The organism is Streptomyces goshikiensis (assembly GCF_014650555.1).
GTDB classification, from domain to species: domain Bacteria; phylum Actinomycetota; class Actinomycetes; order Streptomycetales; family Streptomycetaceae; genus Streptomyces; species Streptomyces goshikiensis.
The window spans coordinates 1-50,558 of sequence record NZ_BMVE01000023.1 but is presented as its reverse complement, the minus strand read 5'-3'; the positions used below and the strand labels follow the sequence as shown (position 1 = coordinate 50,558).

Annotated in this window: 45 protein-coding genes, 7 pseudogenes and 2 CRISPR repeat arrays; of the genes and pseudogenes, 26 read left to right on the top strand and 26 right to left on the bottom strand. The window is 69.4% G+C overall.

The window, feature by feature from the left end; genetic code table 11:
• From IE248_RS36130 to IE248_RS36115, 4 genes are all read right to left on the bottom strand, one after another.
• Positions 1-223, bottom strand: a 223-nt coding sequence (locus IE248_RS36130; protein ID WP_229895785.1) for a helix-turn-helix domain-containing protein, incomplete at its 3' end; no start/stop codon positions are given.
• A 510-nt stretch (positions 224-733) separates the two neighbouring features.
• The gene (locus IE248_RS36125) at positions 734-949 is read right to left on the bottom strand and encodes a hypothetical protein (RefSeq protein ID WP_190033012.1); all 216 of its coding nucleotides are present in this window, start codon (positions 947-949) and stop codon (positions 734-736) included.
• 665 nt (positions 950-1,614) lie between these two features.
• Positions 1,615-2,160 carry a DUF6193 family natural product biosynthesis protein gene (locus IE248_RS36120; protein ID WP_229895787.1) on the bottom strand — a complete coding sequence of 182 codons (546 nt, stop codon included), beginning with the start codon at positions 2,158-2,160 and terminating at the stop codon, positions 1,615-1,617.
• Between the two features lie 649 nt (positions 2,161-2,809).
• Positions 2,810-3,276: direct repeats of the CRISPR family, unit length 29 nt; unit sequence GGGGTCATCCCCGCGGGTGCGGGGAGCGG.
• A 112-nt stretch (positions 3,277-3,388) separates the two neighbouring features.
• Positions 3,389-3,823, bottom strand: a complete 435-nt coding sequence (locus tag IE248_RS36115; RefSeq protein WP_190033010.1) for a hypothetical protein — start codon at positions 3,821-3,823, stop codon at positions 3,389-3,391.
• Between the two features lie 1,042 nt (positions 3,824-4,865).
• Here IE248_RS36115 and IE248_RS38015 point away from each other — a divergent pair.
• The gene (locus IE248_RS38015) at positions 4,866-5,015 is read left to right on the top strand and encodes a hypothetical protein (RefSeq protein WP_229895784.1); all 150 of its coding nucleotides are present in this window, start codon (positions 4,866-4,868) and stop codon (positions 5,013-5,015) included.
• A 2-nt stretch (positions 5,016-5,017) separates the two neighbouring features.
• Here the strand turns inward: IE248_RS38015 and IE248_RS36105 are convergent, their stop codons facing one another.
• Positions 5,018-6,151, bottom strand: coding sequence for a hypothetical protein (locus IE248_RS36105; RefSeq protein ID WP_229895783.1), 1,134 nt, complete (start codon positions 6,149-6,151; stop codon positions 5,018-5,020).
• A 433-nt stretch (positions 6,152-6,584) separates the two neighbouring features.
• Between IE248_RS36105 and IE248_RS38010 the strand changes: the two are divergent.
• The 6 genes and pseudogenes from IE248_RS38010 to IE248_RS36075 form a co-directional block, all read left to right on the top strand.
• Positions 6,585-6,825 (top strand): annotated as a pseudogene (locus IE248_RS38010) (NUDIX hydrolase); the annotation flags it as partial.
• Between the two features lie 263 nt (positions 6,826-7,088).
• Positions 7,089-8,324, top strand: coding sequence for a helix-turn-helix domain-containing protein (locus IE248_RS36095; RefSeq protein ID WP_190033009.1), 1,236 nt, complete (start codon positions 7,089-7,091; stop codon positions 8,322-8,324).
• A 58-nt stretch (positions 8,325-8,382) separates the two neighbouring features.
• A complete protein-coding gene (locus tag IE248_RS36090) occupies positions 8,383-8,787 on the top strand; it encodes a hypothetical protein (protein ID WP_190033008.1) in 405 nt (134 codons plus the stop codon).
• Positions 8,784-8,990: a hypothetical protein gene (locus IE248_RS36085; RefSeq protein ID WP_190033007.1), complete on the top strand. Its 207-nt coding sequence runs from the start codon at positions 8,784-8,786 to the stop codon at positions 8,988-8,990. Before IE248_RS36090 ends, IE248_RS36085 begins: the two co-directional genes overlap by 4 nt.
• Positions 8,991-9,442: 452 nt before the next feature.
• A complete protein-coding gene (locus IE248_RS36080; RefSeq protein ID WP_190033006.1) occupies positions 9,443-9,811 on the top strand; it encodes a hypothetical protein in 369 nt (122 codons plus the stop codon).
• Positions 9,812-9,915: 104 nt separating this feature from the next.
• Positions 9,916-10,245: a nucleoside triphosphate pyrophosphohydrolase gene (locus IE248_RS36075; RefSeq protein ID WP_229895782.1), complete on the top strand. Its 330-nt coding sequence runs from the start codon at positions 9,916-9,918 to the stop codon at positions 10,243-10,245.
• A 67-nt stretch (positions 10,246-10,312) separates the two neighbouring features.
• A CRISPR array of direct repeats spans positions 10,313-10,586; the repeat unit is 29 nt; unit sequence GGGGTCATCCCCGCGGGTGCGGGGAGCAG.
• 253 nt (positions 10,587-10,839) lie between these two features.
• Here the strand turns inward: IE248_RS36075 and IE248_RS36070 are convergent.
• On the bottom strand, positions 10,840-11,709 hold the full coding sequence (locus tag IE248_RS36070) for a glycosyltransferase family 2 protein (RefSeq protein ID WP_190033005.1): 870 nt from the start codon (positions 11,707-11,709) through the stop codon (positions 10,840-10,842).
• 17 nt (positions 11,710-11,726) lie between these two features.
• Entirely contained in the window at positions 11,727-13,088 is a 1,362-nt protein-coding gene (locus tag IE248_RS36065) for an NsdA family TPR-like regulatory protein (RefSeq protein ID WP_190033004.1), read from the bottom strand.
• 142 nt (positions 13,089-13,230) lie between these two features.
• Here IE248_RS36065 and IE248_RS36060 point away from each other — a divergent pair, with 142 nt between their 5' ends.
• Positions 13,231-14,325 (top strand): NAD-dependent epimerase/dehydratase family protein, encoded by a 1,095-nt coding sequence (locus tag IE248_RS36060; RefSeq protein WP_190033003.1) that lies wholly within the window; start codon positions 13,231-13,233, stop codon positions 14,323-14,325.
• Here IE248_RS36060 and IE248_RS36055 read toward each other — a convergent pair.
• Positions 14,322-15,197, bottom strand: coding sequence for a glycosyltransferase family 2 protein (locus IE248_RS36055; RefSeq protein WP_190033002.1), 876 nt, complete (start codon positions 15,195-15,197; stop codon positions 14,322-14,324). The genes IE248_RS36060 and IE248_RS36055 overlap by 4 nt on opposite strands.
• Positions 15,198-15,283: 86 nt before the next feature.
• Between IE248_RS36055 and IE248_RS36050 the strand changes: the two genes are divergently transcribed.
• Complete coding sequence (locus IE248_RS36050) at positions 15,284-15,985, top strand: LbetaH domain-containing protein (protein ID WP_190033001.1); 702 nt, start codon at positions 15,284-15,286, stop codon at positions 15,983-15,985.
• 697 nt (positions 15,986-16,682) lie between these two features.
• Here IE248_RS36050 and IE248_RS36045 read toward each other — a convergent pair.
• Positions 16,683-20,429 (bottom strand): ATP-binding protein, encoded by a 3,747-nt coding sequence (locus tag IE248_RS36045; protein ID WP_190033000.1) that lies wholly within the window; start codon positions 20,427-20,429, stop codon positions 16,683-16,685.
• Between the two features lie 185 nt (positions 20,430-20,614).
• On the opposite strand from IE248_RS36045, the gene IE248_RS36040 reads away from it, so the two are divergent.
• From IE248_RS36040 to IE248_RS36015, 6 genes are all read left to right on the top strand, one after another.
• Positions 20,615-20,794 (top strand): hypothetical protein, encoded by a 180-nt coding sequence (locus IE248_RS36040; RefSeq protein WP_190032999.1) that lies wholly within the window; start codon positions 20,615-20,617, stop codon positions 20,792-20,794.
• A gap of 950 nt (positions 20,795-21,744) precedes the next feature.
• The gene (locus tag IE248_RS36035) at positions 21,745-23,286 is read left to right on the top strand and encodes a type I-E CRISPR-associated protein Cse1/CasA (RefSeq protein ID WP_190032998.1); all 1,542 of its coding nucleotides are present in this window, start codon (positions 21,745-21,747) and stop codon (positions 23,284-23,286) included.
• Positions 23,283-23,882: a type I-E CRISPR-associated protein Cse2/CasB gene (gene casB, locus IE248_RS36030; protein ID WP_190032997.1), complete on the top strand. Its 600-nt coding sequence runs from the start codon at positions 23,283-23,285 to the stop codon at positions 23,880-23,882. The genes IE248_RS36035 and casB overlap by 4 nt, the downstream gene beginning before the upstream one ends.
• Entirely contained in the window at positions 23,879-25,258 is a 1,380-nt protein-coding gene (locus IE248_RS36025) for a type I-E CRISPR-associated protein Cas7/Cse4/CasC (RefSeq protein WP_190032996.1), read from the top strand. Before casB ends, IE248_RS36025 begins: the two co-directional genes overlap by 4 nt.
• A complete protein-coding gene (cas5e, locus tag IE248_RS36020) occupies positions 25,255-26,100 on the top strand; it encodes a type I-E CRISPR-associated protein Cas5/CasD (RefSeq protein WP_190032995.1) in 846 nt (281 codons plus the stop codon). The genes IE248_RS36025 and cas5e overlap by 4 nt, the downstream gene beginning before the upstream one ends.
• On the top strand, positions 26,097-26,819 hold the full coding sequence (locus IE248_RS36015) for a type I-E CRISPR-associated protein Cas6/Cse3/CasE (protein ID WP_229895781.1): 723 nt from the start codon (positions 26,097-26,099) through the stop codon (positions 26,817-26,819). The genes cas5e and IE248_RS36015 overlap by 4 nt, the downstream gene beginning before the upstream one ends.
• Positions 26,820-26,901: 82 nt before the next feature.
• On the opposite strand, the gene IE248_RS36010 is transcribed toward IE248_RS36015, so the two are convergent.
• On the bottom strand, positions 26,902-27,222 hold the full coding sequence (locus IE248_RS36010) for a DUF6193 family natural product biosynthesis protein (RefSeq protein WP_190033014.1): 321 nt from the start codon (positions 27,220-27,222) through the stop codon (positions 26,902-26,904).
• On the opposite strand from IE248_RS36010, the gene IE248_RS36005 reads away from it, so the two are divergent.
• From IE248_RS36005 to IE248_RS35995, 3 genes and pseudogenes are all read left to right on the top strand, one after another.
• Complete coding sequence (locus IE248_RS36005) at positions 27,166-27,408, top strand: hypothetical protein (protein ID WP_190033020.1); 243 nt, start codon at positions 27,166-27,168, stop codon at positions 27,406-27,408. The two genes, IE248_RS36010 and IE248_RS36005, sit on opposite strands and share 57 nt — an antisense overlap.
• A gap of 190 nt (positions 27,409-27,598) precedes the next feature.
• Positions 27,599-27,931: pseudogene (locus IE248_RS38735) on the top strand (WapI family immunity protein); the annotation flags it as partial.
• Between the two features lie 970 nt (positions 27,932-28,901).
• Entirely contained in the window at positions 28,902-30,452 is a 1,551-nt protein-coding gene (locus IE248_RS35995) for an SNIPE associated domain-containing protein (RefSeq protein ID WP_190032993.1), read from the top strand.
• A gap of 283 nt (positions 30,453-30,735) precedes the next feature.
• Here the strand turns inward: IE248_RS35995 and IE248_RS38675 are convergent, their stop codons facing one another.
• Both IE248_RS38675 and IE248_RS35985 read right to left on the bottom strand, forming a co-directional pair.
• Positions 30,736-31,326, bottom strand: coding sequence for a transposase (locus tag IE248_RS38675; protein ID WP_350874664.1), 591 nt, complete (start codon positions 31,324-31,326; stop codon positions 30,736-30,738).
• 192 nt (positions 31,327-31,518) lie between these two features.
• Positions 31,519-32,022 (bottom strand): GNAT family N-acetyltransferase, encoded by a 504-nt coding sequence (locus IE248_RS35985; RefSeq protein WP_190032992.1) that lies wholly within the window; start codon positions 32,020-32,022, stop codon positions 31,519-31,521.
• 360 nt (positions 32,023-32,382) lie between these two features.
• On the opposite strand from IE248_RS35985, the gene IE248_RS35980 reads away from it, so the two are divergent.
• Both IE248_RS35980 and IE248_RS35975 read left to right on the top strand, forming a co-directional pair.
• A complete protein-coding gene (locus IE248_RS35980) occupies positions 32,383-32,589 on the top strand; it encodes a hypothetical protein (protein WP_190032991.1) in 207 nt (68 codons plus the stop codon).
• Positions 32,590-32,603: 14 nt separating this feature from the next.
• Entirely contained in the window at positions 32,604-33,260 is a 657-nt protein-coding gene (locus tag IE248_RS35975) for a hypothetical protein (protein ID WP_190032990.1), read from the top strand.
• 124 nt (positions 33,261-33,384) lie between these two features.
• Here IE248_RS35975 and IE248_RS35970 read toward each other — a convergent pair.
• Positions 33,385-33,938 (bottom strand): annotated as a pseudogene (locus tag IE248_RS35970) (GNAT family N-acetyltransferase).
• Positions 33,939-34,043: 105 nt separating this feature from the next.
• Between IE248_RS35970 and IE248_RS35965 the strand changes: the two are divergent.
• Together IE248_RS35965 and IE248_RS35960 are read left to right on the top strand one after the other, a co-directional pair.
• Positions 34,044-34,283, top strand: coding sequence for a hypothetical protein (locus tag IE248_RS35965; RefSeq protein WP_190032989.1), 240 nt, complete (start codon positions 34,044-34,046; stop codon positions 34,281-34,283).
• Between the two features lie 102 nt (positions 34,284-34,385).
• Positions 34,386-34,685 carry a DUF6087 family protein gene (locus tag IE248_RS35960; protein WP_190032988.1) on the top strand — a complete coding sequence of 100 codons (300 nt, stop codon included), beginning with the start codon at positions 34,386-34,388 and terminating at the stop codon, positions 34,683-34,685.
• A gap of 1,252 nt (positions 34,686-35,937) precedes the next feature.
• On the opposite strand, the gene IE248_RS35955 is transcribed toward IE248_RS35960, so the two are convergent.
• Together IE248_RS35955 and IE248_RS38000 are read right to left on the bottom strand one after the other, a co-directional pair.
• Entirely contained in the window at positions 35,938-36,459 is a 522-nt protein-coding gene (locus IE248_RS35955) for a hypothetical protein (protein ID WP_190032987.1), read from the bottom strand.
• 635 nt (positions 36,460-37,094) lie between these two features.
• Positions 37,095-37,465: pseudogene (locus IE248_RS38000) on the bottom strand (pyrimidine dimer DNA glycosylase/endonuclease V).
• 271 nt (positions 37,466-37,736) lie between these two features.
• Here IE248_RS38000 and IE248_RS35950 point away from each other — a divergent pair.
• The 3 genes from IE248_RS35950 (at position 37,737) to IE248_RS35940 (ending at position 40,204) form a co-directional block, all read left to right on the top strand.
• On the top strand, positions 37,737-38,063 hold the full coding sequence (locus IE248_RS35950; RefSeq protein ID WP_190032986.1) for a plasmid stabilization protein: 327 nt from the start codon (positions 37,737-37,739) through the stop codon (positions 38,061-38,063).
• Positions 38,064-38,127: 64 nt separating this feature from the next.
• Entirely contained in the window at positions 38,128-38,622 is a 495-nt protein-coding gene (locus IE248_RS35945) for an SRPBCC family protein (RefSeq protein ID WP_124289579.1), read from the top strand.
• Positions 38,615-40,204, top strand: a complete 1,590-nt coding sequence (locus IE248_RS35940) for a phytoene desaturase family protein (RefSeq protein ID WP_190032985.1) — start codon at positions 38,615-38,617, stop codon at positions 40,202-40,204. Before IE248_RS35945 ends, IE248_RS35940 begins: the two co-directional genes overlap by 8 nt.
• 472 nt (positions 40,205-40,676) lie before the next feature.
• On the opposite strand, the gene IE248_RS35935 is transcribed toward IE248_RS35940, so the two are convergent.
• The 4 genes and pseudogenes from IE248_RS35935 to IE248_RS37995 all read right to left on the bottom strand — a co-directional run.
• Positions 40,677-40,883, bottom strand: a complete 207-nt coding sequence (locus IE248_RS35935; RefSeq protein WP_190032984.1) for a hypothetical protein — start codon at positions 40,881-40,883, stop codon at positions 40,677-40,679.
• A 207-nt stretch (positions 40,884-41,090) separates the two neighbouring features.
• Positions 41,091-41,441: an STAS domain-containing protein gene (locus IE248_RS35930; RefSeq protein WP_190032983.1), complete on the bottom strand. Its 351-nt coding sequence runs from the start codon at positions 41,439-41,441 to the stop codon at positions 41,091-41,093.
• Positions 41,442-41,693: 252 nt separating this feature from the next.
• Entirely contained in the window at positions 41,694-42,095 is a 402-nt protein-coding gene (locus IE248_RS35925; protein ID WP_124289582.1) for an ATP-binding protein, read from the bottom strand.
• Between the two features lie 133 nt (positions 42,096-42,228).
• Positions 42,229-42,875: pseudogene (locus tag IE248_RS37995) on the bottom strand (PP2C family protein-serine/threonine phosphatase); the annotation flags it as partial.
• 104 nt (positions 42,876-42,979) lie between these two features.
• Here IE248_RS37995 and IE248_RS35915 point away from each other — a divergent pair.
• Positions 42,980-43,153, top strand: coding sequence for a hypothetical protein (locus IE248_RS35915; protein ID WP_190033019.1), 174 nt, complete (start codon positions 42,980-42,982; stop codon positions 43,151-43,153).
• A gap of 106 nt (positions 43,154-43,259) precedes the next feature.
• On the opposite strand, the gene IE248_RS35910 is transcribed toward IE248_RS35915, so the two are convergent.
• The 7 genes and pseudogenes from IE248_RS35910 to IE248_RS35885 all read right to left on the bottom strand — a co-directional run.
• On the bottom strand, positions 43,260-45,500 hold the full coding sequence (locus IE248_RS35910) for a catalase (protein ID WP_190032982.1): 2,241 nt from the start codon (positions 45,498-45,500) through the stop codon (positions 43,260-43,262).
• A 133-nt stretch (positions 45,501-45,633) separates the two neighbouring features.
• Positions 45,634-46,527, bottom strand: coding sequence for an SDR family oxidoreductase (locus IE248_RS35905; RefSeq protein WP_190032981.1), 894 nt, complete (start codon positions 46,525-46,527; stop codon positions 45,634-45,636).
• Between the two features lie 43 nt (positions 46,528-46,570).
• Positions 46,571-47,194, bottom strand: a complete 624-nt coding sequence (locus IE248_RS35900; RefSeq protein WP_008734702.1) for a flavodoxin family protein — start codon at positions 47,192-47,194, stop codon at positions 46,571-46,573.
• 229 nt (positions 47,195-47,423) lie between these two features.
• Positions 47,424-48,668 (bottom strand): glutathione-independent formaldehyde dehydrogenase, encoded by a 1,245-nt coding sequence (locus IE248_RS35895; protein WP_190032980.1) that lies wholly within the window; start codon positions 48,666-48,668, stop codon positions 47,424-47,426.
• A gap of 187 nt (positions 48,669-48,855) precedes the next feature.
• Positions 48,856-49,971 (bottom strand): aromatic acid exporter family protein, encoded by a 1,116-nt coding sequence (locus IE248_RS35890; protein WP_229895779.1) that lies wholly within the window; start codon positions 49,969-49,971, stop codon positions 48,856-48,858.
• A 145-nt stretch (positions 49,972-50,116) separates the two neighbouring features.
• Positions 50,117-50,203: pseudogene (locus tag IE248_RS38730) on the bottom strand (DUF1622 domain-containing protein); the annotation flags it as partial.
• Positions 50,204-50,273: 70 nt separating this feature from the next.
• A pseudogene (locus IE248_RS35885) lies at positions 50,274-50,558 on the bottom strand (hypothetical protein); the annotation flags it as partial.

The window sequence follows — 50,558 nt, the reverse complement described above, 5'->3', positions numbered from 1 at the left end:
TTGCCGGGATCTGCAGGTCGTACACCTTGGGGCGGGCCTGCTTGGGAATGTACCGGGCGGTGTCCTGGTCCCCCAGCGCGATCACACCCTGCTCCACGAGGGCGGCCAGGCGCCGCTGGACCGTCTTGACGTCGCAGAGGGCGATCCTGGCCAGAGTGCGGCGTGAGGGGAACGCGTTGCAGCCGTCGGAGTCCGCTTTCTCCGCCAGGCCGGCCAGCAACATCCGATCAGTCGTACTGGCCACGGGACTGTCATGCAGAGCCCACAGAATGGGTTCAAGCCCCACAACACACCGCCAACGGTGCGGTGCGAGGGGCATGATGCGGCGCGCCCAGGGGGATTCCGCGTACGCTCATCATTCAGCACACCTCCAGTTCTTGCGACTAGGTGCTCTTCCCCGCCCAGGCGGACCAGGCCTGGGTCGAGGACTCGCGGGCCCCGCCACTCGTGGCGGGGCCCGTTTAGCGTTTCGGGCAAGGTCATGCCCGACACAACAGGGTGCACGTCACCGAACCGATCACCACGGCGCCCCTACCGGGATCACGACCAGGTGACAGCAGTAGTGGTGACTCACCGGTGAGTTCCCCCGGCGGCTACACCACGCCCCCTGTCAGGGGCAGTTCGTCGTAGTGAAGCCCAACCCGAGCGGCGGCACCCACCACGCGCAGCGCTTCAAGGACGCGTCCGCCACCGCCGCACACCACACGCTCGACGCATAGAACCGTCTCCAAGGTCAGGGCGAGTTGATCCCAGCACCAGCCGACGAGGGAACCGGTGTAGCCGCCTTCGGCCCATACGAGAGGCCGTCCGGCAGCTGTTCGGCGGCCGCGACCAGGTCGGGGAACCAGTCCTGGACCAGGGAGCGCGTCGGGTCTGCAGGAGAAGCCGCCCGCCCGAACTGGCTGGGGGTGAACAGGATCGCGGTGGCCGTCGAACCCTGCCGAGCCACGCTCCGAGCGGCCCTCTGAAGAGCGGCACGATCATGCGCACCCGCCTGCCTGGGTACTCGACATGGTTCGGCGCGTCCAGGACGTGGCCTCAGTGGTGTCGGTCAGGAGCGGCGACGCACTCGTTGTCGGCTCTGCAGGCGCTGCCGCAGAGCCAGGCGAGCAGTTGCACGAAGGGCGGGCGGTCCTGCGATTCCCGGTTGGGACCTCGTCGCCCGCGGTGATGACCGGATGTCGAGGATCACCGCGACGCGGAGCGCCACGGGCACGGTGACCTCGTGGATGCTGTGCGGGGCCACCGGCAGGTGAACGGCACCCGGCCGGCAAGCCCACCGGCCGACCTGCGGTGCCGTACCCAGGTCAGGGTCATGCCCCCCTGCGCGGTATCGCTCTCCAGCGACATCAGTGCTGGTCGAAGATGTAGCCGCGCCCCTCCTCGGCTGGACCGGCGAAGACCCGGAAGTCGCCCCACCTGCCCACCGGGATGGTGCCCAGAGGGAGATCGCCGCGACCTGAAGTGCCGCGGGACATTGCACGGCGAGCTTGTCAGTGATCCACGGGACACCGCCCTGAGGCGTGTCTTACGGATCTTGCCCTCACCATGTCAGGGCGGTGTTTTCGACTTCCTGTGCTGCCAAGAGCCCCGCGTTCTGCCGGTCCTCCAGCCTCAGCTCGCCGGCCCGAGCCCCTCCGGGAGGGCGGCCACCACGAAAGCGACGGCTTCCTCCGGCGTCTCGGTGTGCGCGACCAGCTCGCCGTGGTTCCGCACCCCGTACAGCCCCTCGTCGCACGGGCAGATGCCGTACCCGACCCGCGTCTTCCAGAACTCCACGACGCTGGTGGAGAACCAGAGGTTGAAGTGACTGTTGACCGGCATCAGCTGGCGGAGCACCGGCTGGGCGTACGCCGACGCCAGCACCGCATGGGGGCGCGGGTGCCGGTCGTACGGCGGCATGTGGATGCGGTCGAGCTTGGCGCGCCACGCCAACTCGACCACAGCGAACGGCTCCCGCTCGTGGACGAGGGCCCAGGGCCTGAAGCGGATGAACGGGGCGCGCGCCCTGGTCTCCTCGAGGCCTGCGCCGCCCGTCCACGCCGCTGTCGCCCTGACCACTTCGGCCAGGTCTGCGGTCCACCCAGAGGCCAGGCGTGTGCCGTTGTCCTGGAGGTTCACCTGGAGAGTCCGACGCTCCTCGCCGGGCGGGTACACCATCACGCGCCGACCGCTCTTCGCGTCGACGTACTCTGCGAGGCGACCCCATTTCCCGTCCGACTCGGGCAGATCAAGCCCGAGCCTCTCGGCCGTACGCCCTAGCGCAGCCCGGAGGGCCCCGTCACCGCCCCAGCCACCCTCGCCAAGCCGCACCCCGAAGTTCATCGCAACAGTGTCGCCGAATCACCCCGGCCCGATGACCCTCATTTTCCGATCATGGGATCGTTGCTCCGGTCGTGCCGTTGACCGACTTGCCGCGCAACACCTTGAGCGCTGCATCAACCACCCAAAGAACTGGCGCGGCCAGACACGGTCGAAAGTCTCCCACCGGTCACCCGGCCGGCACCTCCCGCCGCCTACCCGGTTGACGGCGGGCAGGTGGATCAACCGCGGCCTCCTATCGGCAAACGATCGAATGACGACAGGTGCGGCGGACGTCCAATGAACCCGGACTCTTCATGGCCCGGCGGCGCCGCCGATCCACTCAGATCCGATGGCGGATGATGACAGGGTTTGCTGGCAGCTAGGGTCGAATGCGACCACCCAAGACGGGAGTGGCATGGCCAACCTGGTCTACGAGAGAGTGTCGACCGACCAGCAGTCGACCGACAAGCAGAACACCTCGTCCCGGCCACTGGTTCGGCCCCTGGGGGTCATCCCCGCGGGTGCGGGGAGCAGCGCTCGTGGACCTCGACCTTGTAGGCGTTGTGGGGGTCATCCCCGCGGGTGCGGGGAGCGGGAACACCGCTGCACCACCGAGCCGACCACCCTGGGGTCATCCCCGCGGGTGCGGGGAGCGGTGCGCCGAGTGGGCCCTCAACCAGCCCATGGAGGGGTCATCCCCGCGGGTGCGGGGAGCGGCAGGTCACCGCAACTAGCATGCCTGGCGGGGCGGGGTCATCCCCGCGGGTGCGGGGAGCGGGGCCTGTAACGCTGACGGGCTGGCTCGCGAAAGGGGTCATCCCCGCGGGTGCGGGGAGCGGCGAACACCGGCCCGGCCGTGGCCGAGGTCGAGTCGTACGTACCGGGGTCATCCCCGCGGGTGCGGGGAGCGGTCGGTTGCGATCGCGGGCGGCGTCCATCTGCTGGGGTCATCCCCGCGGGTGCGGGGAGCGGTCTTCGTGACCTGCGCGTTTCTACGGGATCCAGCTCACTTTGAACCACTTCCCGAAATTCCGACATAGGGTATCAATCGGTTCTGCCTGCGCTCCCGCCCTGTCCTGGGCCGTCAGTTGGCCAGAGGCAAGGCGGCCGCTATCACGTGCCGCTCCTTGCGGCTTACCAGCGGGAAGATGATTTTCAGGCCTTGCTCACTGTCAGCCGAGGAGATCATGAAGGACGAGTTGAGCACCCGCTCCTTGATCTCCGAGCGGACGAGACCGGCGCGCGGGATCGTCATCAGGTGTTCTTCCGGCCGGGCGAACGTCGGGTTTGCTCGGAAAATGAAGATGCGCTGGTCGGTCATCGCCAGGTACATGGGGGTCGGCACCGGGACCACGGCCATTCCACCGCCGCTCAGGATGGCCGAGGCTGCCGCGAACGCTGCCGTCCGGCGCACGGTGACGGACCTCAGGTTCACGATGGTCGTCACCTCAACCTGCTCCCCGGGCTCGAGCATGGGGTCGATGGCGGCCAAAAGAAGCCGGCGGCGCTTGCCGTTCACGTACGCACTCCTGAAAGGTCGGGCGTGAACCGTACGAGACAGTCCCGTACGGCTGGCGGCTGTCCGGCTCCCCTTGCGCCGCAGGGTCCCGGTGCCCGAACACAGCGGCCGGGGTCCCGCGCGGAGCCCGGCCGGCGCGAGTCGTCGGCATACCTTGCCATACGCGGTCAGGGACTCATTGAGGTGCCCCTGACACATGACTGAGAAAGACGGTGAACGTGGTCGTGGAGTGCGACACGCTGACCGGCAGCTCCTCGTAACGCTGGTCGGCCCCGCCTGATGGTGGACCGACGCGGCAATACCGGCCCGGCCGGCCCCGCGATCACTTTGTTCTCGTTGATAGCCACAACCGACAGCCGACAGCCGACAGCCGACGGTCCACTCTGCACGCCGTCACACTCCGCCTCTCGTTGCTTGAGAGGCACCCCGCACGTCAACCGTGCCGGGGCGTCGATCACCGCGGGCACCACTTGCACTGCCGGCCCCATCGTCGGATCCACGATCTGCCTTTCGACCGACCTCAGCGGTACAGATACCCTCCGCGTCTTGACGACGCGGGCGGCGGGGAGCAGCGCCATCTCGGCGACCTTCCCGACGTGCCGGCGGGGTCATCCCCGCGTGCGCGGGGAGCAGGGGGACTTCCTCGTTGGTGCCGAGGAGCCAGTGGGGCCATCCCCGCTTGCGCGGGGAGCAGTGGACACCGTCGACGCCGATGTTTGCCGAGGCGGGGCCATCCCCGCTTGCGCGGGGAGCAGTCTCAATGACCTGTCACTTTAAGCCAGTTGCGCCTTGTTCTGAACCACTTCCAGAGATACGCGCACATGACTCATACCACCTGAATGCCGTATTCCACTGGATGTCTGTTGGCCTCCCGAGTGGCATCGGCCCATAGCCGGCCCGTGCCCCCGCGCGCTCAAGGGCTCCGCCTCGGAGTCTCCTTGGAGAAGGCCCCAGCCTTCCTCGGCGAGGAGTTCAGACGGGTGGAGGTCGCCGAACTGCCGGGACCATCACGGTCCGCGACCCCGAGCCCGTCATCGCCCACATGGCCTCGTACCGCGCCTGGGCAGACCAGCACGACGTGCCCTTCGACGCGACCATAGACCAGGCCCGCAGCCTCGTCGCCGACGGCATCGCCCGCAATGGCGCGTACGAGATCACTTGCCTTGGCGGCATCCTCGTCTGCCGCCGGTGAGATCAGCCCAGTGGGGGCCAGGGTCCGGCGAGCAGGCGTCCTGCCTCCTTGAGGATCTCTTCCGCCAGGGGTTCTCGGTCGTCGCGTCGGGTTGCTGCCCAGTCGTTGTAGGCGTCGGTCATGTCGACCAGGGGTCTGAGCGACTGCGGCCGGGCCAGTGCGCCCCACCCTTCATACGTGATCAGGTCGCCGCCGGCGCCGGCGTCCAGGCTGCCGTTCACGATCAGCTGGAGCCACCAGCGGACGAGTTCCCAGCGGGCCGCTTCCCACGGGAGGTCGGTGGCGTCGGCCGGGCGGTCCTGGAGCAGGCCGAGTTCGTCCAGCACCTGGTCGAAAAGGGCGTCGGCCTGCTCGTGCTCGGAGCGTGACAGACCGGCGAGGAGGGGGAGGGACTCCGTCTCGACGTCGAGGACCAGGGCCGTGAGGCCGGCCTCGATGAGCTGCGCCGGGTGGGGCCGGCGGCCGATCAGGCGCTCCAGGTCCAGCATCCGGAGGCAGTCGACGGCCTCCTCTGCGCTCGTGGCGTACGGCGTGAAGGGCGTGGGCAAGGTGACGTCGATGCCTGGTCCGCCCTCGACGAAGTACGACCAGAAGTCGACGGTCGTGCGGGTGAGGAGGTTGCTCGATCGGCCGGCGAATTCGTGGTGGATGTAGTCGGCAAGGTCGTTCCCGTACAGGATGATGTCGGTCTGGTAGACGGACAGGACGGGGTGCCCCTGCTCGCCCGCTGTGCCGGGCAGGTAGCGGTGCCCGTAGACCGGGACCAGCTGCGGCACGCTCTCCAGCTCGGTCCTCGCGACGCGCAGTGCCTCCGATGTCTCCGCCGGCCTTGACGGCCAGGCGGGATGCCAGAACCCGTTGTGCTCCACGTCGAAGAGCACGCCCTCCACCGGCCACGCCAGTCGCCCGGCCAGGTCCTCGGGGTCGCCGTTGCGCCAGTCGGGCCACCTCGACGAGCCGTGCGGGAGGCCGGCGGAGAGGAAGACGCGGTGGTCGGTCGCGAAGGTGAAGCCGAACCGTGTCTCGACCGCGTCGAGTTCTCGCTCGGTGAGTCCCGGTCCGATCTCGGTTCGGAGCATGCCCTGAAGGGCACGGGCGGCGTCCAGGGTCAGTCGTGGGGTCGAGGGAGCGTTCACGCCTGCCAGCGTAGTGAGCGGTACGGCTGCGCACACCAGGAGGTTGTGAGCATGCTCTGCCCATGGCTACTGGGTAGCGTCCCTCGGGCGAAACTTCACCTCATTAACGATGTGCCCGACGGCCTGACCCGACGAGCGAGATCTTTTGTCGCCGCGCATGGCGTCAAGGTCGAGGTCCGCCCCGTCGAGGGGCACAGCCAGTGGTGGCTTGAGCGGGACATCCCGGCAGCGGTGATCGATCGAATGGCGGCCTGCCAACCTGGCCATGGCTCGGCTGGGCCGAGGAGACATCGACGGGGCGGCGACTCAGATCCACGCCGTCCTCAGGGTCAGAGCCCGGCGCCGTGCCGAGAGGGTCGACCGCCGGATCGGCCACTTCAGCCGTCGCTAGCAGCGACCAGTTCTCTCTGCGGACGAAGTCCAGCAGCAACCCGTCGCCGCTGCCGTCGTCGTCCACAAGGGGGCGGGTGTTGCTGGTGCGACGCCGTGTGGCGGAGGGACGACTCTCCTGGCAGTTCCCGGCAGGCAAGGCCGAGGCTGGTGAGAGGGGGCAAGCTGCCGCTGTACGGGAGACGAAGGAGGAGACCGGCCTGGATGTAACCGCGGTGACGCTGCCCGGTGAGCGCGTCCACCCCATCACCGGTCGGCTGATGTCATACACGGCGTGCGCGGTGACGAGGGTACGAACGCCGACCTTCGAGGACCATGGTCGTGCGGGAAGACTCGGGGCCGACGGGGACCTTCGTCATTCCAGGGCATTACTACTTTCGTCCCGCCGTCTGCCCAGGCCAGGGTGGGAGCACACCTGAATGGCCCCCCGTCCACGCGCTCGGACCGGGGCTTTCTGCATCCTGAGATCCCTTGGCCGAAGGACTCCGCCAGCCTGCTCCCGGCGGTACCGTCCCGTCAGAAGCTGTCGCTGATCGGGGTGGTGGATGTGAGCGGGTACATCGAGGAGCAGGAGCGGATCGGGCAGCAGGTCCGGCGGCAAAGGCTCTCCGTCGGGATGACCCAGGCCGATCTCGCTGCCGCGCTCGGGCGGACTCAGGGATGGGTGTCCAAGCTGGAGAAGGGCCGGATCGAGCTGGACCGGGCCGGACTCATCAACGCCGTGGCCGCCGCCCTGCACTGCCACCCGAACACCCTGATCGAGCGCCCGTACACGGGCGGTGGCGCCGAGACGAAGTGGCAGGTCTCCGCGGCTTCCATCCTGCGGGAGTTGCGCCGCTACGACCTGGCCCCGGTCTTCGACGGAACCCCGCGCCCGCCCGAAGTGCTCTGGCACGACATGAAGCGCCTGCTGCGCCTGCGCGACGCGGCGGCGAACGGCGCCGTGCTCTCCGAGCTGCCGGACCTGTTGCGCGAAGCCCGCGCCCTCGCCGAGGTGTCCACGGGCCACGAGCGCGAAGAGGCGTACGCGATCTACGCCGTGGCCTGCAAGTTCGCCCACACCGCTGCCCATGCCCTCGGACATCCCGAGCTGGTGGCCATGGCCTGCGAGCGGGCGACGTGGTCGGCGCAGCTCTCCGGTGACCCTGTGATGCCCGCGATGGCGCTGTGGATGCGCATGTGGGACACCTGGGCATCCGCCGACTGGGACGACGCGCTCGCGCTCGGGGACAAGGCCCTCGCCGGCATCGAGGCGGAGTACGAAGCCGGTGACCCCCTCGCCCTGCGGATGTGGGGCGCCCTGCACCTGCGGTCCGCGATCTCGTGCGCGCGGGGTGGGAACGCCGCCGGTTCGGATGAGCGTCTCGCTCTGGCCCGGACAGCCGGGGAGCGGGTCAACGCCTACGTCGGGCCGGAGATCCATGACCGGCACTCGGTCACGTTCAGTCTCGGCAACGTGATCATCCACAGCGTCAGCGCCGCCTTGGAGATGAGTGACCAGACGAAGGCGCTGCGGCTCAACCGCGAGGCGGACCCCGCGCACATCGCGGTCCTGCCGAACTCCCGTCTCGGACACCACCACATGGACCTCGCCCGCGCGTGGCTCTGGGACGGCAACCGCGACCAGGCCCTGACCGAGCTGGAGACCGCCGAGCGCATCGCCCCACAGCTCGTCCGCAACCACCCCGTCGCGCGGGCCACGCTGCGGAAGATCGTCTACGCCGAGCGGGTCGCCACCCGCCAGCGCCTGCGCGGCATGACCGGACGCTTTTCGCTGGACTGATCTGGGGACATTCCGCGGATTCATATTCGTGCGCAGCGGGTTGCATACGGTCCGCTACATGACCTCTACGCGTCGCACTGACCATGACCGCGTACGACAGCAGGCGGACGATCCTGACCCCCGCTGGCCCCTGCGCGGCGACCTCGCGTTCGACACCGCCGCCTCCCGCACGGGCGTGGTCATAGACGTCCCCGGGGAAACAGGGACGACGGTCTACCGCCTGTGCCCCGAGGGCGGGGGCGAAGAGGGCTGGAACGCCGCCTTCGACAACCTCATGCCCCCGGAGGACGCTCCCGCCCCGCTCCCCAGCCGGATCCCCGGCAGCACCGTGCAGCAGGAGCCCGAGTACGCCCCCTGGGAAGACCCCTTCGCCGGCCCCGGCCCCAGCCCCTCCCTGCGGGCCCGCGCCGAGCGCGGCATGCAGCGACTCCTCCGGAACGCCGGCGCGGACGGTGCGCCATGAGCAGGCTGCCCGGCTGGCTCCACGAGGGCGCCCGCGTCCTGGACCCCGAAGACCGCGAGGGAGTCATCCAGTTCATCGGCGAGTGGGAGGACCCCGCTACCAGGCGGATCATCCCCAAGGCTGTCTTCCTGCGCCCCGAGGGCGGCGGCAGGGAGTGGATCGTCCCCGACCACCAGACCCTGCGCGAGGCCGACCCCCGATGACCGACCCCCGATGACCGACCGCAGCCATTTACCACGTGGGTCGAGCGGGTCCAAGCCATGTACGGCGAGGCGGGGATCGCCTTCCGGCCCCGGGACCGGCAGTCCGGCTCCAGCCTCTTCGGGGACTGGGGCGACCTCTACGGAGGCCCGGTTCCCCACCGGCCGGCACCAGAGGAACCACCCGTTCGCCGCCGTCCCCGACTACGTCTCTGCGGCGTACGCCGGCGTCGCCGTCGCCATCAAACCCCAGTGAACGGATCATGCGGGAAAGCGAAACCCACTCTGCCGACGAGCTGACCCGCCGGCGACTGCGCGCACCCCGGCCCACGTTCCGGTCCGGACCGCGGGCCGGACCGGAAGCCCGAACACTGACCACCTGGCCGGGGTGGCTGCCTGGCCACGCTCGCTCGGGGCCGCGCGGCCCGTATCTCGTCGCGGGTGTCCGCCTATGGGTGCCCACCGGCCGCACGTTCTTCGCGTACGGCCTGGTGGAGGAGCAGAACATCCGCGCCGGTCTCAGCCACCTCAGCGCCGGCGTGCCCGGCACGCACTCGGGCCTCCAAGAGCCCCACGGCGGCCGCCCGTGCGCCTTCAAGCACGAGTACCTGCGGCTGTGGCAGGACGATCCGATCACGCTCCGGCAATGGGCGGAGATGAGCCGGCGGGACGGCCCGCGCGAGGGCCTCGGCGAGGTCACCATCGCCGTGCGCACCCTCTCCCGGGAGGGGGCCATGCAGCAGGAGGAGGTCGATGCCCCCGAATGCAACCTCCGCTCCGACATCGCGAGGCTGCTGGAGCGCTTCCCCGGCGCGATCGGCTAGCCGCTGCGGGTGGGGTTTCTGGTTCTGATGGCGCCAGTTGAGGCCCCATCTCTAGGCTCGAACAACATGAGGGCCCGGCCGTCTGGCCGGCCCATGGCGATCTGGTGCAGGAGAAGTACGTGCTCCACGGCAAGCTGGTACGGGACCGGATTCCTCAGATCATCCGCGCGGACGGAGCCGAGCCGGAGGTCTACGTGGCCGATCCGGCCGAGTACCGGCAGCGCCTCCGCGGGAAGCTCGAGGAAGAAGTCGCGGAGTACATGGAGGCGGACGAGACCGACGCCCCCGAAGAGCTCGCGGACGTCCTCGAGGTCGCCTTCGCCCTCGCGGCCGACCTCGGCGTCGATCCGGCTCAGCTGGAGAAGATCCGGGCGTCCAAGGCCGAGCAGCGGGGCGGATTCGCGGAGCGCATCGTCTGGACCGGCAACCGCTGACCTGCGGTGCAGACCCCGCAACACCTCTACATCTGGCGCTTAACCAGCACGACTACCTGGAGGCCGCGGGGTCATCCCCGCGGGTGCGGGGAGCAGTCTCGGCTGTGGCTCGGGAAGCGGTAAATCTCGGGGTCATCCCCGCGGGTGCGGGGAGCAGCGGTCTGACTGTCGCGGTACTGCGTGACGACGGGGGTCATCCCCGCGGGTGCGGGGAGCAGAGACGCCTTGACTCGGGAGGACGTCTTGAGCCGGGGTCATCCCCGCGGGTGCGGGGAGCAGCTCACGGATGAGCGTCAGCCCGGCCAGGATGCTGGGGTCATCCCCGCGGGTGCGGGGAGCAGTCTTCGTGACCTGCGCGTTTCTACGGGATCCGGCTCGCTTTGAACCACTTCCCGAGATTCCGACCATAGGGTATCAATCGGATCTATCTGCTTCCGAAGCGGCGGCGCTTCGATGCCTTGCTCCAGCCTTGGCGGCTCGGCGGAGGTGGAGCAACGCGGTCACTGCACTTCAGTACCTCGGCGCGGCCGAACCCGGACGTTACCCGGAGCGCTGAAGCGTCCCGGGCAACGTGCGCGAGCAGCAGTAGAGGTGCTAGATCACCGGCGGCCGGCCTAGTCGAGTCATGCGCCACACCGTCCGCCACCGTATGGGGTGGCGCGGCGGGCACGCTGTCCGCACGCCCTCGAAGAACCCGGCCCACCACGACTTCAGCCCTGCCAGCGGGGGCCGCTGGACAAAGGTGTACGCCGCCCATGAGCCGAGGTACACCGGGACCAGCACGGCGGGTAGGTTCCGCTTCGCCAGCCAGACTCGGTTGCGTCCGGTGTTCCGGTAATAGACCGCGTGGCGGGACGCCGCGGTTCGGGGATGGGTCAGTACCAGGTCCGCCCGGTAGTCGATCTGCCAGCCGGCGTCGAGCGCGCGCCAGGCGAAGTCGGTCTCCTCGTGGGCGTAGAAGAACTGGGCGGGGAACTCGCCGACTTCGTCGATGACGCGCATACGGATGGCGTGGGCGCCGCCCAGGAAGGTCGTGACCGGTCCGGAGACGAGCGGGTCGGCGCCGGCGAGGCGGGGAACGTGTCTGCGCTGGGAGGTTCCTGCTTCGTCCGCGATGCGGAAGCCCACAACTCCCAGGCGGGGGTTCGCGGTGAATGCCTCCCTGACCAGTCGCAGGGTGTCGGTCTGGGGCAGCAGGCCGTCGTCGTCAAGAACCAGCACGACATCAACGCCGCCGTGTTCGCGCAGCCACTGGACTCCTGCGTTCCGGCCCCCGGGGATGCCCAGGTTCTCCGGCAGTTCGACGGCCGCGACCCCGTCGCGGAGGTCCGGCAGGCTTACCCCCTGACCGAGCACGACGACCGTTGCAGGGGCTCCTTCCTGTGCCGCCACCGACGTGAGGAGGGCCTGGAGTTCCTTCTCCCGGTCTCCCATGGTGAGGATCACGACGCCGACCGTAGGCATGTCGGTACGGTCGCCGTTCACGCGTGGGTCCGCAGCAGCTCGGCAGCGCGCTGGTTCAGGGCTTCGGCCCCGGGGACCCTGCGCCGTCGGTAGCCGGCCGCTGTGGACTGGATCGACCTGATTTCCTTCCGGTTCCGGTCGGAGGCCACGCCGTCCATGAAGTCCAGGGAGCGGGCCCACAGGGCCACGGCCTCTTCGTGCCGGTGCTGGGCGGCGACCGACTTGCCGAGGTTGACCATGGTGAGGCCGTGCACGCGCTGGTACGTGCCCGGCACCCGCCCCCTGAGGGCCGCGCGGTAGTGCTTCTCGGCCGCCTGGTGGTCCTTCATCTCGGTCAGGGTCTTGGCGGTGTGCGAGGCGACCGTGGCCGAGACGGGCCCGGAAGCCGCGGCGTACGAGGGCACCTGATCGTCCCCGGCCAGCATCGCGTCTTCGGCCGACAGCAGCGAGGCCGCCGCCTTCTCGCCCTGTCCGCCGGCTCCGTACGCCCTGGCGCGTGTGACCAGCAGGAGTGCCTCGGTCTGCCGGTCGACCTTGCCCGATGCCCGCCGCAGTGCTTCCTCTGCCAGGCCGATGCACGAGTTGGGGTGGCCGAGGTCAAGGGCCTGGTGGGTCAGGGCACGCATCATCCACGCACCGTGCCCGGCAGGGTCGGACTCGCAAGCCAGCTGGAAGCCGAGCAGGTAGTAGCGCTGGGCCGCACCTTCCCGGCCGAGGTCGTGGTGCTTCCAGCCGACCAGGCACGCCAGCGTGGCCGCCGCTCCGAAGGCGCTTCGGCGTACCGCCTCGGACGGGAATCGTCCCTCCAGCATGGGGACTACCGTGTCCGTGAGGTAGGCGGTCACCGTCGTCAGCCCGTGGCCGCCGCCCAGCCGGTCGTCCGCGCTCCGGAAGGTCTCGGTGAGGTGCGCGACGGTGGCGACCTCCTCGGCGCCGACGCTGCCGCCGCGTTCGGCGGCTCGCAGGGTGCAGGCAACGGCTTCGTGGTCGTAGGCGAGTGGCAGACCGACGGCGGCCGTCGCGAAGGCGGAGTTGAGGAAGTCCCTGCGACGGAGCATCACGAATCTCCCGAGGTCGGTGGCGCTGGCCAACGGATCGGCCCCCAGGGCCTCCCCGATGCCTGCGCAGCCTAGACCGATCTCGGCAGGCGTGACCTTCCGCTTCATCCTTCTGGTGAGGGCCTCGGCGATGTACGAGCGGGTCTGACCGCTTGGGGTACCGCCTGTGACCCAGGAGTGGACGGCCGAGCGGGAGGTGCGCAGTTCTTCCCCGGCCTCGGCGGCAACGGTACGGATCTCCCTGGCCAGGGCCTCGTACGTGCACCCGGCCTCGGCGATGGCGTCCGCCAGTGCGGTGTTCGGATTTCGCCTCTCCGTCAACTCGCACTCCCTGAGCCGATCTTGAACAGATTGAACGGGATGCTGCCTCGTCCACGGTACCCGCGCACAGTGACCGCTGCTTCACTGATTGCAAGGCCGGCCGCCTCTCAGGTTCCACCCGAACGCTGCTTCTGGAGGCATCGTGCACCACCACTCGAACCTCAGCGCCCTGGCCGGCGCCACCGTCCTGGTGACCGGCGGCGCCGGACTCATCGGCTCCCGCCTCACCGCCCGGCTGAGGGACCTCGGCGCCCGCCCGGTCGCCCTGTGCACCATGAACGCCTACCCCGAGTACGTGTACGCCGACCTGTTCGGCGTGCACGCTGAGGATCCGGACGTGGTCCTGGGCGACATCCGGGACACCACGCTGGTGCGCAAGCTGGTCGCGGACTCGGACTACGTGATCCACGCCGCCGCCCTCGCGGATGTCGCCGCCTGCACTCGCGAACCACTGGCCGCCATCGACACCAACGTGGCCGGAACCCAGAACGTCCTGGACGCCGTCGCCGCGGCGGACCGCGTCCGCCGCATGGTGTTCGTCTCCTCCGCCAGCGTCTACGGCGACGGCAACCCGGAGGAGACCGACAGCCCCGAACTCCTGACCATGCGCCAGCTCCTGGAATCCGTGCACGGGCGCATCCCGCCCCAGTTCCACGAGTTCACCCGCATGCGCCCCAAGTCCGTCTACGGCAACACGAAGGCGTGGGGCGAGGAGCAGGCCGCACTCGTCCTCGGCCAGGTCGGCACCTCGTACGCGATCGTCCGCTACTTCTCCGTCTACGGCGAACCGCAGACCATCAAGCAGGGCTCCCACTCCTGGGTCGTGGCCTGGTTCGCCGCGCGGGCCCACCTCGGTCTCCCGCTGCACCTCAACGGCGGTGGCCGGCAGGTGAGGGACATGGTCCACGTGGACGACATCGCCGAGGGCACCTTGCGGGCCCTGGTCAGCCCCCGCGCCCACACCGAGACCGTGAACATCGGCACCGGCGTCCCCACCAGCGTGCGCAAGGTCGCCCAGCTGGTCCAGGCCCACTACCCGAACACGCCGCTCCTGGAGACGCCACTGCCGGCCGGTGACCCGCTCGGCGGGTACGCGGCCACCCGCCGGATGGAGAACATCCTGGGCTGGAAGCCGAAGGTCACCATCACCGAGGGGGTGGCGCGCTACGTGAAGTGGCTCCAGAACACCCCGGCCGCCGCCCCGGACTGGCTCCGGCGAGAGCCCACCGCGGCTTAGATGACCGGGGGCCGGCCCAGCCGGGCCAGTCGCCAGACCGTCCGCCAGCGCATCGGGCGCCGGGGGCCGCCGGACGTCCGGACGCCCTCGGCGAACCCTCCGAGCCAGGCCCGTAGCCCCGCCAAGGACCGGGTGCGAGCCACGGTCAGCGCCACCCACACGCCGAGGTAGACCGGCACCAACGGGGCGGGCAGGTGCCGCTTGGCCAGCCAGACCCGGTTGCGGGCCGTCATGCGGTAGTAGACCGCGTGACGGGCCGGGGACGTCCGCGGATGCTGGAGCACCAGCTGCGGCTCGTACAGGATGTCCCAACCGCGGTCGACCGCCCGCCAGGCCAGGTCGGTCTCCTCGTGTGTGAAGAAGAAGGCGTCCGGCCAGGGACCGGTCTCCTCCAGCATCGGCATAGACAGGGCGTGCCCGCCGCCCAGAAACGTCGTCACCAGGCCGCGCCGCATCGGGTCACCCGCCCGCAGGCGGGGCACGTGCCGCCGCTGCGTCTCACCGGTTTCGTCCGCGATCCGGAACGAGACGATGCCCAGCCGGTCGTCAGCCGCGTAGAGGTCGGAGATCCGCCGGAACACATCCGCCTCGATCAGCAGCCCGTCGTCGTCCAGATCCACCAGGACGTCCACGTCCCCGAAGTCTCTCAGGCGGCGCCAGGCGACGTTCCGGCCGCCGGACACCCCCAGGTTTTCCTCCAGCTCCACCACGGTCACCCACTCGGGCAAACCCGGCAGGGACGTCCCGTTGCCGACCACCACGACCCGGGCCGCCGCCTCGTCCTGCTTGGCCACCGAGGCCAGCAAGGCAAACAGCTCGGGCATCCGGTCGCCCATCGTCAGAACGGCGACACCCACACGCGGCCGGGTCACGACCACCACCACTTCCTTCCGGGGCCAAGTGAACGGCGAGCGTACCCCCGTCGAACCCGGCCCCGGACCATACGAGAGGCAGCGCAATGGAACGGATCAATCTCGGCGACTACGTCACCGCCCCCACCGAAGGCGCCATCGCCACGACCGCGTACGGCGCACTGGAGACGTTCGAGCTGGCCGCGTTCCTGGATCAGTGGAAGGGGCTCCAGCGCGAGGCCCTGGTCATGCTGGGGGAGGATCAGCGCATCCACCCCTCCGCGTTTATCCACCCCACAGCGATCATCGGCGACGACGTGATCATCGGCCCAGGCGTCAAAGTCCATGAGTTCAGCACCGTGAGAAAGGGCAGCGTCTTGTGCGCCGGCGCCCAGGTCGGCTTCAACTGCGAAGTCACCGCCACGTTCGTCGGCGAAGAAGCCGTCCTCGGACACCGGATCGGCGTCAACCGCACGATCCTCGGAGCCCGAGCCCACCTCTCCGCCGGCGTCACCGTGGCCGCGATCAACACGACCACGGACATGCGTACACCCGATCGGGAAGTGATCATCCGCACCATGACCGGCCTCTACCGGTGCGGGACCACACAGTTCGGGGCCCTCATCGGCGACGACACCCAGACCGGCAACAACATCAGCATCGGTCCCGGCGTCACCATCGGCCGCCGCTGCCAGATCACCAGCGGTGTGACCCTGGCCATCCGAACCGTTCCGAAGGACTGCACCGTCACCGCCCCGCACGCCACGGATGCCAGCATTCGCCGTCGCCGCAGCACCTTTGCACGCTGATCCGCTGCTGGTCACCTGACTCCTCTGCGGGCTGCCGGGACAGCGCAGGGCGTCCCGGCATGAGCGGGCGAAGGACAACAGCGGTGTCCTCTTGGACCGAGCAGGGTCTATGGATAGACGCTGGGCGACTGTCATAGAAAGCGACCCCTTCCCGGAGCAAGATCAAGAACGGTCGGCAGGGGTCATCCCCGCGGGCGCGGGGGGCAGTACCACCCGAACCTGCTGCGCAACGTGAGGGCGGGGTCATCCCCGCGGGTGCGGGGAGCAGACCACCGCCCGCCCCCGCCGAGGAGCCACCACGGGGTCATCCCCGCGGGTGCGGGGAGCAGAGCCCGCCGAGCGCGCCCGCCAGCAGCATCAGGGGGTCATCCCCGCAGGTGCGGGGAGCAGGTCTTGAAGAACGCCAAGCGCACCGGCTGGTGGGGGTCATCCCCGCAGGCGCGGGGGAGCAGAGGACTTCGGCCATCTGCCAGGGTGCGTTGACGGGGGCATCCCCGCAGTCGCGGGAAACAGGCTTGCTGTCCGGCCATGGACTCTATGCGACCAGCACGTTGCTTCAGGCCGCTTCGCCTCCGTTGAGCAATCAGGCCGCGACCGCAGGGTTGCTGTGCAGCGCCCCCACACCCAGCCCCAGCGGCACGGCTGCCGCCAGGGCTGTCCTTGTGCGGATGCGGCGTGACCCGGCCTCCCCAACGCCTCAGGCGCTGTCAATTCCCAAGTGCGCGAACGTGATGTCGCGGATCTGGGCGACCGCCTCCGGGGCCAGCTGCGCCAGCACCGGCAGGGCGGTGTGCCAGCCCGGGCCGCTCACGGCCTTGCCTAGGAACGTAGCGGTTGCCGCCACGGTCCCGTCGACGTCCGGGGAGGCCGCCAGTGCCAGGACCCGGAGCGTCTGGGTGAACGGGGCAGGACCTTCGGGGTACCTGGCGGGCGTCAAGCGTGCCGGTACCCGGCCCAGATGCCCAGCCACGGCGGCGAACGCCTCTGCGCGGTCTTCCGGGTCCTCGACGCGCCCCGCCGTCCGCTCCGCCTCGTCGGTCTCGCCGAGCAACGCGTAGAGGACGGCGAGGCCGGCCATGGGGACCTGTCCCGTACGCGCGACCCGCGACTCGCGCTCGAGCCAGTTCAGCCAGGTGGCGACATCCTCACCGTCTCCGATGCGCAGCACCGCGTCCACGAGGACGGTCGCGGGCTGCCACTCCTGAGGGACCGCTGGCGCTTCGGTACGCGCGCTTGCGATGGCCTGGCGGAGCCGAGCCCGGCACGCCTCGTCGGTCTCGGGCGCGGCGGCCGCGAGTTCACCGAGGTCCGCGAGGAGGCGGGCGGCCCGCCCCGGCAGATTCTTCGTCGCTTCCAGGCGCGCCCGGGCCGCGTCGACGATCCTGGCCGCAGCCGCCGGATCGTGAGCGGCGAGCTCTGCCGCGACCACCACGCGGACTCGTCCTGCCTCCTGCCGCCACGAAGTCTTACGCGCCCGCTCAGCCGGCTCCGTCCGGTCAATGAGGTCGTCCGCCGCACCGCCCTCCCCTACGAGGGCCAGTGCCTGCGCCGCGACGGCCCAGGCGCCTCCCCCGGCCTCCGGGCCTTCGACCGCAGCGCGGGCCGCCTCATGGGCCAGCCTGCGCGCGTCGGCCATGCGCCCTGATTCCGCTGACGCCATCGACACTTCGGCCAGGGCACGAGCCCGATTGCCGGAGCCGGCCAGTGCACCGGCGAGCACTTCGGCGTCCTCTTGGGCGCCGGAGCGCGCGAGTGCGCCGGCAAGGGAGGGCAGCCACGGCAGCGCATGCCCGGCACTGGCGTTGGTCTCCGGTAGCAGCGTGAGGGCCTGGTCCAGGCACCGCCTGGCCTCCGCTTCGCGGTCGCGTTCGGCAAGGCCGACGGCTTCCCTCGCCAGCCGCTGGGCCTGCGCCACCACAGGGTCTTCGGAGTCGTCAGCCTCATCCGCACTCTCCGCGATCTCCGCGTGTGTCATCACCGCGTCAGCGAAGTCGGATTTGTCATATCCCTCCCGGAATGCCTCGGGCACGCCCTCCAGCAGTTGCCGGACCTGCTCGCTCGAAACCCCGGTTCCGGTCAGTGCCCGGACCAGCCGTACGAGAGTGAGCCGGAATCCGCATTCGATGTGAGCTCGGTCCTCCACCGACAGCGAAGCTGGGTTCTGGCACACCGACTCGATCCGCTGCCTGGCCAGTCCCGCCAAGGCCACAGCCTCCTCGGGCCGCGAGCCGGCCAGCGTGAAGGCAGCGATCGACAGGACGTCCAGGTCTCGGAGTTCCTGGGACTCGGCCCAGCGGTCCCGGGCGTGGTCGCGCATCCGGTCATGGAGGCGCTCGCGCCGGTCCGGGGCGGCTGCCGCGAGGAGTGCCCAGAGCTGGATCGGGGTGGCGGGATCCTCCGCGGGGTCTTCGGCAGCGCGCTCCGCGAGCTCCTCCGCCTGGTGCTCCAGCTCGTCCAGCAGGTCGGCCGCCCCTGCCGGTTGGCGCGGGGCCAGGATTCCGGCCGCCTGAGCCCACGCCTCGTACCGCGCCGTGTTCGACCCGCGCGTTCCGCGCAGAAGCGCGACGCCGTCCTCCTCCTGCCCGCTGGCGATCAGGGCCAGTGCCGCCTGGGCGACGACGGCCTCGGCTTCCTCATCGCCCGCGATGAGGAGCGGCGCCTGCCGACGCGTGGTGTTCGCCCACGCCGCCGCTTCCCGCGCCGTCTCCTTCGCCTGCTTGTGGCCGATGCCGGCCAGTACGCGGGCCACTTCGGCCAGCGTCGCCGCTTTCGACGACGGGTACGGGGAGGCCAGCGCCAGAGCCCGGGCCCGGCGTGCGTCGCCGAGCCGGGCGAGCGCGCAGGGGATGTCGCGCGGAAGGGTCCGGGTGTGCTGGAGCATGAACGAGCGCGATGCGGCCGCGGCCGCCAGGACGGCCAGACGGTCCGCGGTGTCCCCGGTGGCCGCCTCCGCGGCGAGCTCGATGTCGGCAAGGGCGAGGTCCGACCCGAAGCCGGCCACCTGCCGCTGCTGGCGACGAAAGTCGAAGACGAGGGAGGCCAGCCGGTCAGGGCATCCACTGTGGTGCACCAGGCGGGAGTAGCCGGTCAGGAGGTAGTTCGGCGTGTGCTCAGGCCAGCCCACCTCCCCGTACCGGTCCGCCCAGCCTTGCAGGATCCTCTCGTACTTGGCCAGCCCTGCGCCGAAGTGCTGCTCCGCCACGCGAGGCAGCTCGTCGTGCGCCAGTACGTAGGTACGCAGGGCGGGGTCGTCGCCCCAGTCGGGGCCGCGCAGGGCCAGGTGGTCGCTGTCGTCGGGGCGCATGCCGCGGCCCGTGACGCCGTGGAGCAGCTCCATCACGTCGTACGGCAGGGTGTCCACGCCGATGAGCTCGGCCAGGTCCTCACCGCTCAAGGCTCCCCGGGCCGCGGTGAGCAGCCCAAGCAGGGGGCGACCCACCTCGCGATCCTTGAGCAGGGCGTCCAGGTCGTCCTTCAGCATGTCCCGGATGACGCGCGCCTCCGGAGAGGCGGTCAGCCTGCGGACGATGGCGGGATCGCGCAGCGGGTGGTCGGCGGGCACGTCGCTCGGCAGGGGTGGGTGCCGCCTGCCGGACACAACGACGCGCATGCCCGCCGGAAGCTCCTTCGGCAGCATCGCGGCGATGCTCAAGCCGCCGTCGCTCGGTGCGGCGGCCGCGTCAAGCCCGTCGACGACGAGCAGCAGGGTTCGGCCGAGCGCGCGGCTGGCCTGCGCGGCGGCTTCGTAGAGGTCTTCGAGACGGGAAGGCGCACCTCGGCCCACGACTCTGGCGAGCTGCTCGCGCATCGTCGTACGGAACACGTTCGGATGGTCGGTACCCAGACGCCGGGTGATGAAGTACGGGACGACATCGACACCGGCGGGCACGTACTGGAGCACGAACCAGGCCAGGAGGGCTGACTTCCCCGAGAACGGGTCTGCCTGCCACATCGCGTAGGAGTCGCCCTGAGGGCGCCGGTCGGCGGCAAACGCGGACATTATGTCCAGTTCCTTGAGCCGGCCGGAGAAGTCCCGCGGCTGGTGGTACTGCTTCAGCTCCGCCGCATGGCCGAAGAGACGGACCTTGGAGGTCGCGTTGAACCGGGGGCCACTGCCGCCTTGCCGGGTCTTGCTGGCCTGCTGTGCGGCTTCAAGGTAAGAGACCCACCCTTGGAGGCTGATGCCCTGGTAGTCCGGAGAGCGCTCCGCGGCTTTCCTCCCCAGGTATCGGATCAGAGCCAAGACCAAGTCCTGCTGACCGGCCTTGGGCGCTGCGCCTTTGCGCCAACCACCAAGGGTGGAATCCGGAAGGCAGAACCCCCGCTCCTTCAGATCTTTGACGATCGTCTTGAGGGGGAGCGTGCCTCCGACACCTCCGCCCGCCGCCTTGTAGAGCACCTCCAGCTCCCGCGCGAAGTCCGTTAAGACCGCTTCCTGCTCCACCCTGCCACCCCATCGCCACTTTGCCGGAACTTCTCCGGAAAATTCACTACTGCCCCTCTGACCAGGCTACTTACCGGAGATCCAGCTGTCCTGGCTTCGCCGGAAGACCTCCGGACACGGCATATCTGTGGGACCGAAGCCCGGCGGGCAAGACCGCCGGACGACCCGTCCAAGGGGGATCCACCATGTCCGTCCTGCCGTCCATGCTCCACGACGCGGCCGCGCTGACCGCCGCCACCGGCCTCGCCTACACCGGCGCCGTCGTCACTGTCGCAGCGGCGTCGGTCCTCTCCCGCAGCCCGGAGCGCCGGCGCGACGCCCGAGCGACCCTGACGATCCTCGTGCGGCGCCGCCCGCCGCGGTGACAACGCCCATCGACGCGCGGCAGACCGGCCCGGCATGGGAATGCAGCACGGGCACATCTGAGTTCACTGGCCATGGTGGACTAGGAAGAACGACTGCACTTCCTCCCTGGTGGGCACCACCCCTTCCGCTCCCGGAACGGTGGTGCCCCCACCTGTGGCGCGTTACCCTCAGCTCCAGTGCAGTGCATCCCCACACATGCGGGGATGCACCCAGCAGCTGGCCGTTGGTGAACCGCAGCGCGGCCTGCTCCCCGCGCATGCGGGGATGTCCCCCGTTACGAGCAAAGACAGCCTCGAAGCCCCGCGTGTGCGGGGATCAGGAATGCGCGGCCACTTGTGCAGTCGTCCCATTGGGATCATCCCCGCTAGCGCGGGGAGCAGTGGGCGCTCGTCGCCTCGGGCGGCAGGAACCCAGGGTCATCTCCGCGGATACGGAGCGCACTAGGACGCCTCCCGATTGGTCAGCATCCGCTTGGGCTCATTCCCACATGTCGCGGGAGCTCCTCATCTACGGCAAGCCCAAGACCCTGGCCCTGGAATCATCCCCGCAGAGGGGGGAGCAGATCTCGACGGGAACGTCGAGCAGATCCGAGGGAACTATCCCGTCAGGTGCGGGGAGCAGTTAGGCACGACGCTGTAGTGGTCGATGGCGTAGGGGTCATCCCCGCAGGTGCGGGAAGCAGGCGGGATCCACGGTCAGGGGTCCCACCCGATGGGTGTCTGCCCAGCAAGCCCTTTGCCTCAACAGTGTTGCCAGACAGAGTAGTTGATGTCTCACAAACCCCGTCATACCCGCTCTTGCGCATGCTACGGTCCTGCCACATTCCACCACGGAACCGTTACGAGCAAAGAGAGAATGACGCACCTTGGCTGAATTACACGCTCCACCTCACGGGGCGACGCGCCCCCCGTGGGACCCCCGACGGGAAGCATGCGCCAATGCACTGACATTGACGGGCGATAGGGTCGAGCGGAGCCTCACAGGACTGCTCGAGGACGCCGATGGGCTGCGTGCCGTCGATGACACCACCCCCGGCGCGACGGTCGCTCTCCTCGAGTACCTCCTGGCCATCTGCTACGCGTCGGGCACCTATCCGGTCACGGACGCGGAATGGCAGGACTGGGTGGAGCGCGGGCACTCGCTCGCCAAGGCCGCAAAATGGCTCGCCGAGCAGCCCGACGGGGAATGGGATCTCTTCCACCCCACCGAACCGCTCGGCCAGAACGCACTCCTCGCACCGTTCCTCGACCAGCACGGGGCAGGACCGGCCCAGCTGGTCATCGAGCGCGTGGGCGACTACAACCAGTTCTTCGACCACCACCACCTGGAGCACCCGACCCCGCTGCCCGCGGCCGAGGCTTTCCGGGCCATGCTCACGCAGCACGTGTACGGGCCCGCCGGGCGCGCGAGGATATCCGGCAAGGAAACCCTCGGCCCCACGATCACCAACCTCGCCATCGGCCGCCTCAGCAGCCGTATCCGGGTCGTCGCCCTCGGCTCCACGCTCGGTGAGACCCTCCGGCTCAACCTCACGCCCTGGGCCGACGGCCCGGGAGAGTTCAACCGCTCCTGGACCGCCGGCACGACGGAGCGCCGCGGCTTCCGCACGAAGCCGGACGGCCGGCCCGTCAGCGGTCCGGCGGACCTGCACAGCTACCTCGGCCGATCCATCCTGCTGCGTCCGGCCGCCATGCCCGAGACCGGGGAACCCGCCGTCGACCGGGTACTCGTCGGCGCCGGCGAGCTGCTCGCGCTCCGGCGCCCCCAGCTCCAGGACGTCGTCTACGCCAGCACGGCCGAGGGCAAGACGAAACCGCTGTGGGCATCGAGGTCCCGCGCCTTCTGGCGCGACGCGCACGCCCTGTACGCCGCGGTCAAGGACGCGCGAAAGCCGGACGACGCCCGCCAGAGCGCGAACCTCTACGAGAGGTTGGCCAGGTTCCCCCGCCCGGACGACTCCGCCGGCCCGGACCGCCCGCCCGTAGGTCAGTTCAAACTGTGGGCAGTGGGTCTCGTCGCCAAGCAGACCACGGTCATCAGCTGGGTCACGGGCGTCTACCCGTTCGCCCCGGGCCTGGGCGCGACGCTGCACCGCGCCTCGAAGGACGGGTCACAGATCGCCGAGTACGTCGCGACGAGCCTGGGCAAGGCCGCCTACGCGGCATGGGAGATCGCATACCCGAACCCGAAGCCGTCCGACAAGGCCGCCCAGATCGCGCGCTTCGACGTCCGGTGGCAGCACTGGGAGGCATCCGAGGAACCCTTCAACCTCCTGTTGGCGCAGACGGCCACGGGAGTCCCGGTCGACGAGTGTCTCCTCGACTACGCCTCCACGCTCGCCTCCAACGCCGCTGAGTTCCTCGCCAAGAGCCTCGACTCGCTGCCGAGGAACGCGCGGGGATTCCAGGCCCGCGCCGCGGCGCTCCGGCGGTTCGAGAGCGAGCTGGAGAGCCGCAAGGCCCCGGCCCAATTCCAAGGGGAGGAAGCATGAGCACGGAGACCGCGCCCGACGACGCACTCACCGCCCACCACGCGTGGGAGGAAGCCGAACCCAGCGAGCGCCTGACGGCCTGGCTCACCTCGCTCGTGCGCAACCGGGAGTACGGACAGCTCGCAGACCTGCGCCGGCCCCGTGTACGGACGAACACCCACATCCGGGCCGGCTGGTTCGACCCGGAACAGCGCGAGGTGTTCGAGCAGGTGGCCTTCCTCTTCGCCGTTTACCACCGCGGCACCTCCAAGCCCTCGTACGGTGCCGGCAGTCTCGGTGCGGCAGCACGCAGGATCGGCAGCGATGCTGGCCGCGGTCCCAAGGACCCCGGAGCGGCCCGTCTGATCGACCGGATCGTCTCCAGCCGCCGCATCCCCTGGCGGCATCTCCAGCACGCGGTGGCCCGGCTGCGCTCCTGCGACCAGGCCCCGCCGTCCTGGACACAGCTCGCGGAGGACCTCAGCCGGTGGAACGACCGCAAGGCCGGGATCGCCAACCAGTGGGCCGTGGACTTCCACGCGCCGCCCACACCGCCTCGTACCGCCGGCAAGAGCGCGAAGACCACCGAGACCACCCCGAAAGGCATGACCAAGTGACCACCTCCGCCTCCTTCACCGGCAGCCCCTTCCTCTCCCTCCACCTGCTGGAGACGCTCGTCGCCGTTCTCCCCGTGCGGGACGAGAACGGCTCTCCCAAGTCGATCGTCTACGGCGGCGCCGAACGGCACCTGATCACCAGCCAGGCCCGCCGCCGCGCCGAGCGCGTCCACGCCCGTGACCGGGCCAACGCGGGAGTCGGGCCCCTCGTCGGGCGCACCACCGGCACCCGTACCCGCGAGTGGGCAATGATCACCGCCCGGGCCCTGTCCTCCGAGCACGGCTGGGACATGGCCGAGGCGGTCCCGACCGCCCGCGCGGTCATCGAGGCCACCGGTCTCAAGTTCGGCGACCCCGGCAAGCCGACCGTCGCCAATCTGACGAAGGTCCTCCTCTTCGCCCCGTCCGACGCGGGCGTGCGCATCGCCGCCCACATCGCCGAGCAGGCCGAGGAGATCCGAACCTGGACGGCCACGTACGCGGCGGCGCAGGCGGCCACCGCGAAGCCCAAGCGGGGCGCGAAGAAGGCCGCCGAGTCCGCTGACCCGGAGACGACCGAGACTACGGAAGGCTCGGACGGCGCGAAGTCCCTGCCGCCGCTTCCTGCCGGGACCCGGACCGCCGTGCTCGCCGCCCTCGCCCCCCGCGACGCCATCGACATCGCCCTGTACGGGCGCTTCCTAGCCGAGATCGCCGACTCCCCCAACGTGGACGGCGCCGTGCAGAGCAGCCACGCCTTCACCGTCCACGAGGCGGAACAGATCGACGACTTCTACGCCGCCGCCGACGACGCCAAGCTGGACCGCAAGCGCAACGCCCTGGACTTCCTGGACGCAGCCGACGACGCCGGGGCCGGCATGACCGGCTACCAGTCCCTGATCTCCGGCACCTTCTACCGCCACGCCGTGCTCGACCGCGTCAAGCTGCGCAACAACCTCCGGGCCGCCGGCATGAGCGTGGAAGAGGCGGAGGAAGCGTCCGTCGCCGCCGAGGCAGAGTTCGTCAACGCCTTCGTCGACGCCTTCCCGGAGGCGAAGAAGAACTCCACCGCCTCCACCGGATCACTGCCCGCCCTGGTCCTCGCCTTCGAGGGCGGGCGACCGTACAACTACGCGGCGGCATTCCAGCGCCCCATCGACGAAAGGCCGCCGCACAAGGACGACACGGGCACCAAGGACGACAAGGGCGGCGAAGGCCCGGCCGGCCCCGCAGCGGTCAGGCGGCTGCTCGCCCACCACGTGTTCGTCAGCGACCGCCGCGACGACATCATCTCCGGCCGCGTCCTCACCTACGACCCGCACATCGACGAGCTGCTCGGGGGACTGAAGGAGCTCGGCGCGACGAAGGTGACCTCCATCAAGGGGCTGACGGCGTGACGCACGTCCTGCTCATCCGGCTCGCCGCTCCCCTGCAGTCCTGGGGGGCGGTGTCCCGCTTCTCCCGCCGGGACACCCACAGCCGGCCCACCAAGTCGGCGGTCATCGGGCTGTGCGCGGCAGCCCTCGGCAGGGACCGTACCGCCCCCATCGACGACCTCGCCGCGCTTGAGTACGGGGTGCGTGCGGACCATCCCGGGACCCCCGTACGGGACTACCACTCCGTCGGAGCCGGCCGGTACCCGCTGCGCCCGCGCGACATCATCACCGACCACCGGCGCGCGGCGGCCGTCTCCGCGAGCCTGGACGCGGCGACCGGGGACCACTTCGGCCACCACGAGCTGGCCGGATGGTACGGAGCGCCCAAGAAGATCGCCACCGATCCCGTATCCGGAGCGCTGGTCTCGGGCGAGCTCTCCCGTAGCGCGCTGATCACCGAGCGCTGGTACCTCTCGGACGCCGCGTTCCTGGCCGGGCTCCAGCACACCGATCGGGCATGGCTGGAGGAGATCGCGTACGCCCTGGAGCACCCGAAGCAGCTGCTGTGGCTGGGGCGCAAGTCCTGCCCGCCCTCAGGCACCCTGGCCGCCGACATCCTGCCCGGCCCCCTCGCGGAGGCGTTCACCGCGAAGCGGCTGCTGCCCGACGGGGAGGGCCCGGTGTTGTCCGGGCGCCGCCCGTGGGCCTGGATCCAGGCGGACCCGGCAACCCCCGGGGCCTCCCCCGTCAACGACCAGCCGGTCTCCTTCGACCCGGCACGCCGGGCCCACGGGACACGCTGGGAGACCCGTACCCGAGTCGCCATCTCCGCCGACGCCACCGAATGGGACATCATCCCGTGAACACCCCACGCACGACGGCGGCCCGCTTCGTCGCCACCCACTCCGTCCTGACAATGGACGCCCGCCACCCGTACGTCGCGAAGTCCCTCGTCGACGCCCAGGACATGCACCGCACCGTCATGAACGGGTTCCGCGGCTGGGTCGAGGACGGCGATCCGACCGCCCGCGCCCAGATGGGCGTCCTGTCCACGTGGTCGGTGGACCTCAAGGCGGCGGCCCTCGTCCTGGTCGTGCAGTCGCGGGTGCCGGGCGACTGGAGCCGTATCCCGCGCGCCGCGCTCACCGGCAAGCCGCACGTCATCACCGTCGACCGCACGGTCCGCGCCGGGGACGTCCTCGGCTTCCGTACGGTCGTCAACCCGACCCGCAGCAAGCCGACAGGCAAGCCGGCCTCCGAGAAGTCCCGCGGACAACGGATCCCCCACAGCACCCCCGACCACGTCAAGAACTGGTTCATACGGCGCCTCCAGGCGGAAGACGAACCCGCGACAGGCGAGGGCGGGGTGGCCCGGATCGGCGCCACCGCCGACCCGGCGACCCTCGGCGTCCGGATATTGCCCACTGTCTCCAGTCCCGCACCGCACAAGGGCCTGCGCATCGCCCGCGCGGAGATCCGCGGCTCCCTGACGGTCACCGACCCGGAAACCCTGGTGACGGCCCTCTCCAACGGCCTCGGCCACGCCCGCGCGTACAGCTGCGGGCTGATCCTGACGCGCTGAGGAGCGGAGGAGCCGGGGAGCCGAGAGGCCCCGACTTTTGTCCGCGGACAAAAGTCGGGGCCTCCCGAGGTGGTGTCCCGTCTCAGAAGATCTGGTTCGGCAGGACCGTGTCGAGCCGGTCGAGTTCCTCCCGGCGCCCGACGATCGCAGGGCCGCAGCCTGGTGGCAGACCACCGACGACCAGAGCAATGGCTTCCTCGGCGGTGTCCGCCTCCCCGACGATCTGGGAACGGGACGGCCCAGCGACGAGGTAGCGCCCGCCAGGAAGATGCATGACGAACGGAACATTCCAGGACCAGTCACCAGGGCACCTGCTGAAGTGCAGGTTGTGGTGGCTGCTTGAGGGATGGAGCTGCCGGAGAAGCGGATCAGCATGCGCGGCTCGCACCAGCTCGAAGTCCATGTCCTCGCGATGGAGCAGCCGCTGCCAGGCAACCTCCACGACATCATCCTGACCAGGCTCAGCGCCATCGGAAGCACTCGGCGCATCTATCGATCCCATGCGCTCATTCTGCCGACCCATGCGCCAACAGAGCTTTGCCCGGGCCAGTTCATCGAGATGACTTACGGATCGATCCCGTTCACTTGAGACAGGGACCAGACAGGCCGTGACAGCACAGTGGTGCCCCTTGACAAGGAAGTCAGTCCAGCGCGGCCTCGATCCGGAGCGACCAAGTTGGATGTCAGACGGCGCGTCTTGCCCAGCTCGCCCATGGGTTTGTGCCGGCGTGGTCTGAGGGACCACGCAACGTCGAGAGGGCCCGTGACACCCTGGGGCAATGCTTTTGGGTGATCACGCAAAGAGTGTCGAGCTCTGCCCGCTGCGGTACCAGTTCTCCGAGGTCCGCGGCGACTCCTACGATGACAACTGGCTGGTCGTCGGTGGCACTGCGACGACTCCGGAGGGCATCTGGTCTTTCACCGATCCTTGTCTGCTGACCAATGAGGCCCGTGAGGTGTCCGCTTGGCTGCGCGCGGTGGCTGCGGTGACGGTTAAGGTGACCGGGCCAGATGCCGACTGCTACTTGTCCCCGGACACGTGGTTCGTCGAGCCGGTCCTGGCCTTCAGCCTCGTTAGTCGAAGTGACGACGGTGCAGTGATCCGCGTGCACCCGCCGCAAGCCCGCCGCCGAGCAGGCGCCGCAGGGCGCGTTGAGGCGGGATCAGCTGGCCCGAGGGGTCTCCTCGACAAGGTCAAGGTACGTACGCTGGAGTGGAGGACGCCAAATGAACGCGTCTGCGATCTCGGAACTGAAAGGGTAGGTCTGCCAGTGGCTGGTGATGTCCTGCCAGTGCTCGATCAAGGCGTTGCGGTCGCCTTCCTCCCTCATCCGGTCGTACATGAGGTCGAACCTGTAGACGCGACCCCCGTCCGACAGAACGACACCGGTCTCCGCCTCCGGGCCGTCAGGGAAGAGATAGACGAGGACGGTGGTGGAGATGGTCAACCCGCGCTCGGCGAGCAGCTCTCGTAGACGTGCCCAGAGGCTGAACTGGCTCGCCCGCATCAGCCGGGTGCACTTGACATACATCAGCGATTTTCGGCTGCCAGGCGAGTGCCCGTTGGACAGAGAGGCCAGGGGCCCCCAATCCTCATACAGCTCGGCCGGGATCAGCACCCCACGGTGCGCCTGTCCGCTTGCAGATTCAGGTGCAAAGGCAGCGGAGTCCCGGAAGGACGCAGCCGCTGCCTGGGAGCGGGACTGTCGGCTGTGATGAGACGACTCGTGTTGGAGCCGCCCAGGGGACCTACGAGGCATGGGCCTTTCGGATGATCATGCCTCGTATCTTGCCATGTCCACATCCCCCTTCGGGACAGCCCCAGCCTCAACATCAAATTGACGCCTGGCTTCAAGAGATGTCTGCGGTGAATCCGGACGCCCACACGGGCGAGTTGTCCTTCGAGGCCCTGTCTGGGCGGCTGTCGGGGTCGCTACACCCACCTGTGTGACCAAAGACCTGATGCTGCGCGGTCTGCCCGCGCTCGCCCTCGGCACTCTTGCCCGGCCCACAGGTCTCACGTGATGATCAAGCAGGACCGACTGACGGACGATCGCTGCGATCTCTGACGCTGGGGGGCGTATGGGTGCCTATCGTTTCAATCCGCCACCGAACTGGCTGATGCCGACGGGCTGGACTCCCCCAGAGGACTGGACACCGGACCCATCCTGGCCGCCACCCCCGGACGGCTGGCAGCTGTGGATTCCAGCCCAGCAGAACGGTGAAGGCCCGGGGCGCGCTCCTACAGCAGAGGTTCCGGTGCCTCGCCGGCAGCGCTGGTTCCGCCGCAATCGAGGGGATGGCGGAAGCGAAGCCGAGCAACTGCGCGACTGGATCACGCGAACCCAAGGCTCCGACGCCGCGACGGTGGCGCTGCTGAAGCAGCAGACCCGTCAGGAAGCCGAAGAACTACGCCGGCGGGCAGTGGACGAGGCCGACGAGATCGTGCGCGAGGCACGTCGTACGGCCAAGGACAGTCAGGTAGCCGCCCGCCAGGCCGCGAAGGACACTGAGAAGGCACGGAAGGAGACGGAGAAGCGCCGCGCCGAGGTCTATCAGGCGGAGAACCAGCTGAACGATCTGCGCACGCGGATCGTGACCACCGACGAGACCGTGATGCTCCAGCAGATCGGGATCTACGCCTACCGCCACCCGCTCGACGACGCTGTGGCCTACCGGGCCCGTCTGGACACCATCAAGGCGAAGATCAAGGAACTCGCCCGCTCGCAGCAGGCCGTACTCGGCGCCAGCGGCTGGACCGTAAACGGATCGGCCCGCCAGGGCACCAAGATGATCCGCGACTATTCCAAGCTCATGCTCCGCGCCTACAACGCCGAGGCCGACTACGCCGTTCGCAGCATGCGCCCGCACCGTCTCGCTTCACTGGTCGATCGGCTTTACAAGAGCCGGGAGACGATCGCCAAGCTGGGCGCCACCATGGACATCCGGATCGCTGATGCCTACCACGATGCCCGAGTGGAGGAGCTGCGTCTGACAGCGGACTTCCTGCAGCGCAAGGAAGAGGAGAAGCAGGCCCAGCGCGAGGCCCGTGCCCGCGAGCGGGAAGAGGCAACCGCTCAGCGGGAACTGGATCGCGAGCGGGAGAAGCTGCACAAGGAGATGAGCCACTACCAGAGCGCGCTGGACAGGTTGCGGGCCCAGGGCGATCACGCGGCTGCCGCCGAGATGGCGGCGAGGCTCGCGGAGATCGAGGGTGCCTTGGACGACGTGGAGGCCCGAGCCGCCAACATCCGCACCGGCTACGTGTACGTGATCTCCAACGTCGGGGCCTTCGGCGACAGCATGGTCAAGATCGGGATGACGCGGCGCCTCGAACCGCTGGAGCGAATCTACGAGTTGAGCGGCGCCTCTGTGCCCTTCCGTTTCGATGTCCACGCTCTGATCTTCAGCAAGGACGCAGTCGGCCTCGAAACAAGGTTGCATCAGGAGTTCGCGTCACGCCGGGTCAACCGGGTCAACAGCCGCAAGGAGTTCTTTCGCGTCACGCCCGCAGAGGTCAAGGCCGTCCTCGAACGGAGCGCCGGTGAGCACCTCGTCGAGTTCAAGGAGGTCGCCGAGGCGATCGAATGGCGTAGCAGCAGTACGACGAGCAGCGAAACATCGGCGCCGTGAGATCGAGCCGCGATGGAAGCGATGGGTGCCGCGGTACGCCATTTAGATGATCCGACCGAAAGTTCTGGTCCTCCAGCCGTCTCCCGCAGTTCAGGCCTCGCTAGACGAACGACCGCCGAAATGGGGGATGGAGTCCGCAGTGGGTACACGGTGCCAACACCTAGCTGACGGCCGCCGCAGCCGAACGCGCGCCTAACACGGCGCGTCCCCACAGCCGGGTCCGGGCGCAGCCGCTCGAAGCCCACCAAGTGGCTCGGATGACGCTGCCTCGGCCGCCGCACGGTCAGCGTCTCGGAACCTCGGCCCCTGCTGTCACAGGGCGAGGTGACCGAACCGCCGGCCTCTCCCACGACGGCAAGTCGTACATCCGTGCGGGTGGCAGTTGTCGCGAGTGGAGTAGCGGCCCGCTGTTCCGCTGTCGCGGCGGCCAGGGATGGCGAGGCAGTGCCCCCGTACATGGGTGAGGAGCTGATGTCTGATGCTGGAGCGGACCCGATGCGGAAAGCGCACCGAGATCACGTCCGTCCTGACAGTCGACCCTCCGGTCGGCGAGGTCAGCCGGTCGTGGAACTCGGCGATCAGCCCGTGCTCGCGCCGGCGGCGGAAGAAGTCGTAGACCCGGACCCATGGGGAAGTCCGCGGGCATCGCTCGCCGCGAGATCCCGCCCGCGGTCAAGTAGCGGATCGCGTCCAACAGCTGCCGGTGGCAGTAGCCTTCGGGCCGTCCACCCAGCCCCGGGAAGCAGGCCGGCACCGGCGGCAACGGGCGGACGGCCGCCCACTCCGCGTCCGTCACATCCGACGGATACCGGCGCAGCCGGTCCGGATGGTTGGCCGCGTTGCCGTACACGTGCGCGAGACAATCACACACCATGGCGGGCGAGTTGAAGTCAACATGGCTCGGGCACGTACAACAAGGACAACAGAGCCTCCGGGAAACACTCGGAATGGGATCGCACCCCGAGCTACCTGGAGGCACTGTTTTCACGCGCGGAACCGCCGCAATCATCCGATCGAGACTCCCGTTCGATCGACAGCCTTCGAGGTCGGTACGGGCAACAACCACTTACATGTCGGGATGCTTCGGCAGGGCGAGCCAGTCCGACCAGGAGATCTCTCGGCCGAGGAAGCGCGGCTGCACGAACGGCCAGTCGGCGGCGATCCACTGCGGCACCAGCTCGTCGAGGGCCTGCTCGACCTTGCTGTCCACCAGCTCGTCCACCACCCACCAGGAGATCTCGCCGTCCGCTCCGGCCCTCTCCGGCGGGTCGATGTAGACACAGCCGAGCAGAGCTGTCTCCGCCGCATCGAACAGCGCGTAGTTGAAAGACTGGTGTGCGGCGATCTCGTTCTCGTGCCGCAACAGGTCGGCCTGGTCGGCCTCGTAGGTCATGGTGGCCGCGGGCCAGCCCCAGGCCGGGCCGAAGATGGTCCACAGCCTCTCGCGCGAACCCATCACAGCCGGATAGTCGAGCGGGGTGTCCGCCTCCCGGATCGGCCGCAAGTGGTGGCCACCGCCCGGCAGCGGTACCAGGACGGGATGGACGAAGTCATCGGGAAGCCAGCTCATAGCGCCCGACCGTAGCAGCGCGAGACCGTCCGCTCCTCTAGATTTTCCCCGCTTACCACCAGGCCCTGATCTCATGCCAGGCAGGGCGCGCCCGGCGCGAGCAGGCTGGTGCGCCAAGCGCCTTGATCATGGAGGCCGAGTAGACCATCACCAGACCGAGCACGCGGCCGTGCCCGACGCGGCGGTCTCCGCGACCGCGAGCGTCAACAACTCGCCCGCCAGTAATTGGCGCAACACATGCCACTTGATAGCCAGCAGGCCGGGGGCAGTGGAACGGACTACGGAAGCCTTGCGACCTGCAGCAGGACCGCCAACTCCGACCGCCTGGACACGAGCACTCCGCAGCATCGCCACTCGAACATGGCCAAGTGGGAGGCGGACGTCTTTGATGCGGTCCAATCCGGCCAGGTGGTCCACTACACCGTGACCCCGCTCTACGATGGCCCGCGCGTGGTGCCAGTCGCCTTCCGAATGCAAGCGTCCGGGTATGACCCGAACAGCGGAAATGGCTCCTACTTCGACAAGCTCGTATTCAACGAGATGCACAGCAAGACGGGCCAACAGTGACACAACACGGGCCAATGACCCCCGACCAATTGGGTGAAATGGTGGCCGCAAATGACGCAAAAATTGAGGGCCCTCTGTCGGAACTTCTAGGCCTGGTCGTCCGCAAGGAAGACTCTGCCGGCGACGTCGTCGACTGGGGTCGTGCCAGGGCCGTGAATGGTCACCAGTTCCCCGTCGACTACATGAATTTCATCGAGCGCCTGGGAGGAGGTTCCTTCGAGGAGTCTCTGAACGTTCGGCCGCCTCTAGTCGCGGCTTCGGACGCCGAACACAGAATCCGCGCCATCTCGCCGGAATCCCTGGCCGCCCCCCTGACCCATCGGTGGACCGACCCGGACGCTGCAGCGATCTACAGAGTCGAGGACATGGTGATCTGGGGGGAAACGGCTGGAGCCGACACCTTGTGCTGGATCACAGGTGACGCGGCCCCCGACGCGTGGCCGGTCGCCGTCTACAGTCGCAATGACTTGGCCTGGACGGTCTACCACTGCACACTGACTGAATTCATCCTTCGAACCCTCCGTGCAGAGTTCGATGTGTGCCCACTCAGCGACGCATATCTATTCGGACTGGAATCTCCGCGATTACTTAGCGCACGGGAGGAGGCAGAAATGATGAACCAAGGGAGTGACCCCAAGGATGTAGGGCACCCCAAGGTGCCCTCCGCGTGAGCCGGTCCGATCGATCGGCTCCCCTGGCGCCGCGCCCACATCCGGCGGAGGTATCCCTTACCGCTCTGCGGAGCTGCGCACAATTGCAGCGGCAGGCGCCCATGCCGCCGGCTCAGGCCGTTGATCAGACGGGGCGGGCCATGCAGACAAGCCACGGGGATTCGGGGGACGGCTGGACGGTGCCGATCTCCTCGTCGTAGCCCCATCCCTCGTACAGGCGCATGACCTTTCCGTCGCCGGCGGCCGGGTTCACCATCAGCGTGGCGTGGGCCTCCGGTCGGCCGTCGAGGAGCGCGTCGTGCATGCGGCGGGCGAGGCCGACGCCGCGCCATGCCGGGGCGGCGCCGAGCTCTTTGACTGCGACGGCGTCCCGGGCCGTGTAGCGGCCGGGCGCGGGGATCGTCATGCGCTTCCACCACCGGTCACCGGGGCCGACGGTGTTCCCGTAGGTGTACCCGATGGGCTCGCCCGTCTACTCGTAGGCGATGACGGCCGCCCAGCCCGGTTCGGCGCGGCGTGCCGGTCCAGGCGCTCCAGGCGTTCCAGGAACACGTCGAGGCGGTAGTTGGGGTGGTCGAGCAGGTCGGCACGTACTTGGGCGTACACGTCACCGATCGTCTGCCGTACCGGATCCAGGGCTGTGTACCAGTGCAGGGCAGGGGTGGGGTCGGTCGTCATCGTGCGCTCGCGGTCACTCGGGCCGTGTAGTCGCGCCACACGGCGGCCTGGAGGCTGTGAGGGGGCGTGTCGGTCAGGCGCTGCCCGAATCCGGCGAGCATCCGGGTGACGCGCGGATGCGAGGCCGCGGCCTCGGCGGGACTGATCGACGTGGACGCCGGCTCGTGGGCGGCCCTCGCCGAGGCCGGCGGAGCCTGGACCGTCCGGCAGGGCGGCTCCGACCGCATCTGGGACGCCATCGAGGACCACGTCAACCGCTGGCGCGAGCACGGCGCCCCGGAACTCGACCAGTTCACTGTTACCGCCACCCTCTACGGCCACACGATCACCTGCCCCGGAAACTGACCACCATGACGGCCCCTGCCTCCGGCGCCATCCCCGGAGACAGGGGCCGCCGCCGTCTCCGACCGGTAGGGTGCTGCCCTCGCCGGACGGAGGAGAACGACCATGGACGAACCCCTGGACCGATGGGCGGCCCGCCGCGCAAAGCGACTCCGCCCCGTCGGCGAACGCAAGGCCGTCACCCTCGCACCCGGGGCGCACGGATCCCACGTCCACCCCAACGCCCCTCGCCTCATCCTGGAATGGGACGGCTACCAGTGGACGACACTGGCCACGGTCCCTGACCGCGCGGCAGCCCGCCGCTTCCTCAACCCCCAGACGGCCGACGAAGCGCTGCCAACGCCTCCCGCCCGGTCCCCCATGGCCGCGGGAACGGGAAAGCATCGCAAACCCCGCGCCGACTGAATGCGGAGCACCGAACCCTTCTGTCCCTCCCCCACCACCAATGACGCGGAAACGCCCGCGGCGGCCCCAACCGCGTTCACGGCGTGGCGCCCCACTCCCGTGCCCGGAACAGCCGCTGAATCCCTCGCCGTTGGGACGGACATGAGCACACACTGCATCAACGACCTCGCGGCGGAGATCCCTCTCAGCCCGGCGCGGGGAGGAAAGCAGCTTGGGCCAGGGGTCGATGTCGAAGTCGGGTTGCTCCCCGCAGAGGCGGGGAGCAGGCAGGCGGCGTTGACCTAGCCGCGCTTGCCGCCTCGGCAAGCGCGGAAGGCGGCGAGGACTACACGTATGCTCCGCAGTACTGGAGCAGAGCCGAGCTGCCCAGGGTCCTGGGTACGCCTGATGCCAACGGGGACGGCAACCCCGGCGTCTGGGTCGTCAGCAGCGACGGAAAGCAGTACCTCTTCCCGGGCGAACCGCCACGCTGCCCGGCGCCCCTCCGGTGTGGACGAAGACGCCTGGAACACCTTCCTGGCAATCGGCTAGCCGGAGCGATCCCGCGCAGCATTGCAATGGCGGTGCACGGCCCGGGGTGTTGTCCCCGGGCCGTGCGTCGGCCACTCACCAGTCCGTTCCAGCCCGAGGCTTGCGCCAAAGGCGGTGGAAGAGGGCGTTCGGGACGCCGTGCCGACTCTCGACGGGGACGGTGTGGCCCCGCGCCTCGCTCTGGACAATGCGCACTTGACCACGGTGTTCGCCCTCTTGGCCGTGACCCGTCATGTCGCCGTGTACGGAAAGCAGCAGAACAGGGCGCCCCACCCGGTGCCCCGCGAGGAGGACCGGAATCCGCCCTGGAGGCGGTCCCGGCGAGCGGCTTGTGACGGCTCACCTATGCGGCGTTGACCCCGGTATGGACGAGACACTCGATCTGCTGGACGGAGTGAGCGCGCCATCTGAAACTGATCAGCGCCGGCGAAGGGCGCCCTTTGGCGGTGCTTCTCGGGCTCCTCGACGACGCCGAGCTGCCCGGGGACATCTGCCGGGCCGCGGGCGAGATGCGGTTCCGTCTCGGCTCCCGTGCCGCCTGAACCGCGGGGGCGAAGGTCCCTCACGGGACCGTCGCCCCCGCGCAACTGCCGGTGCTCAGCGCCCGGCCGCCCAGGTGTTCCCTGATGGAGTACGGGGTCGGGCGGAGGCCTCCATGTACCTGGATGCGGAACTGCTGATCAGGCCGGAGCGCGTTCAGAGCCTGCGCTCAAACCAAGGTTCAGCTGTTCCAGGTTTCGGTGTAGGAGTCCGCCACCGTGACCTTCGCCCAGTAGTTGGAGACGTGGCAGCTCCGGAACTGATGAGTGACGTAGACCTGGTATACCCGCTTCTTGATACCGATCTTGTAGGTGACCCGCTTGCGTGCAGGGACCACGATCATCGTGGACTTCCCCTTCGAGATGGACGCACTGGCCTCGACGCTCACCCCGAGCTTGGAGCTGATCTCCGCCGCGGCCAGCTCGAGCTTGCCCCCGATCTCACCCTCGATGCCGCCCTTCAGGCTGGCGCTGATGTCCGCGGTGATGCTCTCGCGCACAGAGGCATCGCCGCGGCGGTTGTCGACGACCCCCGACGCAACCACCTTGTGCCACTGGGACGAGATCTCCGTGTACTTGCGCTTGTAGGCGTCGTCACAGACCTCGCCCGCGGACGCGGGCGTCGCCGAGAGCCCGATCAGCCCGCCGGCGAACACGGCTGACGCGGTGGTGGCCGTGACGAACTTACGCACAGAAGTGCCCATGCTGTTTCCCCTCTTGAGGCTCCACCCTGGTCAGTGGCGGAGCTCCCAGAACCTCTGCCGGCCCATTCGGCCGGTACGCACATAAGAGGCGGGCAGGTCCGAAAAGGATTCACCACCGGCAGCCAGACTCCCGACGACCTCATGAAGGCGCCGGACCGGACGTGACCCAGGCCAAGGACGACGCCCCTCCCACCCTCGTGGCCGCCCGTGAACGCCTCGCGGCCGACCGTACCGATGCCCTCGCGCGGGCGGCCTCGCCGAGAAGCGGCTTCGGTGGATCGTCGCGGCGAACGCCCTGGCCGCCATTGACGGCAAGCACGCTCCCGAGGGAGGCAGCACCGACTTCTGACCCTGATGGCACAGGGCACGCGAGCACCTCGAAGAACTCGACCGCGCACTGGAACGTCTCGAACAGGGACAGCACGGACAGTGCGAAGGCGGCGGGATGATTCCGCCCGAACACCTGGAGAAAAGACGCCCGCACTTTGGCGCCCAGTTATGCGGCGCTGGATGTCGGCACCACAACAGGCCGACGGCCGGTTCTCCGCTGCCGGCGCTGCCGTGGTCGACGAAGGCCAGCAAGGGTGGCGTCCGAAATGTTGGGGGAACGGGCGGGGCCCCGCAGGGGCCCGGGCTCACGCCACGCCGTCCGTATCCCGGTCGGACCGGGGCCATACGTACGGCAGGTCGTCCGGTACACCCGGGAAGCGCTCTCGGTAGAGGGCCGGGGCCTTGCGCACCAGCGCTGACTGATGGCTCCGATGGAGGTCCGGTGCGCCCAGCCACGGTGGCCGGTCCCCATCCGCGGCCAACTGCTCCTGCGTCCGGGGGCGCCCCCCGAATACGACGCCCCGAGTTGCACCGCCGGGTGCCTGCGCCACCCGTAGCCCGGAACGACCAGTCCACGCAGCACCTGCACGGCCTCGACACGCTGCTTGCCGGGCCTTCGCACATCCAGCACAGCTGCCGAGGCGTGGAACGACGAAAACGGAAGGAACGTCTGCACAAGGTCTCCCTCCGAGACAGCGGTGCAACCGGTACTCACGCCGTGTGACGCCGCTGCCCTGCGGGCACGGTGCGAGCCTGGCAGAGGATCCGGAGTAACGCGCCCGCACACATCCCGCCGGTCGATCGGATCCCGGCCTCCCCATGTGGCGCAACGAACGGCACGGGCCGACCTCGCACCGAGAGCTCCTGGTCCGAATTGCGCGAGATGCGGCGTGATCGAGGTACGCGCACCATGACCGTGACATCCCACCGTCGATGGAGGTTCCGCCATGCCCCGAGGCTCCAGCCCCAAGCGCGAGCGTCAGTACGAACACATCAAGGAATCGGGTGAGCACCGCGGTATGTCGGAGAGCCGTGCGAAGGAGATGGCCTCGCGAACGGTGAACAAGGAACGCGCCCGTTCCGGGGAGAGCCAGACGGCGAGCCGCAGCTCCACCCAGGGCACGTCCGCCTCGCAGCGCGGCGGTGAGAAGTCCCGCGGCGGCAGCTCCTCCGAACGTACCAAGGACGACCTCTACCAGGAGGCGAAGAAGCGCGGCGTCGAGGGTCGCTCCACGATGACCAAGCAGCAGCTGAAGAACGCCCTCGACCGCTGACGGCGGGACGCGCCCTCGCGGGCAGGGCAGTCTGCCCCGCCCTGGCTCGGGTGCTGCTCGCGCGATGCGCCCCGTCCATGCCGTTCCGGTAGCAGAAGGAGTCCCCGTGGCCGTCCGTCATCAGCTCATCCGGCGCCCCCCTCGAAGTGTGTGGGCCGTACTCGCCGACCCGACCTTGTACGGGGAGTGGGTGGTGGGCCCATCCGAGTCCACACCGCTCGATCAGCTCTGGCCGGAGGTAGGGTCCCGGCTCCGCTACACCGTGCGGTTGGGCCCCTGGTCAGCCGAAGGAGTGACGACGGTGCGTCACAGGGAACTCGGCAAGGAGCTGGAGCTGGAGGCGTCGTTCAAGTCGCTGGGCACCGCGAGGATCTTCCTCCAGCTCCGGCCGTGGGGCGAGGAGACTCTCGTCGTCTGCGACGAGCATCCCCTGCGCGGCCTGGGCGGGTCCCTGCACAACTCCGTGATCGAGGCGGCCCTGCAGCTGCGGCACCGGGGCATGCTGCCCCGCCTGGCCAGGGTCGTGGAGCAGCAGCCCGGCGAGGTGCTCCGTGCCTGACGCAGTGGTGATCGGCGCCGGCCCCAACGGGTTGGTGGCTGCGAACCTGCTGCTCGACGCCGGGTGGAGCGTGGAGGTCCTGGAGGCGCAGGAGGAGCCCGGAGGCGCCGTCCGCAGTGACCGCGGGGTGCACCCGGACTACGTCTCGGACGTCTTCAGCGCCTTCTACCCGCTGGCCGCCGCCTCCCCGGTCCTCGCCCGGCTCGACCTGGCCGCAGAGGGCTTGCGGTGGAGCCATGCCCCGTCCGTACTGGCCCACCCGCTGCTGGACGGCCGGTGCGCGGTGCTGGAGCGCCGGGTGCAGGACACCTGCGCCGGCCTGGCCGGTTTTGCGGCTGCCGACGCCGACGCCTGGGAGAACTTGTACCGGACGTGGGCCCGGGTGGGGCCGGACCTCGTACAGGCCCTGTTCACGCCCTTCCCCCCGGTCCGCTCCGGGCTCCGGCTGGCTGCGAAACTCCGCACCGCCGGGGGGCTGCGGCTGGCCCGGAAGCTGGCCCTGCCGGTGCGCCGTCTGGGCGAGGAGGAGTTCGCCGGGGACGGGGGCCGGCTCCTGCTGGCCGGGAACGCCCTGCACTCCGACCTGGCCCCGGAGGCGGCGGGCAGCGGTGGTTTCGGCTGGCTGATGGCGATGCTCGGGCAGAGCCACGGCTTCCCGGTCCCCGTCGGCGGGGCCGGCGCCCTGACCGCGGCGCTCGTGAGCCGCCTGCGGCGCAAGGGAGGTGTTTTGCGCTGCGGACAGCGGGTCGCGTCCATCGTCGTACGCGGTGGCACGGCGGTCGGGGTCAGGACCGCGGGCGGGGAGACCGTCGGCGCGCGGCGGGCGGTGCTCGCCGATACGTCGGCGACGGCCCTGTACCGGGACCTCGTGGGCGAGGAGCACTTGCCCTCCCGCCTTCTGCGGGACCTGGAACGCTTTCAGTGGGACTTCTCGACCTTCAAGGTCGACTGGGCACTGACCGGCCCGGTGCCGTGGACGGCGCCGCAGGCCACCGGGGCGGGGACGGTCCACGTGGCCGACGGTGTCGACGGCCTGACCCGGTTCGCCGCGCAGATCGCCATGGGGCAGGTCCCCGACGAGCCGTTCGCCCTGCTCGGCCAGATGACCACGGCGGACCCCAGCCGCTCACCCGCCGGCACGGAATCGGCGTGGGCCTACACCCACCTCCCCCAACGCATCACCGCCGACGCCGGCCCCGACCGCATCACCGGCCGCTGGGACACCCGCGAACAGGAAGCCATGGCCGACCGCCTCGAAGCACAGGTGGAACGCTTCGCACCCGGCTTCCGCGGGCTCATCGGCGCCCGCCGGATCCTGGCCCCCAACACGCTGCAGGCCATGAACGAGAACCTCCACAACGGCGCCATCAACAACGGCACCACCGCCCTCCACCAACAGGCGATCTTCCGCCCCACCCCCGGCACCGGCCGGCCCGAGACGCCCGTCAAGGGCCTCTACCTCGCCTCCGCGGCCGCCCACCCCGGCGGCGGAGTCCACGGCGCGCCCGGGGCGAACGCCGCCCGGGCCGCCCTGCGCGCCCACGGCCTCCACGCCCTGCTCCACCGCGCCCAACGTGTTTGACGCATACGGTCCCGTACGACTACGCACGAGTGGCACCGGGCTGTCGTACGCGCGTCTCGGATGAACAGCATCCGGCCAGCGTTCGCCCACGAGGTACGGCGCTTCCACCCCGCCAGGGGACCGAGCAGCCATTGGTCTCCCGACGTCGACGAGACCACCGGCGGGACAGCCCGAGCGCCCACCGCTCCTTCCACCCCCGAGCAGTACGGCCCCGCCAGGGGCCCCGGCCGGAAACCGCACGGCAGACCCGCGATGAGCATCAGCAGTCGCGGCGAGGACCGGAGCACGGCGGGCAGCGACGACGGCAGGCGTGACTGACCCCCGAGGGCCGCTCGCGGCGCTCCAGCGGCACCAAGGGCGCATCCGCCTCCACTGGCATCGACCCGACGCGGGATCCGCCGGGAAGGCGCAGCGCGGGCGCCCCCGGGCCGTTCGTGCAGCCGCTTCGGCCCGGGAGCGCTACGGCCCTCGGTCAGCTCTCCCGGCGGGCAGTCTTGGCGTTCGCGGCGGCCCGATGCTGCGCATCGCTGCTCGGAGTCGATGCGTCGCCGGCCTCGCCTTCGTGCGTGTCGGGAAGCACCGCTTCCTCCGCTTCCTTTCGGGCCTCCGGGTCTCCGCTTTCGCCGGGAGCCTGCGACGGAGGGGTCGGCGCCGGGTTGTGCTTCCTGATCTTGGTCATCGCGCACTCCGTTCATCGCTCATCACATTCACATCGGTGTGCTCTGCGCCTGCCCCGTTCGGCACTCACATCACATCGGCCACGAACACGGGTCCTGCCCGAGCCGTCGCAGCGCCTCACGGCTTGATCGTCATCCCGCACATCGAGTGACGACGGATGCGAGCTCCCGCCCGTCGGCCTGCAGCCGGCGCGCGGGGCGGTCGCAGTTCATGGGGCGAGGATGAAGAGGTCGCGTGTGCCGGTGATGTCCAGAAGCCTCAGGACCTGCCCGGGGAGTCCGCGCAGTTCCAGCGTTCCTTGCTCGGCTTCGGCGCGGTTGCGGAGGGTGAGGAGCATGTTGAGGCCGCTGGAGTCCATGAAGGTGACGGCCGACAGATCCAGGACGAGAGTGTTTCCGTCGAGGGTGAGGGTGTCGGTGGTCGCGGTGACGCGCGGGCAGGTGTCCATGTCGAGTGCCCCTGTGAGGGTCAGGACGGTCCGGGGCTCGCTGGGCGTGGCCGTGTCGGTGTTCTGGAGGGAATGCATGGTCGTCGGATCCGCCTTCGGGTCGGAGCCCATTACGGTCGGCTCCCGGATTCGGGCGGAAGAGGCCGTCAAGCGCGCGGCCGTCCGGGGCCGCGCAAAGCCGAGCGAGACCACCCGTGCCCTCCACTGGCCATCCGTAGCTGGCCTCTGGCGGCGCGGGGTCTCCCACCAGACCAGGCTGGTTGTTCCCCGAGCGTGTCACGCTCCCGCCGCGAAGGCCAGACCCAACTCGGCCATGCCCTCCGACCAGGGGCAGGGCCGCGCCCGGCGGTCTGCCCATGAGTCTTACCAGGGGGCGTGGGCGCAGATGGTTTTGCCGCCGGCAGGGGTGGGTTCGGTGTGGGTGTGGTTGGTGAGGCGGTCGATGAGGTGCCATCCGTAGCCTCCGCTCCCATTGGTCTGGGGCAGACGACGCTCCGCGGGTTTGGGGCTGGTGTCGGTGACGCGGATCTCGATGTGGTCGTCGTGGAGTTCGAGGTGGAGGGCGGCGGGCCCGTCGGTGTGGCGGAGCGCGTTGGTGACGAGTTCGGTGACGACCAGGAGGACCGCATCGGCGTACTCGGGCCGGGCAGGGGCGCGGACCTGCGCTGCGTGGTGGAGGAAGTCGTCGGTGGCACCCCGTGCTGTCGTCGTGGGCAGGCCGGTGCGTGGCACGGGCCGGTCGAGGATGAGCATGTGCGGGACCACGGAGTCTCCCTCCACACGGGTTGGCTTGCACTGCGCCTGCCCGCCTGTGCGGGTGCCCACCCTTGTTCGGCTCTTCCGTCAGTCGTGCCTGCCCTCGTGGCCAGGTGCTCGTCCGGGTGCTTTCGCTCTCGTTGTGGGGGCCGTGCCAGTCGAGGCAGACGACGGTGGCGTCGTCCTTGGGCGGGCCGCCGTCGTAGGCGTCGCTGACCGCGCCGACCAGGGTGCGCGCGACTTCCCGCGGGTGCTGGGTGGCGGTTTAGGGCAGGAGCGCGGGGAGGTCGACCGTTTCGGCGTCGCGTTCCTGCATGCCGTCGGTATGGAGCAGGAGCCGATCCCCAGGCCGCAGGCTGAGGTCCTGCACCGTGTAGGGGTGCGTGAGCGAGGCGCAGCCGACGGGCGGGTCACGACCAGGCACATCTCTGTGACCGCCCCGTCGCGCAGGAGAAGGGGCCAGGGGTGGCCTGCGTTGACGAGCTGCGCGCTGCTTCCGTCGAGGGCCATGCGCAGGAGCTGGCCGGTTGCCGTGGACTGGCGACCGTGGTCGAGGAGGGCCTGGCGGGCCTGCTCGGCCAGGGTTTCTCCGGCGCGGCGGGCGCCACGGGAGGCATTGACCAGCAGAGTGGCCATCAGGGACGCGTCGACGTCGTGGCCTATGGCGCCGGTGATCGACAAGTGCAGGGTGTGGGTGTCGAGGCTGTGGTCGTAGGTGTCCCCGGCGGTGGAGGAGGCGGGGACCAGTGCGCCGGCGAGGGTGAACTGCGGGGCTTCGCAGGTGGCGGCGACTCCGTAGAGTCACGCAGTTCTGTTGCCCACCCCGAGAAAGCCGACGTGAAGGCGGTCTCACGCCGGGAGGAGGGCGTACCCCAGCGGCCCAGAAGGCGTTGGTGGACGGGATTGTGCTGTGGACGCTCTCGGAACTGGGGGATCTCGACGCGTTCGACGAGCGCTTCGACGCCAAGATGAGCCACAACCGCCTCCCTCAACCCGGTGAGGAGGTGGAGGCGGCGAAGAAGAAGCCTCCGGGCGAGTCGCTTGCCGTCCCGAGCGCCAAGCACTGACTGCGGGCCCGGCCGGCTCGTTCAGCTGAACGCCTCTTCCACGGGGACTATGCGCCCCCTCGCCGCCCGCCCGCGGGCTTGCGGGCGGGCGGGACCGACGACGGCGTCAGAGGTTGGCCGGGAAGCGGTCCCATGCTCGGTGCTCCCCCAGTGCCTGCGTCAGCTCCTCAACCATCGCCCTGCTGGTTTCGCCGACGGCGATGCCCGGCTCATCCGCAGTGATGCCGGCGGATGCCAGTAGCCGCTCCGCGCCGTTCCAGCCGCCGATGGCCTTGCCGTGGCGGTACGCCTCGGTAAGGAGCAGCAGGACGCGCGGGTCGACGGCTTGCGGGGGCTGAGCGGTTCCGGCCTTGGCGTCGCGGGCGCCGTAGGCATCTGCGCCGGCTTGGGGCTCACCAGCCACGAGGAGGGCGTCGAACTCGACGGAGCGGGCGGCGGCGTAAGTCCGCTGGATATGGATCGGGTCGTCGCCGTCGGAGTCGAGGGTCCCGCCGGTGGGTGCGATGACGAGGGGGACCATGCCGGAGTCCAGGATGGCGTGCCGGGCGGTGCGTACGCCGTCCAAGTCGGCCTCCGCGTCGGCGATGATGCCGATCACGCGGCCATCGGTCGGCCAAGTCCCGCCCATCTGGGAGAGAGCCGGGCTGGGGTCGGGCGCGGTGAGCGGCTCGGAGGCCGCAGGAGCAGGCAGGCCGAGTCCGGTGGCGACCTCCTCGCACAGTTCCGTGTCGATGTTCGCGAGGACCTGGAGGGTGCGTTCCTTGATGGCCTGCTCGTAGCACTTGTTCAGTTCGAAGGTGTAGGCGGCGATGATGTGTTCGCGCTCGGGCGGAGTCATGCTGAGCCAGAAGAGCCGCGGTTGGGTGAAGTGGTCCGAGAACGAGGCCGGTGCCTCGCGGACCTTGCTCGCCGCCGGAACCTTCACCGGCGTCTCGATGAAGGCGCTCATGTCGGCGCCGGCGAGGAACGGGCAGCCTCCGTCGAGGCTGTTGGGATGGTAGGGGGCGACGCCGGTGTGGACGGCGGTCTGGTGCATGCCGTCGCGGAGCATGTCGTTGACGGGCGCGTGCGGCCGGTTGATCGGGATCTGGCCGAAGTTCGGGCCGCCGAGCCGGCTGATCTGCGTGTCGAGGTAGGAGAACAGCCGGCCGGCCAGCAGCGGATCGTCGGTGACGTCGATGCCCGGGACCAAGTGTCCGGGGTGGAAGGCAACCTGTTCGGTCTCCGCGAAGTAGTTTTTGGTGTTCGCGTTCAGGGTCATGAGCCCGATGGGCTGGACCGGCGCGAGCTCCTCCGGCACGATCTTCGTCGGGTCGAGGAGGTCGATGCCCTCGAAGGTCTGCTCCGGGGTGTCCGGAAAGACCTGGATGCCCAGCTCCCACTGCGGGAACGCGCCGGACTCGATCGCGTCGGAGAGGTCCCGGCGGTGGAAATCGGGATCCATGCCGTTGATCAGCTGTGCCTCTTCCCAGACCAGGGAGTGCACGCCCAGCTTCGGCTTCCAGTGGAACTTCACCAGCACGCTCTCCTCGGCCGCGTTGACCAGACGGAACGTGTGGACCCCGAAACCCTCCATCATCCGATAGGACCGCGGGATCCCGCGGTCGGACATGTTCCAGAGGGTGTGGTGGGTCGCTTCGGTGTGCAGGGACACGAAGTCCCAGAACGTGTCGTGCGCGCTCTGCGCCTGAGGGATCTCCCGGTCCGGGTGCGGCTTCGCGGCGTGGATCACGTCCGGGAACTTGATCGCGTCCTGGATGAAGAACACCGGGATGTTGTTCCCCACCAGGTCAAAGGTGCCCTCTTCGGTGTAGAACTTCGTCGCGAAGCCACGGGTGTCGCGGACCGTGTCGGCCGAGCCGCGCGAACCGAGGACGGTGGAAAACCTCACGAACACGGGTGTCTCCACGTCCTTGGCGAGGAACGCAGCCTTGGACACTTCGCCCGCCGTGCCGTACCCCTGAAAAACCCCGTGGGCGGCGGCGCCGCGCGCGTGGACGACCCGCTCCGGGATCCGCTCGTGGTCAAAATGTGTGATCTTCTCGCGCAGGTGATGGTCCTGGAGCAGGACGGGGCCGCGCGCTCCGGCCTTCAGGGAGTGATCGGTGTCGGGGAGCCGAGCGCCTTGGGCGGTGGTCAGGTACGCGCCGCTCTGCGCCACGCGCGCCTGGTCCGCTCCCGTGGGCTGCCCGGTGGGGCTCACCGTTTCGGGGCCGTCCTGGTCCTGCTTCGGGGGCAGCGGTTCCCCCGGCTGCATGGGCTCGGCCACGGGCGGGGGTACCGGGCCGGGTTGGCCTGGCAGTTCGTTCCTGGCGGCGTCTCCTGCTGGCTGCTGCTTCTTCGCCATGGTCGTTCTCCTTATGGGCGCCGGTGTGGTGGCGGAGGCAAGGGCGACGCGTGTTTGAGCCCCGTCAGCCCTGCTCTCCAGATCGCGGATGGGGGCCGGTGCGGAACGGGCCTGCGCATGCGAGCCCCGCAGGTTATGGGAGGGGAGTTCCGCCGGTGGCGTTGAGGATCTCCCCCGTGATGTAGCTGGCTTGGGGTGAGGCCAAGAAGACGTAGGCGGGAGCCATCTCGGCCGGCTGGGCCGCTCGGCCCAGGGGTGACTGTTTGCCGAACTCCGTCACGTCGGGCATGGTCGCCGGGATGAGCGGCGTCCAGACCGGCCCGGGGGCGACGGCGTTGACGCGGATGCCGCGCTCGGCGACCATCTGCGCCAGCCCGTGAGTGAAGGAGATGATGGCGGATTTCGTCATCGCGTAGTCCAGCAGGTGCGGGCTGGGCTGGTAGCCCTGCACCGAAGCGGTGTTGATGATCGATCCACCCCGCGGAATGTGGGCGAGGGCCGCGCGGGAGAGCCAGAACATTCCATACAGGTTGGTCTTCATCACCCGGTCGAACTGCTCCGTGGTGATGGCCTCGATCCCGTCGGGCTGGGACATCTGATACGCGGCGTTGTTGACCAGGATGTCGATGCGCCCGAACTCGTTCGTGACGCGGTCGATGAGGGCCTCGCACTGCGCCTCGTCACGAATGTCGCACAGGACGGGGATGGCCTCGCGGCCTGACGCGCCGACCAGACGTGCGGTCTCGGCCGCCTCGTCGGCTTCCTCGGGCAGGTGGGTGAAGACGACGTCCGAGCCCTCACGTGCGAAGGCCAGGCACACAGCTCGGCCGATCCCGGAATCGCCTCCCGTGACCAGCGCGGCGCGGTCCAGGAGCACGCCGTGGCCCTGGTAGGAGTCCTCGCCGTGATCGGGGCGGGGATCCATGTCCTCGGTCGAGCCGGGGTGCTCCTGCTCTTGGCCGGGGAACGGCGGGCGTGGGTGGCGGGTGACGGGGTCGGAAACGCGGGGTGCTTTCCGGGACGACATTTCGTTTCTCCGGTCTCCAGGGCGCGCAAGGGCTGACTGCGGGTCAGTTCGCCGGATAGGAGGCTGCCTTGAGGCGGCGGGCGAGGTGGGCGGTGTTCGCGGCGAGGGTGGCCGTCGTGCCGGCCGTCTTCTCGGGGGTCTGGTCGAGGTCCTGGTAGTCGGTGCCCTGCATGGCTTCGCCGACCCAGTAGGTGACGGCATTGGGGGCGAGGGAGAACCCGACGTCGTTGAGTCCCTGGAAGAGGTCGGCACTGACTTTGTGGGCGCCGTCCTCGTTGCCGACGACGCAGACTGCGGCCACCTTGCCGTAGGTGAGCATGCGGCCCTCATCGTCCGTCTCGGAGATCTCCGCGTTCAGACGCTCCATGACCCGCTGGGCGACGCTGGAGGGGTGGCCGAGCCAGATCGGCGTGGACAGGATCAGGATGTCGCAGCCCAGGATCGTGTCGCGGATCTCCGGCCATGCGTCGCCGTCGCCCATGTCGGTCTTCACACCGGCCTTCACGTCGTGGTCGGCGATCCGGATGGTCTTCCCCGTGACGCCGTGCTCGGCGAGAGCGGCCATGGTCTGCTCCGCCAGCAGCTGGGAGCTGGAGGGCGCGGGCGAGGGCGAGAGGGTGCAGACGAGCGAGACAGCACGGAGCGGCGTGTGATTGTTGGGGTCCATGATGACCGGCTACCCCCACACCCCGCATTGATGTCGCAAGCGGCCCCATTCACCCCCTTTGGTTCACTCGATCAGAGTGCGGGTGGGAATACGAGGGGCCCTGGCCTCGGCCACTGATCGAAGTCGCGGGCCGGGCGTCCGCCAGCGGCGGCGTCTACGGCGCTCAAGGTCTGACGGCCCGTTTCAGCTCCTGCTTGTTCATGTGGGAGCGGCCTTCGATGCCTCGCGCCTACGCTTCTCGGCGTAGTTCCTGCACGGTCGGGTGGGAGGACCCGCCGACGCTGCGACTGCCCCGCTTTGCGGTGGAGGCGCGGCGACTGCGGCCATCGGGGTGGAGAACGACCTTGGTCCAGCCGTCGTCGCGGTTGTCAAAGTGCTCGTAGGCCGCGGACGCCTCGTCGAGGCTGAGTTCGTGGGAGACGAGGAAGCTGGGTTCGGCTTTGCCTCCGGCGATCAGGTCACGCAGGGCCCGGTTGTAGCGCTTGACGGGCGCCTGGCCGGTGCCGATGTGCTGGCCCTTGAACCAGAGCAGGCCGAAGTCGAGCGGTACCTTCCCCTGGGCTTCAAGCCCGCCCTGCGCCTCGTCGCCTCCTGGGTCCTCGGGGAGGAACACGCCGACCACGCCGATGCCACCGGTGAACCGGACGGAGTCGATGAGCCCGTTCATGGTCAGGGTGGCGTCCTCGTTGCCCTGCGGGTCGTGGGCCTGGTAGCCGACGCATTCGCAGCCGTTGTCCGCGCCCAGGCCGAGGGTGGCTTCCTTGACGACCTCGGCCGGATCCTGTTCGGCCGTGTTGATGGCGATGGCGCCGATCTCCTCGGCGAGGCGGAGCCGGTCGGGCTGGTGGTCGGCCACCCATACGCGGCCGGCGCCCCTGAGGATCGCGGAGTAGGCGGCCATCAGGCCGACCGGCCCCGCGCCGTAGACGAGCGTCTGGTCACCTGGCTTCACACCTGCCATTTCGGTGGCGTGGTAGCCGGTGGGGAAGATGTCGGCCAGCATCACGTAGTCGAGCTGCCGCTCGGGGGCGTCCTCGCCGAGGCGCAGGGCGTTGAAGTCGCCGTACGGTACGCGCAACAGTTCCGCCTGGCCGCCCTGGTAGGGGCCCATCTCGGCAAAGCCGTAAGCGGCGCCGGCCATGTCCGGTTGGGGCTGCATGGTGAGGCAGTAGTTGGTCAGACCCTGCTCACACTGCTTGCAGAAGCCGCAGGCGATGTTGAACGGCAGGACCACCCAGTCGCCGACCTTGACCTTGCTGACCGCCTTGCCCACCTCGACGACCTGGCCGAGGTTCTCGTGACCGAGGGTCCGGCCCGTCTCGAAGGAGGTCCGGCCTTCATACATGTGCAGGTCGGAGCCGCAAATATTGGCGGTCGTGATCTTTACCAGGATGTCGCCAGGGTGCTCGACCTTCGCGTCCGGGACGTCCTTGACCGTCACCGTCCGCGGTCCTTCGTACACTGCCGCTTTCATGGTGTTTCCTTGCCGGCGCCACACTTCACCGAACGCTCCACGACGGGTGGCGGCACCTGTGGGAGGGGCGGCGCGGCCGGGCTCGGCGTGCGACTCGACCGCGGGGCGACGTCCGTCTGCCTCGGCTGACGTCTCTCCTATCCCGCCTACCCCTCCACACCATGCGAACCGTGTCCCGATCGATTTCTCAGGTACTGGCGAGACCTCGCAGGCCCGACCGCAGATCGACCAGGAGCCGGCCGGCGTCCGTGAGGAGCGTGCCCTGCAAGGCGTGCACGGCCGGGGAGGCTTCCAGGGTGGTCCGTTCCTGCTGCTGCACCCGATCGAGTTCTGCGGACGCTTCGTCGATCTTCGCACCGAGCAGGTCCGAATCGGTGTGAGACGCCCGGCCGATTTCCTCCGTCGTGGCGGCCACGGCGCGCAGGACTGCGCTGAATCGAGGACGGAAAGCGGCCGGGAGGTTCCCGAGTTCCCCGCTGTCGAGGGCGTAGTCCAGGGTTCGGGTCATGGAGCGAAGGTGGTCCATGCTGCGTTCGGCGACGGAGATCGCCTCCCCAGCGCGGGGAAGTGCCTCGCCGGAGCCGCTGCTGGTGCGGCGTGGGTTCATGCGGCCGTTTTCGATCTCGGCGTCGATGGTGTGGCGGATGCGCTCGCATTCGGCGGACAGTCTGTGCCAGTCGTGGCGCCATTGGCGCAGGTGGCTCCGGTCGGGATCCTCTGCTTCGAGGGTGTCGGCAAGATCGTTGAGGCGCTGGGCCATGGTGGTGTAGAGGTCGGTGACGGCTTGCTGCCGGTGGCCGGTGTGCCGGGCGGGCGCGAGCGCGAGATGGGCGGCGAGACCGCAAAGGGCGCCGATGCCCACGGACGTGATCAGATGACCGATGTAGTCGATCTGTCCTTGGCCGGAGGAGAACGCGAAGAAGCCGACGATGGCCACCTGAGGGCCCTGCTGGCCAAAGCGCCGGATCTTGCCGACGCAGAGGGCGAACAGCGTGAGGAGGCCGAACGTCCATCCGTGGACGCCTGCCACGGCCGCCAGGGTGGCGGCGAGCGTGGCTCCCGCTGCCATCGCCAGAACGTACTGGAGGCAGTCCCGCACCGAGCGGTACACGGTGGCCTGCAGTGCCACCAGCGCGGTGAACGGCGCGAACGTCGAGACGGCAGGCGGCAGCAGGTAACGCGCCAGGACCCACGCCGCCATCGCCGCGACCACGGTCTTGGCACCGAGCAGTAGCTCGTCCCGCTCGCTCCCGGCTCCCTGCGCAGCGCGTCGCAGGTAGCCGGCCCGCTCCGTAGCCGCCAACCAGATCCTTCGTGGCGCATCCACCCGTCTAGGCAAGATCGACCACCTCCGATAGGCGCCTGCCCCGCCGACTGCGCTCGACGCCTGAATCAACGCCACAAGGGCCATCAAAGAGTTGCGACGTGAGGCTCGGACCCTTGACGATCTTGGTCGATCTCCGCTCCTTCGCGATCTCGCGGGTGAGGAAGAAGTTCAGGAGGGTCTGGATCGCGGCGATAGCCGCCAACTGCCCAGCCGGGCCGAGGGCGAGCCACACCGGGACGAGGCCGGTGCCGTACTCCAGAGTGGTGGCGGAACGTCTCTCAGGTGTCGGTGGGCGTCGGCGTGTGGTCTGGATGGTTGCGGGTTCGACGGGCCGTCTTGAGGTGGGCCTCCAGGAGGTGGTCGCGTCCGGCGGCCAGCTCGTCGACGATGTCGCGCTCCATCGCGGCGAAAGGCCGGTAATAGGTGTCGTTGTAGGCCTCGATGATCTGGAAGGTCCAGTGGCCCGGGATGACGTTGCGGCCCACGATCGCGTGCTCCACCCGCGCCGCCTGCTCCTCGTGCCCGGCTTCGCGCAGCAGCCGGACGGCGTCACCGAGCTCGAA

Coding starts and splice junctions, on each gene's coding strand:
- IE248_RS35935 (WP_190032984.1), bottom strand. CDS start 40,883: ATGACCAAGATCAGGAAGCACAACCCGGCGCCGACCCCTCCGTCGCAG.
- IE248_RS38015 (WP_229895784.1), top strand. CDS start 4,866: ATGGCCTCGTACCGCGCCTGGGCAGACCAGCACGACGTGCCCTTCGAC.
- IE248_RS35900 (WP_008734702.1), bottom strand. CDS start 47,194: ATGGACCCCAACAATCACACGCCGCTCCGTGCTGTCTCGCTCGTCTGC.
- IE248_RS35995 (WP_190032993.1), top strand. CDS start 28,902: ATGGGTGCCTATCGTTTCAATCCGCCACCGAACTGGCTGATGCCGACG.
- IE248_RS35980 (WP_190032991.1), top strand. CDS start 32,383: ATGGCCAAGTGGGAGGCGGACGTCTTTGATGCGGTCCAATCCGGCCAG.
- IE248_RS38675 (WP_350874664.1), bottom strand. CDS start 31,326: ATGGTGTGTGATTGTCTCGCGCACGTGTACGGCAACGCGGCCAACCAT.
- IE248_RS36040 (WP_190032999.1), top strand. CDS start 20,615: ATGTCCGTCCTGCCGTCCATGCTCCACGACGCGGCCGCGCTGACCGCC.
- IE248_RS36010 (WP_190033014.1), bottom strand. CDS start 27,222: ATGGACTTCGAGCTGGTGCGAGCCGCGCATGCTGATCCGCTTCTCCGG.
- IE248_RS35930 (WP_190032983.1), bottom strand. CDS start 41,441: ATGGGCTCCGACCCGAAGGCGGATCCGACGACCATGCATTCCCTCCAG.
- IE248_RS35985 (WP_190032992.1), bottom strand. CDS start 32,022: ATGAGCTGGCTTCCCGATGACTTCGTCCATCCCGTCCTGGTACCGCTG.
- IE248_RS35960 (WP_190032988.1), top strand. CDS start 34,386: ATGGACGAACCCCTGGACCGATGGGCGGCCCGCCGCGCAAAGCGACTC.
- casB (WP_190032997.1), top strand. CDS start 23,283: ATGAGCACGGAGACCGCGCCCGACGACGCACTCACCGCCCACCACGCG.
- IE248_RS36120 (WP_229895787.1), bottom strand. CDS start 2,160: ATGGTGTACCCGCCCGGCGAGGAGCGTCGGACTCTCCAGGTGAACCTC.
- IE248_RS35950 (WP_190032986.1), top strand. CDS start 37,737: ATGCCCCGAGGCTCCAGCCCCAAGCGCGAGCGTCAGTACGAACACATC.
- IE248_RS36070 (WP_190033005.1), bottom strand. CDS start 11,709: ATGCCTACGGTCGGCGTCGTGATCCTCACCATGGGAGACCGGGAGAAG.
- IE248_RS35975 (WP_190032990.1), top strand. CDS start 32,604: ATGACCCCCGACCAATTGGGTGAAATGGTGGCCGCAAATGACGCAAAA.
- IE248_RS35905 (WP_190032981.1), bottom strand. CDS start 46,527: ATGTCGTCCCGGAAAGCACCCCGCGTTTCCGACCCCGTCACCCGCCAC.
- IE248_RS35910 (WP_190032982.1), bottom strand. CDS start 45,500: ATGGCGAAGAAGCAGCAGCCAGCAGGAGACGCCGCCAGGAACGAACTG.
- IE248_RS35895 (WP_190032980.1), bottom strand. CDS start 48,668: ATGAAAGCGGCAGTGTACGAAGGACCGCGGACGGTGACGGTCAAGGAC.
- IE248_RS35945 (WP_124289579.1), top strand. CDS start 38,128: ATGCGCCCCGTCCATGCCGTTCCGGTAGCAGAAGGAGTCCCCGTGGCC.
- IE248_RS35955 (WP_190032987.1), bottom strand. CDS start 36,459: ATGGGCACTTCTGTGCGTAAGTTCGTCACGGCCACCACCGCGTCAGCC.
- IE248_RS36005 (WP_190033020.1), top strand. CDS start 27,166: ATGGAGCTGCCGGAGAAGCGGATCAGCATGCGCGGCTCGCACCAGCTC.
- IE248_RS36050 (WP_190033001.1), top strand. CDS start 15,284: ATGGAACGGATCAATCTCGGCGACTACGTCACCGCCCCCACCGAAGGC.
- IE248_RS36090 (WP_190033008.1), top strand. CDS start 8,383: ATGACCTCTACGCGTCGCACTGACCATGACCGCGTACGACAGCAGGCG.
- IE248_RS36085 (WP_190033007.1), top strand. CDS start 8,784: ATGAGCAGGCTGCCCGGCTGGCTCCACGAGGGCGCCCGCGTCCTGGAC.